Genomic DNA, 55,977 nt, shown 5'->3' on the forward strand with positions numbered 1-55,977 from the left:
CGCCCCCAGGCCCCCCGCCTCCCATTCCCCCCAGCGCGGCCGGGGGGTGCACCTGTTCGAAAACCCCCCCGGCGGGGGGGGGGGCGCCCCCCCCGGGGGGGGGGGCGGGGCGGGGGGCCCCCCCCCCGGCCGGTCTCGCTGTCGGCGCAGCCCCCGCGCGGTCACGCTGTAGCGCTATATCCGTGACCGTACGTGGCGATCGCTGCGCCGCGGCTGTACGTCCGCGGCCCGGCGGATCACGGGAAGAGCATGATCCCGAACGCGATCACCACCAGAATGGCCAGCGCGATCATCCCGGCCCGCCACAAACGGCTGTGGGCCGCCTTGGGTCCGGGGGGTCCCGTGCCCGTACCCCGTGGACGGTCCTCGGGAAGCTGGGCCTCCGGTGGGCGGTCGTGCGCGTAGAAGTCCTGGTCGGCCATGACGATCACCTGCCGTCAGCCGGTTGGTCGATGTGTACTGCATTCTACTCTTCCGGGGTGGTCGGGGGCCGGTCGGCTCCGGCGGTCCGGAGCTGGTGGAAGGCGTAGGAACGCCAGGGGCGCCAGGCATCGGAGCCGGGGGCCCTGTCGCCGCCGCTCCGGTGGGCGGCGGTCTCGTCCGGGCTGGGGAAGACATCCGGGTCACCGAGGGCCCGCATCCGGATCCGGGCGGCCCGGCCGGGCCCGATTCCGGGGATCGCGGCCAGCAGCCCTTCCGTCGTATCACGGTCGGCACCGGGGTCAAGGATGATATTTCCGCAGGCCAGGGCCGTGGCGAGGGCGCGGAGCGGTGCGCGCCGGTCCGGCGGCAGTTCGTCGAGGGCGGCCCCGGCGAGACCGGCGGGGTCCGGGAAGAGATGGGTGAGTCCGCCGCTCGGTTCGGTGAGCGGTTCGCCGTACGTGCGCACGAGGGCGGCGGTCGCGGCGGGTCCCGCGGGGCAGGCGGCGATGCGCAATGCCGTCTCGTGCGGATCGGCGGCGCCGGGGGCGCGCAGTCCGGGGCGGGCGGCGACGAGCGGGGCGAGTACGGGGTCGGCGCCCAGTCTCTCGTCGACGGCTCGGGGGTCGGCGTCGAGGTCGAAGAGCCGGCGGATCCGCTGGGTGGCGGCGGTCAGATCGCCCGGACGGTCCAGGTGCAGCCGGCATTCCAGCCAGCCTCCGGCGGGTCCGGGCCGCTCGGCGACCTCGGCGATCCCGGGGCCGCCGGGCAGGCGCAGGGTCCGCCGGTAGATCCGGTGGCCCGCGGTGCCGGTGACCTCCTCGACTCCGGGGACCGCGCGGGCGGCGAGGAAGTCGAAGACGGGGGCGGTGGCGTACGGGGTGCGGTGGGCCAGACGCAGCGGGATCCCGGCGCGGCCTTCCGCGGGGGCGGTCCGGACCGTGTGCCCGGTCCTGCGCAGTTCGCCGGGGGTGGCGGCGTAGATGGCGCGGATGGTGTCGTTGAACTGGCGGACGCTGGCGAATCCGGCGGCGAAGGCGATCTCGGCGGCTTGGAGGCCGGTGGTCTGGAGCAGTACGCGGGCGGTGTGGCCGCGCTGGGCGCGGGCGAGGGCGAGGGGTCCGGCGCCGAGTTCGGCGTTGAGCTGGCGCTGTACCTGGCGGGGGCTGTAGGCCCTGTCCGGGCGATCTTGTCGGGCCCGCGACGACAGCTACGGCACCTCGCTGCGTTGTCGGACCACGCAAGTACGTCCAGTACGAGCCGTGGACCTCCGCCTTGCGATGCACCGCATCTGACGCCGCGGGCTGATCCTCGAAGATCGCCCGGACAGGACCTAGCCGAGGCGGGCGGCGAGTCCGGTGACGCCCTCCCGGTCGACGACGCCGTCGCCGATGAGCCGTACGGCGCGGCCGACGACATCGGCGCGGACGTTCCACTCGGCGCTGCCGGGCACGGCGTCGGGGCGGCAGCGGCGGCAGGCCCGGTATCCGGCGCCCTGGGCGGCGGCAGCCGTGCGGTAGAAGGTCACATTCCGTCGTTTGGGGGTGGTCGCCGGGCAGCTGGGCCGGCAGTAGATCCCGGTCGTGGCGACGGCGAAGAAGAAGACGCCGTCGAAGCGGGCGTCCCGGCCGGCCACGGCCTGGTAGCGGCTGTCGTCGGCGGGGTCGGCGGCGCGGTCCTCGGTGCTCATCGGCCCAGTATGGGCGGGCTGCGGGCCGGGTTCCGGCGGGAATCGGACATGGCGTTACGGTACGGGACAGCCCTCAGCCGGAGCCGGCGGTCGCGCCGTCCTCGGGTACGGTGCCGGGCTCCTGCCGGGGCCGTCCGCTCCCCGGCCTCGGTCCGGACCCGGCAGAAGCCCGGGAGGGCCCCGCCGCCCCGCGGCGCAGCCCCCGGTCGCGGCCGCGCGGGGACACGGGGCCAACGCCGATTCCGGCGACTCGCCCTTCCCGGTCACGAGCGGCAGAATTCCACCGCAAGACGTGCAACTGGTCGTAGTTGAGCATCAGTTGTCTCGTCTGCTGATAGATCCTCGTCACCTTCTTGTCGGAATCGACGGGATGAGTAAGATCGGCGCGCAACAGGGGGTGGAGCGGAGTCTCCACCCGCCGAAGCCACCCCCCACCGTTTCAAGAGGGCTCATGACGACCACTTTGAGACAATCCCGCGTGCCCGTTTCCGCAGGCCGGCGCGGAGCTGCGGGAACGGCGACGGACTGATGGCCCCGGACCAGTTCCGCCCGGTCTACCATCCGGCGGGCCACGACAGCGAGTTGCGTACCGCCGTCGCGGACTTACGAACGGGCCGCTGGTTGTCGATGCGGAATCTGCTGAACGCCACCCCCGGCTGGGGGCTCTGGACCCAGCGCACCCAGGTACTCGGCGCGGTAGCGGCCGGTTCGGACGCCGTTCAGACCTGGCTCACGGAAGAACCGGACTCCGTCGCGGGCCAGGTGATGCAGTGCCGGGTGGCCGTCGAGCGCGCGCTGCGGGCGCACCGCGAGAACCACCCCCGTACCCCCGAGTGGTGGCACGAGGCCTGGGAGGCCTGCCGGATCGCCGCCCAGCACGGTCCGGACGATCCCGTTCCCTGGGTCTGCCTGCTGGCCCTGTCCCAGCTGGACGAGAAGCAGAAGCTGGAGGAGCACCGGCAGTTGCCGCCGGGGCCGATGCTCTTCCCCGGGCCGTGGGGCCTGCTGTCGGAGGCGCACCGCCGCGATCCGTACAACCGCGAGGCGTACCACCGGATGCTCCAGTTCGTCTACGCCCGCAAGTCCGGCGGCCATCTGTCGGAGGCGGTGAACTTCGTCCAGTGGGCGGCCTCCACCGCTCCGGCCGGTTCCCCCCTGCTGGTACTGCCCCTCTTCGTCCGGGTCGAGCGTTACCGCCGGGACCGCGGCCACGAACGCGCGCTCGACCTGCACTGGGTGACCGAGGACGCCCTCCGGGAGGCCGTACTCGCCCTCGACGGCTGGTTCGACCGGGCCGATCCGCTCGGCACTTCGCTGCTCGACCTGAACCATCTGGCCCATGCGCTGTGGGGCGCGGGCCGGTTCGTGGAGGCCTCCCGGGTCTTCGAGGCGCTGGGGCCGTTCTACACGCCGCCGCCCTGGCAGTACCGCTCCCAGAACCCCGGCGAACCGAGCCTGGCCGAGGAGATCTTCCTCCGGGCCCGCAGCCGGTGCTTCACCGCCGCGCGTGACGCGGGCTACTGAGCGCAGCACGGTCGCTCGCCCGGCGTACATCCACCCGATCCGTCTACCCGGAGGCTCATCATGTCCATGCCACCCCCACGGTGGTCCCGCTCCGCCCGCAAGGACGCCGGGAGTGCCCACCACCCCCACCACCCCGTCGACGAGGAGGCGAAGCTGCGGGAGCTGGGCTATCAGCCCGTGCTGGCCCGCCGGATGGGGAGCTTCGGCAACTTCGCCATCAGCTTCTCGGTGATCTCCATCCTCTCCGGCTGCATGACCCTCTACGGCTTCGGCATGAACACCGGCGGGCCGGCGGTCATGCTCTGGGGCTGGCTGGGCGTGGGACTGTTCGTGCTCTGCGTCGGGCTGGCCCTGGCCGAGGTCACCAGCGCCTATCCCACCTCCGGCGCGCTCTACTACATGGCCGACCGGCTCGGCGGCCGTAAATGGGGCTGGTACACCGGCTGGCTCAATCTGCTGGGCCTGCTCGGCGCGATCGCGGGTATCGACTACGGCGCGGCCCTGTTCATCGGCGCCTTCCTCAATCTCCAGTGGGGGTTCGACCCCACCCCCGGCTCCACCTTCCTGATCTTCCTGGCCATTCTGCTGCTGCACGCCACGCTCAATCTGTTTGGCGTGAAGCTGGTCAGCCTGCTGAACTCGGTCAGCGTCTGGTGGCATCTGGGCGGTGTCGGGCTGATCGTCGGCGCGATCGCGTTCGTCCCCGACAACCACCAGTCGCCGGAGTTCGTGTTCACGGAGTTCGTGAACAACACGGGCTGGGAGAACCCCTTCTACGTCGCGGCGATCGGACTGCTGCTCGCCCAGTACACCTTCTCCGGATACGACGCGTCCGCCCATCTGTCGGAGGAGACGTCCAACGCCTCGGTCTCCGCCGCCCGCGGCATCGTCCGGGCCATCTGGGTCTCCTGGATCGCCGGGTTCGTCCTGCTCACCGCGTTGACGTTCGCCATTCAGGACTACAACGGGGCGCTCGACAGCGAGACCGGTGTGCCACCTGCCCAGATCCTGCTGGACGCGCTCGGCTCGGGAGGCGCCGCGGCACTCCTCCTCGTGGTGATCGTGGCGCAGTTGTTCTGCGGGAACGCCGAAGTGGCGGCGGCCAGCCGGATGGTGTTCGCCTTCAGCCGCGACAATGCGCTGCCCGGATCGAAGCTCTGGCGCAAGGTGAGCCGCCGGACCCTGACACCGGTACCGGCGGTCTGGCTGTCGGTGGGCTTCGCCGGGGTGCTGGCGCTGCCGTCGCTCTGGTCGACCACGGCGTACGGGGCGGTCACCGCCATCAATGTCATCGGCATCACCCCCGCCTACATCATCCCGGTCTATCTCAAGCTCAGGGCCGGTGACCGGTTCCAGCCGGGACCGTGGACCCTGGGCCGGTGGAGCAAGCCGATCGGCTGGACGGCGGTGGTCTGGGTGGTCTGTGTGACGGTGCTGTTCCTGCTGCCGCAGTCCAGCCCGGTGACCGTGGACACCATGAACTACGCGTCGGTGGCCCTGGCCTCGGTGCTGACGCTCGCCACGGTCTGGTGGTTCGTGGCCCGCCGCTCCTACAGCACACCGCCGCCGTACGGCTCGAAGCGCGAGCAGGCGGAGATCGCCGAGCACATCGTCTGACGTCCCGTTCGCCGACACGCGACGTCTCCTCCGTACGGGAACCCCCGGGGTTCCCGCCGCGGCACCTTCCGTGGGGGCCGGCCCCCCGCCGACGGGAACCGGCCCCCACGGTCAGGTCCGCGGCCCCTCTGCCGCCGGGTACGGCGAGCCGCTCCCCCGGGACTGTCAGTGGTGCCCGTCATGCTTGACGGACCGGCACTTTCCCGAGAGAGAAGGCGATATGACCGATCAGGAGACCATGGCGGCCCAGGCGTACGTCCGACTGCTCGGTGCGACCCGGGCCGTCCTCGACGGCTCCGGCCGTCCCCCGGCCGCGCTCCCGCTGCTCACGGCGCCGATGGCGGAGGCGGACGAAGCCCTCGACGCGCTCGGCATGGCGGGAAACGAAGCGGCCTTCTTCAGCCTGGTCGGCAGAGTGCTGCCGTTTCCCTCCGAAGGCGGCCCCCTGCGCTGACACCGCATCCCGCGGCCCGCGGCCCGTACGCCTCATCCCGTCCCGCCTCATCCCGTCCGGTCCGGGGTGAGCGCCGTAGGGGAATCCGCACATCCCCGTGCTGATGGCGGAGTGGACCGACCCGTTTCGGACCATCCGTTGACGCACCCCGGGCGTGCGCGCCCATGCTCTCCACCAGCCCGCCGGTGAGCGGGTCGACGGAGAGACCGAAGGTGTGCCTGTCGTGAATGTCCGCAGTATCCGAATCCGCAGCAAGAACGTCCCGAGCAGAAAGCCCCGGGGAACCGGCCGGCGCGGCCGGGTCGCGCTGCTCGCCACCGGGCTGGCCTCCGTGGCCGCGCTCCTCACTCCGAACGTCACGGCCACGGCCGCCCCGGCCGAGACCACCGGCAGGCCCTCGGGTCCGGTGGACCGCGGCCCGGTGCTCAAGGCCGAACAGACCACCCGGGCGCAGGTCGACGAGTGCTTCCGCAGCATCGGGGGCCCGAGCCCGGCGCCCCGGGGCGGGGTCTGCCCCTCGGGGTTCCAGCCGAAGATCAACGGCTCGTACGTCTGGAGCGCCGCCCGCTCCGGCGACTACGCCTACTTCGGCACCCTCGCCAATGTCACCTGCAACGCGTCCTCCACCTACAACGGTGACATCACTCCCCATCTGGTGAAGAACGCGGACGTCTGCGAGTACGGCAAGGGCGCCGGCGCCGATGCGCTGGGGCCGGTCTACGGCGACGCCCGTACCCCGCAGATCCTGCGCGTCAACGCCGACACCCAGAAGACCGAGGACATCACCCCGGACGGCGACCCGCTGATCAAACGCACCATCGGGCTGCGGGGCGCCGCCTCCCACAACGACGTGGTCTTCCTCTTCGGCCAGCTGGTGGCCGAGGGGCAGACCGTGGGACACGGTCTGTCGATGTTCGCCTTCGAGGGCAGCACCGGCCGCTTCCTGGGCTCCAGGGCCTACACCGATCTCGTCAGCGCCCGCGGCGGAGTCGTCGCCTCCGACGGCAATCTCTACCTCGCGGGCCGCGCCCCGGGGGTGAACGGCGGCCGGGTGCTCCGCTGGACCGGCGACAAGGCGAACCCGTTCGCCTTCGAGACCGTCGCACAACTGGAGAACGACCCCGGCTATCTCACCACCTTCAAGGACCGGCTCGTGGTCTCCGGCTGGGGCACCCAGATGCCCGGCGACAACGGCGCGGTCAGCGGCGGTACGGCCAGGATCTGGATGAGTCCGCCGATCCCCGAGGCCGGTCTGACCTTCGACGGCGCCGCCGCCTGGAAGCCCGTCTTCTCCTGGGACCAGTACGACCCCGACCCCGCGCTCAGCAAGGGCGTGGCGTGGGGTGCGCTCGCCGAGTGGAAGGGCGAACTGTACGTCGGCAGCTACAACCAGGCCGCGGTCGGCGCCGTCCAGACGATGTGGAAGACCTACGGGCAGCCCAAGGGCGATGTCCTGCGCGAACGCGACATGATCTCCGCGTCCCGGCCGACCACCGTCTTCCGGATCAGCGACCCGGGCACCGAGAAGCAGCGGACGACCCTGCTGTACGGGGAGCGGACCCTGCCGGTCTACAACCCCAACACCAAGAGCTGGACCAAGAAGCCCAATCTGCTGGGCCAGAGCCCGAAGTTCGGCCCCTCGGGCTTCAACGGCAATGTCGGCAACGCCTATGCCTGGACCTTCACCGTCTTCCAGGACCGGCTCTACATGGCGACCTTCGACAGCACCGGTCTGATCACCCCGGGCGCCCGCTTCACCGCCGTGAACAACGGGCTCTCGGACCTGACACGGAAGAAGCTGGAGTCCGTGGTCGGCCCGTCGATGAAGGCGACCCTCGGCGGCGGCGACGTCTGGCGGATGGACGATCCGGCTAAGCCCGCGGTGGCGGAGACCCTCGACGGGTTCGGCAACCGGTCCCAGCACGGCGTCCGGGTCTTCCTCCCCTTCGAGGACAAGGGATTCCTGTACGCCGGTATGGCCTCGTCCTGGAATCTGCGGGCGACCGCCAAGGACCGCGGCGGCTGGGAGCTGAACAAGCTGACCCCGGGCGGCAAGCGGGCCCCGCTCGACACCGGGCTGCCGAAGGACGCCCGGAAGGCCGCGCTCGACGCGGGCGTCGGCCTCTGACCCGAGGCGGTACGGCAGTCCCGGCTTCCCGCCGCGGCGGGAAGCCGGGACCGGGAAGCCGGGATTGGAGGCCCTCGGGGGGGAGCGCCCGGTCTCCGCGCACCGGGCGGCCCGGTTTCAGTCCTCGGCGCGGGCCGTCCGGCCCCGGTTGACCAGGCGTGTCACCTGTTGTCTGGAGTGTCCGGAGATCCGGGCCAGTTCGGTGAGGCTGACGCCGCCTTCGTCGACGGCCGCCCGGTAGCCCTCGGCGCGGGCGTGGGTGACGGCACTGTTCACATCCCGCAGCGCCGCCGAGAAGCCGGCCCAGGCGCGCCGCAGCTCGGTGCCGCCGAGCAGCCCGGGGGGCGGGCCGGGTCGCCGGAGGTCCCGCAGTTCGGCGAGGGAGTCCTCCACCTGCCGGGCGGCACGGCGGATGTCGCCGCAGGCGCCGATGGCCGAGTCGATGAGCCGGTAGAAGTCCGCGAGTTCGGCCGCCCGCGCCGCCTCCGCCGCGTCGCCGGGAGCCGGGGAGCCGGTCGCCACGCCGCTGCCGTCCACCGCATCCACCGCGTTCGCGTCCGTCTCCGTCTCCGCGTCCGCGTCCGTCGGCCCTCTCCGCCCCGGCACCATGCTCCGCTCCTCACCCCTGCGTTCCGGGCAACAACGCCTTAAGTGAATCCGAAACCACGCCTCATGAAAAGATCATCAACGGGCTTTTCTCCTCATGATGGACCGATAGGTGATTCCGCACTCACCTGGCATACGGACCATCAGCAGTCGGTGCGCCCGGAAACGGAGTCAGACCGTGCGACCACCGCCCCCACCCCGGCCCGGTCCGCTCGTCCCGCCGCCGCCGGACTTGGCCGGGACCGGGTCCGCGGGCGGCGACGCATCCGGTGCCGTTCTGCGGTACGCGGGCGGCCTGCTCCGCCCCGTACTGCCCGAACTGGTCCGCGGCGCGCTCGCCGAACTGCGGGCGGCCAGTGCGTACTACGGCGATCCGGTGCTGGCGCCGCCGGATCTGGCGGATTCGGCGCGGGAGGCCCTCGATGTGTTCACCGGGGGGCTGGTCGATCCGGAGCGGACGGACGCATCGGGCGAACACGCGTGGCGGACGGGTCTGCGCAGGGCGGCGGACGGCGTTCCGCTCCGGGCCGTGCTGCACGCCTACCGCATCGGCGGGGTCCGGCTCTGGGAGGCGCTGGTCTCCCTCGTCGTCCGGGAGCGTCCGGACCGGGCATCGGCGCTGGCCTTCGCGGCGAGCGACGTCTGGCGCCGCGTGGACCGGGACACGGCCCTGCTGGCGGAGGCCCACCGGCGGGCGGCCGCCCGGCTGCCGGACCTCGCCGTCCGGCGCCATCTGCCGGTGCTGCGGATGCTGTTGCGGGGGCACGCGGATCCGGTGCACCTCTCGGCGTTCGCGGTCTCCCTCGGGCTGCCGGTGGCGGGCCGGTACACGGTCGCGCTGCTGGCCGGCCCGGGGGCGGCGCGGGCCGAGACGGATCCGGTGCGCGAGGTCAGGGACGGCGTACCGCTGTACTGGTGTCCGCTGGACGACGCGACCGCGGTCGTGGCGCACCTCGGCGACCGGCCGGAACTGCCGGCCGGACTGATCCCGCCGGGACCGGCGGACCGTGGCGGTGTCGGCACCCCGGTGGCGGGGCTGGCGGCGCTGGGCCGGGGGTACGGGCTGGCGCGGCTGGCCCTGGCCGCCTGCCCGGCGGACGGTACGCTGCACCGGCTCGGCGACCGGTGGTCACGGGCCTTCGCGGTGGCCCGTCCCGATCTGGCGGACGCCGTCGCGGACCAGCTACTCGGCCCGCTGCGGACGCTGGATCCGGCCGAGCGCGCGGAGTTGCTGGCCACGCTGGCGGCCTGGCTGGACCGGGGCTCCACCCGCCGGGCGGGCGAACTGCTGTACTGCCACCGCAATACGGTCCTCAACCGTCTGCGCCGCCTGGAGCGGCTCACCGGCCGTACCCTGTCGCACCCCCGGGACGTGGTCGACCTGGCGCTGGCCCTGGAAGCAGAGGACACCTCAGCACCGGCGGCCCGGAGCCGCTGAGCCGCGCCCCGGCAACACAGCGGCTCCGCCGGATCGCCGCCCGGCCGCGCACCGGTGCCCCCGCGGCGCGGCCGCCGGGCGCCGTCCCTGCCGGGGTGGCCGCACCGGCACCCGACAGCACCTCCCCCAGGGCACCCGCACAGCCGCAAGGCGCCCCGCCGGTGCGCCCGCACACGTCCCGGCTTCCTGAACGTCCCGCGGGTTCTCGCCGGGCGGACACCGTGTGACATTCGGCTCGACCGGGCCCGCCCTCCCCCGCCGCCCCGGGCGCCGCTCGCGGTTCCCCCCGCCCCGCCCCCGCCCCCGCACCCGCACCGATCGGCCCCGGCCACCCCGTACGCATCGGACAAAGGAGTCCCCCATGCCGACCGCCGCACCGGCTCCCCGCCGCCCCCTGCGACGCCGCGCCGTCGGCGCGCTCTGCGCCGCGCTGCTCACCCTGTCCCCCGCCGCCCCCAGTGCGGCGGCCCCGGCGGGAGACCCGCCGCTGAGCGTCCCCGCCGACCGGCTGGCCGCGGCCCTCGACTGCCCGCCGGACCTCGGCGGCTCCTCGCGGGACCCCGTACTGCTGGTCCACGGGACCGGGGTCGACGCCGCTCTCAACTGGGGCTGGAACTACGCCCCCGCCCTGCGCGACCTGGGCTACGACGTCTGCACGGTCGATCTGCCCGGCCGGTCCCTGGGGGACGTCCAGGAGTCCGCCGAGTACGTCGTCCACGCGCTGGCCACGATGCGCGCGGCCACCGGCCGCCCGGTCGACGCGATCGGGCACAGCCAGGGCGGGCTCCAGCTGCGCTGGGCGCTGACCTACTGGCCGTCGCTGCGCGGCTCCGTCGACGATGTGGTCAGCCTCGGCACTCCCGAGTACGGAGCGGCGGCCGGCAGCCTGGCGTGCATCCTGTCCTGCGCTCCGGCACTGCACCAGATGAGCCCGGGATCGGCCTTCCTGAAGGCCCTCAACTCCGGCGATCCGACGCCCGGCGGTGTGTCGTACACCGGCATATACACCCGTGACGACCTGGTGGTCACCCCGTACCGGACATCGGTCCGGCCGGGCGCGCGCAATATCAAGGTGCAGGACGTGTGCGGGGTGCGGCTGGTGACCCATATCGGGCTGGTCTACGACTCCGTGACCTTCCGCCTGGTCCGGGACGCCCTGGACCGGCCGGGTCCGGCCGATCCGGAGAGGCTGCCCGCGGACGCCTGCATCGGCGCCCCCTATCTCCCCGGCGTCGGCGCGGCCGACATCGCGTACGCGGCGGCCGTGGTCGCCCCCACCGCGGCCACAGCCGCGGCGGCCGCTCCCAGGGTCCGCGACGAGCCGGTGCTGCGCCCGTACGCGTCCTGAGGAGCGCCGGGCGGCCCGACCGGTCGGGCCGCCCGGTCCGCCCAGCCCGAAAGATCTCGCGACAACCATGGACAGAGTCGTTAGCGTGAATTAACTTCGTCTCTATCGAGCAGCCCGAAAAGCCACTATTTCCTCGGCTTTCGTCCGCCAACAGCCCTCTTTCCCCTGGGCACTTGCGGGACACAGCAGCTATCGACTGTTCACTGAACGCGCACCGGACCAACTCCTTCCGCCCGTCACCAGGAGGACCCGTGACCTCTGCCCGGCCCCCGTATCCGCCCTCCCTCCCCGAGCTGCCCCGGGTCGGCGCCGATGCCTTCCTGACCGGCTCGGCCGGTGCGTACCCCGAGCGCATCGCCCTGCGCGACGGCACGGAGACCCTGACCTACGCCGAGCTGCACGACGCGGCCCTGAGAGTGGCCGGCGGACTGCGCGCCCGCGGGCTGGGCCCCGGCGATGTCGTCGCCATGCATCTGCCCAACACCCTCTGGTACGTGGTCGCCTACTACGGTGCGCTCTGCGCCGGACTGACCGTCGCGCCCCTCAACCCGGCACAGCCGCCCGAGGCGCTCCGCGCCCAGCTGGCCGACTGCGGGGCCCGTGCCGTCTTCACCCATCCGTCGGCCGCCGGCTCGGCGGCGACCGCGCAGGTGCTCACCGCCACCGGACCGGTGATCCACGTCCCCGGCACCGCCGTGAGCCCCGCCCCCGAGAACACGGAACTGCCCGGGACCTGGGTCCCGCTCGACGCGCTGCTGGCCGCGGCTCCGCTCGACGGCTACCGTCCCGACCCGGATCTGGTCGCCCATCTCCAGCTCACCGGCGGTACCACCGGCCGCACCAAGGCCGTCCGGGTCCTGCACCGCAATATCGTCGCCAACGTCCTCCAGTCCGTCCCCCTGCGCTCCTGCTCCCGGTTCTTCCTGGACGAGAACGGCGGACTGCGGCTCGAACGGTCCGCCGACGCGATCGAACAGAGCATCGTCCCCGGCGACTGTGTGAACATCGCCGTCGCTCCGCTGTTCCACGGGCTCGGGCTGATCGGCCACAACTCCAACACCCTGCTCGGCGCCCTCTGTGTGATCACCGGCGGCCGGTTCGACGCCGACCGCTTCCTCCAGGACATCGAGACCCACGGCGTCACCCATATCTCCGGCTCCCCCGCCATGTACTACGCGATGCTGCGCAGCCCCGACCTGGGCAGGCGCGATCTGTCGTCCGTGCGGCTGGTCACCTCGGGGGCTGCGCCCATCGACCCGGGCGCCCTGGCGCGGCTCCGCGCCGCGCTGCCGAACGCCGCCGTCAACGAGGGGTACGGACTGAGCGAGGCGACCATGGGCGTGACGATGGCGGCCCCGGGCGTCCAGCCGCCCGAGGGGTCCGTCGGTTCGGCTTTCCCCGCGACCGAGTTGGAGATCCGCGCGGAGGACGGGACCACCGTCCGCCCGGTCGGGGAGCCGGGCGAAATATGGGTACGCGGGCCCCAGGTCACGGACGGCTACCAGGACGAACCCGGTCTGACGGCCGAGCAGTTCGTGGACGGCTGGCTGCGCACCGGCGATATCGGGCGGCTGGACACCGGCGGATTCCTGTTCCTGGTGGGCCGGGCCAAGGACATGGTGATCTACAAGGGGTACAACGTCTATCCGCAGCCGCTGGAGGACGTGCTCTGCTCGCACCCCGCGGTCTCCCAGGCCTCCGTCGTCGGACGGCCCGACCCGGTCGCCGGGGAGATCCCCGTCGCCTTCGTGGTCCTCGAACCCGCCGCCCGGGACCGGGCGGCGCACGCCGGCGCCTTCATCGACGAGCTGCTGGCGCATGTTGCCGAGCGGGTCGCGCCGTACCAGCGGGTCCGCGAGGCACGTCTCGTCGACGCGCTGCCGCTGACACCGACCGGCAAGGTCCTCAAGACCGAGCTGCGCCGCAGGCTGGACCCCGCCGCCGGGGCCCGCTGAGCCTTTGCGTCCCTGCCGGCCTTCGTCCCCCGATCACCGTTCCGCCGTACCGAGGAGTTCCGCATGACCACCGCACCAGTGGAGTACGACAAGCTGTTCATCGGCGGCCGGTGGACCGCCCCCTCGGGATCCGGGACCGTCGAGATCGTGTCCCCGGTGACCGAGCGGATCGTCGGCCGGGTTCCCGAGGCCGGACCCGAGGACGTCGACCGGGCTGTCACGGCGGCCCGGGAGGCCTTCGACCACGGCCCCTGGCCCCGCCTTCCGCAGGCCGAGCGAGTGGCGGTGGTCGCCCGGATCCGCGATCTGCTGGCCGCCCGCCACCAGGAGCTGGCCGAGCTGGTCAGCCTCCAGAACGGCTCGCCGATGCTGTTCTCCGTCCGCGGCCAGGCGCTCTCCGCCGTCGGTGTGTTCGGGGCCGCGCTGGCCGCCGCCGAGGGGTTCGTGGCGGAGGAGGAGCGGACCGGCACCGGGGGGCCGGTCCTGGTGCGCCGGGAGCCGGTCGGCGTGGTCGCCGCGGTCACCCCGTGGAACGTGCCCCAGCTGACGATCGCCGCCAAGCTGGCACCCGCCCTGCTCATGGGCTGCACCGTGGTCCTCAAGCCCGCCGCCGAGACCCCGCTCGACGCCAACTGGCTGGCGGAGCTGTGCGCGGAGGCGGGGCTGCCCGAGGGCGTGCTCTCCGTCGTCACCGGCGGCCGGGAGACCGGCGCCGCGCTGGTGGCCCACCCCGGCGTCGACAAGATCGCGTTCACCGGTTCGGTGGCGGCGGGCAAGGCTGTGATGGCCGCCGCCGCGGAGCGGCTGACCCGGGTCTCCCTCGAACTCGGCGGCAAATCGGCGGCCATCCTCCTCGACGACGCCGACCTCGCCGTGGCCCTGCCCGCGATCGTCGCGGGCACCTGCGCCGCCAACAGCGGCCAGGCCTGTGTCGCGCTGACCCGGGTCCTGGTCCACTCCTCCCGCTACGAGGCGGTGGCCGCCGCGCTCGGCCGGGCCTTCGCCGGGCTGCGGGTCGGGGACCCGGCCGACCCGCGGACGGTCGTCGGCCCGATGGTCAGCCGGGCCCAGCAGCGGCGCAACCTCGACTGGATAGAGACCGGGAAGAAGGAGGGCGCGACCGTCCTCACCGGCGGCGGGGTACCCGAGGACCGCTCCACCGGCTGGTATGTGTCACCGACCCTGCTCGGCGATGTCACCAACGATATGCGGGTGGCCCGGGAGGAGATCTTCGGCCCCGTGGTCTGTCTGATCCGGTACGAGACCGACGACGAGTCGTTGGCGATCGCCAACGACTCCGCGTACGGGCTCTCGGGCGCGGTGTTCTCCGCCGACTCGGAGCGGGCGGCCCGGGTGGCCCGCCGGGTGCGTACCGGCACGATCTCCGTCAACGGCTTCCGGCTCGACCTCGCCGCGCCGTTCGGCGGCTTCAAGAACTCGGGGATCGGACGCGAGTTCGGCCCGGAGGGGCTGTCGGCGTACGTCGAGTACCAGACGGTCAATCTGCCGCAGCCCGCCGCCCCGGCCCCGGCCCCGGGCCCGGCCCCGGCGGCCTGATTTCCCCGACCCACCTTCATCCACTCCGTACACCGGGAGACGTTTCATGCGTGCAGCCGTTCTTCACACCACCGGGGACGAGAACCTCGACGTCACCGAGGTGACCCCGGTCTCCTTCGGGCCGGGCCGGGTCCGGGTCCGGATGCACCGGGCCGGGCTCTGCCACTCGGACCTGTCCGCGATGAGCGGGGTACTGGCCCATCCGGCGCCCTTCGTGCCCGGACACGAGGGCGCGGGCGAGGTCGTCGAGGCCGGCGAGGGCGTCACCCATGTGAAGCCGGGCGACCGGGTCATCGTCTGCTGGATGCCGCCCTGTGACAGGTGCGCCGTCTGCGCGACGGGTGACACCCATCTGTGCCGCAGCGGCTTCGGCAATCTCGCCGTCTCCAACTTCCGGGCCGGGGACCGTCCGCTGCCCGGCATGATGGGCGCCGGGACCTTCGCCGAGGAGACCGTGATAGCCGGGTACGCCGCGATCCCGGTGCCCGACGACATGCCGTACGACATCGCCGCGCTGATCGGCTGCGGGGTGACCACCGGCATCGGGGCCGCCCTGAACACGGCGCGGGTACGGCCCGGTTCGACGGTCGTCGTCATCGGCCTCGGCGGAGTCGGGGTGAGCATCCTCCAGGGCGCCCGGGTGGCGGGGGCCGCCCGGATCATCGCGGTCGACCCGACGGCCAACCGGCGGCGCATGGCGCTCGGCTTCGGCGCGGACGAGGCGGTCCCGCCCGAGGAACTGGCCGAGGCCGTCAAGCGGACCACCGGGGGCCTCGGCGTGGACTACGCCTTCGAGGCCGTCGGCCGGCCGGGAACTCTTCGCGCCGCCTACGACGCGGCCCGGCCCGGCGGCACGGTCTGCCTGGTCGGCGCGGGCAGCCGGAGCGACCTCACCGACCTCAACCTCGCCGAACTGGTGATGAACGAGAAGAAGGTGCTGCCGTCGTTCTACGGCGGCGGCGATATCCGGCGGACGTACGCCACCATCACCGGGCTGTGGCGGTCGGGCCGGATCGACCTGGAGTCGATGATCACCCACCACGTCTCGCTGGACGGGATCAACGAGGCGATCCGCCAGATGCACTCCGGCGAGGCGCTGCGTACGGTCGTCGACATCGTCTGACGGACCGCCCGCTGCGGCGCGAACCGGTCCGGACCACGGCAGCGGTCCGGACCGGTCGCCGCAGCGCCGCCGGACGGCGGAACCGGCGAATCAGCGAATCGGCGAACGGACCGGCGCACCGACGGACCGACGGACCCACGAGCCAACGTTATGTCCGCTTCACTTCTCTCGGGGCGTTCCGCCACGACTGCCCTCCGGACAAGGCTTCCGGAGCCGAAGCGCCCTCCCGAACGCGCCGACCACAGGTGAAGAACGGGTCACCGCAGCCACCGATTGGGGTACGTTGTGCGGATGAACGACGCCGCCGACCGCACGGGTCCCCGTACCTCCCCCGCAACGGCCGATCCGGTCGGGCAGCGGTCGGCCGTTCAGGCCGGGAGCACCCGGCGCGCGGTCACGCGCAGGCCGCCGGACCGCAAGGAGCGGATCGTCGCGGCCGCCGCGCAGCTCTTCCGCGACCGGGGCTACCACAATGTCTCGGTGGCCGATGTCGCCGGAGCCGTGGGGATCACGGCGCCCGCGCTGTACCGCCACTTCCGCGGCAAGCCGGATCTGCTGGCGCAGGTCGTCGACCGGACCGTCGGAGCGGTCGCCGCGTCCACCTCCGAGGCCACGGACCTCGACGCCTATCTCGCGGCGGCCGCCGCGCACAGCGTCGAGCGCCGGGGCGCGGCCGTGATCTGGCAGCGAGAGGCCCGTCATCTGCCCGAGGAGCACCGGGAGCGGTCCCGGCAGGCGCTCAGCGCGGCGGCCGGGCGGCTCGGTGAACTCATCGGCACCGAGCGCCCGGAGCTGACCACCGCGGACCGCACCCTGCTGGCCTGGGCGGTGCTCTCGGTGGCCGGGTCCACCTCGTGGCACCGCACCTCCCTGCCGCGCCGGCGGTTCGAGGAGGTGCTGCGGCGGCTGGCGTCCGCGGCGGTCCACTGCGAACTGGGCACCGCGGACGCCCCGGTGGAAGGCGGCGGGGATACGGCCGGGCCGGGGGCGTACGCCGCGCTCGCGGTCTCCCGGCGCGAGGAGATCCTGGGCGCCGCGATCCGGCTCTTCGACGAACGGGGCTTCCAGTCGGTGAGCACCGACGACATCGGTGAGGCGGCGGGCGCCTCGGGCCCCAGTATCTACAAGCACTTCCCGACCAAGACCGATCTGCTGATCGCCGGGGTCCTCCGGGGCGGGGAGCAGCGGCGGGCCGGGACCGAACGGGCGCTGCGGACACCGGGCACCCCCGAGGAGACCCTGGGCCGGCTGCTGCGCTCGTACGTCGACTTCGCGCTCGGGCACGGGCATCTGATCGGGCTGATCCTCGGCGAGCTGGACCAGTTGCCCGAGAAGGAGCGCCGGGCCTCCCGTCAGGCGCAGCGCGAGTATCTGGCGCTGTGGGGGCGGCTCTACGAGGAGACCCGGCCGGGCGCCGACCCGGCGGAGGCCCGGATCGTGGTCAGCGCGGTGCTGACGGTGGTGGACAACGCGGTGCGTACGGGGCGGCTGGGCGCCCGGCCGGATCTCGGCGACCGGCTCGTGGAGCTGGGTACGGCTCTGTTGCGGTCGGGCTGACCGGAAGCGGTCGGCGCGGGGACCGCCGCCCGGCGGTTCCGTCCCGGGTGGTCCCGGGCCGTTCCGGGCCGTCCCGGCGGTTCCGTTCCGGGCCGTCCCGGTGGCTCCGGGCCCCGTCCGTGCGGGTAGCCGGGTCCGCGGAGTGCGGACGAGGCGGCCGGTGCGAGAAGGGCCGGGGGTGTTCGCCCCTTCTCGCACCGGCCCGCCCGAGGCGTGGTCCGCCGGTCCGGTCGCGGTGTGCTCCGCGCCGGGTCGTTCACCGGGGCCGTACCGCCTGGGTCACACCCTGACGGGCCCGTGGCCACCGGCGGTCCGTGCCTCCGCGGTGCGGGGAGTGCTGCCTAGAAGACGCTGTAGCCGTAGCTCAGCGGCCGCTGAACGGGCTCGTAGAAGGTGGTGCCGCCGACGGTGCAGTTGCCGCTGCCGCCGGAGAGCAGCCCGAGGGCGGTGTTGCCGCTGAACAGCGGGCCGCCGCTGTCGCCGGGCTGGGCGCAGGCGTTGGTCTGGATGGTGTTGTACACGAGCTGGCCGCCGCCGTAGTTGACGGTCACATTGAGGGCGGTGACGCTGCCGGTGCGGTAGCCGGTGGTGCTGCCGGAACGCTCGATACGCCAGCCGACGGCCGGGTAGCTGGAGTTGATGATGTCGCGGTAGGTGCCATTGAACAGGTAGACCCGGCCGTCGGAGGCCGCGGGGTTGGCGTGGCGGATGACGCCGTGGTCGTTGACCGGGAAGACCTGCTGGCCGGGCACCGTGGTGCCGATGCTCCAGCTCGGGCGGCCCACGGTGCAGTGACCGGCCGTCAGCGCGAAGTGCTCGCCCGCGCTGTTGACGACGTTGAAGCCGAGGGAACAGCGCACACCGGCGGAGGTGATGGCCTCGCCGCCCGCGATCAGCCGGCTGATCTTGCCGGGGGTGCGCTTGACGACGAGATGGCCCGCCTGGGTTCCGGCGGACTTCTTGATCTTGGCTATCGCCGCCGGGGAGACCGTGCTGTCGGCGGTGATGACGACCTTGCCCGACGCCTGGTCGGTGTACCAAGCGGTGCCCGCCACATCGGCGGTGAGAACGGCCTTGCTCGCCGTGGCCAGCTGGGTGGCGGACGCCTTGCCCACGGGGGCTTCGGCGGCCACCGCGGTGGGGGCCACAAGGGCGGCGACGGTCGCCAGTGCGGCGATCGCGACGGCGGAGCCTCTTCGGCCGACGGGCCGTTTGGCGAAGGGCGAGAGCAGCGACTTGACCTTCACGAATCCTCCATCAGGAGTCCGGGGCCCGTCCGGTGTACGGGCCCCTCAGTACGCGAGCGGCGGGCCCGAGGACCATGCTTCGGTCATGTGCCTGCCAAATCGCGTGATGGGGATCCTGGGCCGGATCGGCCCCCCGCAACAAGCTCGACTTTTGGACGCGCCGCTCATGGCCGCGCACACTCGGTCACTAATGGCAGGAACACCCCCTTGCCCCTGCCCGGCGGCGGCCTCGGGACGGAGCGGCGGCGCACGGGCCGCCCGTTGTCACGAGCAACCGCTTTCCCCGTTCCGCTAGCCGACCGCCGCGGGTCCCCGCCCGCACCCGGCCCCGGGGGCCGCGACGGGCCCGGGGGCGACCACGGACACCCGGCCCCGGGCAGCTCAGGGCGGCGAAGACAACCCGGACTGCGGCAAACCCCTTGGTTCACGCACGGAATACGAGCACAGTTCACCAAGACACGGCAAAGGATTCCGCTACAGTTTGTGATCTGGAACACATGCAGAGGTCTTCCGGCCCGGGGGCCCCAACACCCGCAGCAGCACCACGAAGGAGCGTGTCGCACTGCGGCACGGCAGCGGCAAAAAATACCCCGGCACCCCGAGGCCCCCGGGGTCCGTATGGGCGGATTGACCTGCTTACCGCACCGGCACCGTGTCCAGTTCTGCCGCCTTCCCGGGACGGCCGCCGTTTTCCCGCCGACCGTGCGGCAGCACGGCAGGGTCTGAGGGGTTCGGAGCGCCGTACGGGACCGGAGTGACCGCGCCGGAAAATCCGTTGGCCGCCGTGCCACCTGCCTGTTAGCGTTCCGGGCGCGCCCTCCGGTGGGGCGCCCTCGCTGTTGCGGCGCCCTCTCCGGGGCGTCACCGTTCGGGCCTCAGGGCCCTGGAAAGGGTTGATGTATGCCCCGGCCCGGGCCGAGCGTGCCTCGTCACACCAAGAGCGCATCCGGCAACTGACCCCCGACCGTCCCCCGCGGACGTCCAGGACGGATCCGTCCCTGGCCGCTCCGCCGGTACCCGTCGTTCGGGTCCGTCCGCCCGCCCTCCGGTGTCCCGCCGGCCCCTTTCCGTCCGCCGTCGCCGTACGGCTGCCGTGGTGCGCCCCGCACCAGGCCGCCCGCACCCCGTCCGCGGACCGCTCCGGCCATCGCTCCCCGAGTGCCGCCCGGCCTCCTTGTGCTGTCATCGCCCGTGCATCCAGCCAGGAGAGACCACCGTGTCCACCCACCAGGGTCCGCACCATCCGTCCGGCCACCGTTCCGCGCCACGGCCGCACCCCGTACAGCGCACCAACACCTTCACCTGTGTGCGCTGCGGGCTGACCGTCGGCGTCCTCGACCCCGACGGCGCCGTCCGCAACCACTGCCCGAGCTGTCTGCACTCGCAGCACCTCGACGACCATGTGGACGGGGGTCCGTCCGGCTGCCGGTCCCGGATGAGCCCCATCGCCATCGCCGTACTGCGCGGGGGCGACTGGACCGTCGTCCACCGCTGCACCCGCTGCGGCGAACTGACGTCCAGTCCGATCAGCCCCGACGACAACCATCTGATCCTGATGCGGATGGCGGTACGGCCGCTGGCCTCCCCGCCGTTCCCGCTCGAAGTCTTCGGTGAACTGTGAACCCGCCTCCCCACCCACTCACTCCGGGAAAGGAACAGCCCTCATGCCGCGACGAGTGAGAAGGACCACCGGCGGACCCGACGAGGACGGCGGTGGCCGCGGACGGCAGCGGGGGCCGCGCCGCCAGCGGCCCAAGGACGTCCTGCACGGCCGCGGCGGCGAGCGGGGCGAGTCGTTCCGCTGCGTCGGGTGCCGGCTGGACGTGTCCGTCGACGCCCCCGGCACCGCCCATCGCAACCACTGCCCGCAGTGTCTGGCGAGTCTGCATCTGGACGCCCGGATACCGGGCGACCGCGCGTCGGCGTGCCGGGGCCGGATGACGGCCGTCGGGCTGTCGGTCAGGCCGGACGGCGAGTGGCTGATCATCCATCTCTGCCTGGCGTGCGAGGGGCTCAGCGCCAACCGGATCGCCGGGGACGACCATCCGCTCCCCCTGATCAGGCTGGCGACCCGCCCCCTCGCGGACAGCGGTGCCCCCTTCCGGGCGCTGCTCACTCTCTGAGGGCCCCGCACGCCCGGTGAACGGGCCCCGGTGCGGCAGCCGTCCGGCCGCACCGGGGCCGCCGGGGCCGGGAGGGGCCGGCTCAGTGCCGCTCCTCCCGGCCCTGCCCGCCGCGCGCCGCGGACAGCTGGACCACGATCAGCGCGAAGGCCGCCACGAGCAGGACGGCGGCGGCCAGGGTCTCCCGGACGATGATCGCGACATAGGCGATAGCGGCGGCGGTACGGGATTCGACGGCCCGCCACATGACGTCCTCGTCGCGGAACGTGGTGTCCATCGCGAGCAAATCCCGGCATCGTGCCACGCCGGAAGCGGTGGCCAAACCGCATCGGCGCAGGGCCGTTCGCACCGGCTCGTCCGGCCCGGGGCGTCCGCCACGCGGACGGCGGCTCGCGATACGGCGCGTCAGCAGCCGTTGAGCACGGCGGCCAGCGCGCTCTTCTCCGCGGTGTCGACGCTCAGCTGGTAGTGGTGCTTCACCTGGACCCACATCCGGGCGTACGTACAACGGTAGGCGGCGCGCGGAGGCAGCCATTCGGCGGGGTCGAGGTCGGACTTGGCCTGGTTGACGTTGTCCGTGACGGCGATCAGCTGGGGCCGGACGAGGTCGTTGGCGAAGGTGCGGCGCTGGGTCGTGGTCCAGGCGTCGGCGCCGGAGCGCCAGGCCTCGGCGAGGGCGACGACATGGTCGATGTCCAGGTCGGAGGCCGCGGTCCAGGTCGCCCCGTCGTACTCGGAGTACCAGCTTCCGGAGACGGCGGCGCAGGACCCGTCCTGGACGACACCGGTGCCGTCCCGCTTGAGGACGGTCTCCCGGGTGTTGCAGGCGCCGGACTGGGTGATCCAGTGCGGGAAGAGGTCCCGGCTGTATCCGGAGCCGGAGCCCTCCGGCCGCTCGGCCAGCTGACCGAGGTAGGTACGGGCGGTGGCCGCGCTCACCGGGGTGGGCGGGGCGGCCTGGGCAGCGGGGGCGCCCGCCAGAAGAGCGGTGGCGGCGAGCGCGCCGGCCGCGGCGAGCGCCCCCGTACGGCGTGCGATACGGATGCGGCGTACAGGTCGCGAGGTGCGTATGAGGTTGCGCAGGGTGGTGCCGGACATGCGGGGACTCCTTCGACAGGGGGGAGCACGGTCAGCTGGCGCACAAACATGCTGAAGGCGCACGGTTGTTCGGGGATGAGCGCCGGGCAACAGCATGGCGACGTGCACATGACATATCAAGCGGAAGGGGTCGCCCCTGCGACCCGGGAGCACCCGGACGTCCCGGAGGCGCGCATCCGACGATCGGACGACACGGGCACCCGCCGGCCGGGGAGAGGATGGTGGCCGGAGCGGCGACGGGCGCCCGGCGGCAGCGGCAGCAGGCTGGAGGCCACAGCGGCCGGTGCCCCCTGCACCGTCCGCACGCCCCCGGGAGGCTGCCCGTGAACGCCGAGAACGCCCCGTCCGCCGACGGCCGCCGCACCGGGCCGGGCCGAGCGCACCGCCGAGGGCCGAGAAGCCGCCGCGCCGCCGTGGCCGCCGCTCTCGCCGTCGCGGTGCTGGGCGGCTGTGCCGGTACGGGCTCCGCCGGCCCGGCGCCCGGAACCGGCACGGCACCGGCCCCGGCCTCGGCGCCGCGGTCGTCCCCGCTGCCCGCCGGGACCGGCACCCCGCCCGGCACCCTCCTCGTCGCGGATTTCGGCGCCGACACCGTCACCTTCGTCGACCCCGTGCGGGGACCGCTCGGCTCCGTGCCGGTCGGCACCGCCCCGTACGGACTGGCCGTGGGCGCGGACGGCCGGGCCTGGGTCGCCACCGCCGAGGGGGTCGCGGTCGTGGACACCCGCACCCGCGAGAGCCTCGGCCGGATCCCGTACCGGACGGCGACCGGGCCGGTGACCGGCGGCGAGTACCGGGGCGGCGGGATGGGCATCGCGCTCGCCCCCGACGGCGGACGGCTCTACGTGGGCGTCAACGTGCCCGACGGACCGGGGACCGTGGAGGTGATCGACACCGCGTCCCGCCGTACCGTCGCCGCCGTTCCCGTGGGCCGCCGCCCCTTCGATGTGGACGTGGCCCGCGACGGCTCCGCGGTGTACGCCACCAACCACGATTCGTTCGATGTGACGGCCGTCGACACCCGTACCCTCGCGCCCCGGCGCTTCGAGGTCGCCCCGTACGGCGCCGAGGGCGGTCTCGGCTCCTGGCTCAAGCCGCACTACGCGGTGGTACGGGAGGACGGCAGGCTGCTGCTGCCCTTCGAGGGGGAGCGGCTGGCCGTACTGGACCCGCGGACCGGGCGGGTCACGGTCGAGAGGATGACCGCGAACACCCATCAGCACGGCGCGGCGCTCACCCCGGACGGCACGCTGCTCGCCGTGGGGACCGGCCCGGTCGGCTCGTCCGGCGAGGAGGCGTCGCTGACGATCCGTACGACGGACGGCCGTGAGCGGATCGTGCCGCTCGACGGCCCGCACGAGGACGTCGCGGTGGCCCGGGACGGCCGTACGGCCTATGTGACCGGCGGTTTCACCCGTGACGGCTACTGGAACGGCATCACGGTCGTGGACCTCGCGACGGCCGCGGCCCGCCGCCTCCCGGGCGGCGAACGCCCCCTGGGCATCGCGGTGCTGTAGCCCGTACGGGCTACTCCCCCGCCACCACCCGCCGTGCGGCCTCCCGCTCGGCCGCGGGCGGCGACAGTTCGTCCAGGGTGTCGAGGTCGTCCTTCGCCAGCTCGGACTCCCAGGCGGCGGCGAGCCGCTCCTGCTCCTCGCGCGGCCGTCCGGCGACATCGTCCCGGTGCTCCGGGTCCAGGGCGGCGAGGAAGCGTTCGACGGTCTGCGTGGGCATGCTGCTCTCCTTCGGCGAGGGGTGCCCGCCCGGCGGGCGGGACCGGCACTGGCAGCCGACCGCCTGCCGGTACGGGCCGCGCCCCGGGCCGGTCCGATCGGGTGACGGCGCGCCCGCACCCCGGAAGACACCCCGGCCATGTAAAGAATTCTTGACCTCGGGACCGGGATGGCCCTACCGTCACCGTGTCAGGTTTCTTTTACATGACGGGGGGTGTGGTCATGGGTCTCGGAGAGCGGCGCGCCTGGATCACCGCGCTGGTGGCGGTGGCCGGGTACACGGTCTATCTGCTGGTCGTCCTCGGCCGGGCGGACGGCGGACCGCTGACCGCCGTCCGGTATGCGCCGGTGCTGCTGTGGACCGTCGGCGGTGCGATCGCCGCCGCCGTCCTGCTGGAGATCGCCGCCGCGGCCGTCGCGCCGGGCACGGGGCGGCGGACCGATATGAGGGACCGCGAGATCGGCCGGCTCGGTGAGCACGTCGGGCAGGCGTTCCTCGTCGTCGGGGCCGTCGGGGCGCTCGCCCTCGCCATGGCCGAGGCCGACCGGTTCTGGATCGCGCAGACCCTGTATCTGGCCTTCGTGCTCTCCGCCCTGCTCGGTTCGGTGGCCCGGATCGTGTCCTACCGGCGGGGGCTGCCGTGGTGAAGCCGACCAGCATCACCAACAGCATCCGTACGCTGCGCGCGGCCCACGGCGATATGACCCAGGCCGAGCTGGCGGACCGGCTGGGCGTCACCCGGCAGACGGTGATCGCCATCGAGAAGGGCCGCTACTCCCCTTCTCTGGAGACGGCCTTCCGGATCGCGCGGGTCTTCGGGGTCCCGCTCGACGAGGTCTTCCAGTACCCGGAGTCCTGATCCCCTGCCCCTGCACCCCGTCCGTTGAAGTCCCGCCGGGCCCCCGGCGGGCGGTTCCCCCGGGAGGAACGCGTGAAGGCCGTCGTCCAGGACCGTTACGGAGACACCGGTGTCCTCGCCCTGCGGGAGATCCCGGAACCGGTGCCCGGTGAGCGCGAGGTGCTCGTCCGGGTGGCGGCCGCCGGGCTCGACGCGGGGGTGTGGCATCTGATGACCGGACTGCCCCTGCTGCTGCGGCTGATGGGGTACGGGCTCCGGGCCCCCAAGAACCCGGTCCGGGGCCGGGAGGCGGCCGGCCGGGTGGTGGCGACCGGCCCGGGGGTGACCCGTTTCACAGTCGGTGACGAGGTGTTCGGCTACTGCGAGTCCGCGTTCGCCGAGTACGCCGCCGTCCCCGAGGACCGGCTGCTCCCGCGGCCCGCCGGGCTCACCCCGGAACAGGCCGCGGCGCTCCCGGTCTCGGCCGTGACCGCGCTCCAGGCGGTCCGCGACCGGGGCCGGGTGACGGCGGGCCTGCGGGTGCTGGTGATCGGCGCGGGCGGCGGGGTGGGGACGTACGCGGTCCAGCTGGCCCGGGCGGCGGGCGCGCGGGTCACCGGGGTGTGCAGCACCGGCAAAGCGGAGCGGGTCCGTGCGCTGGGCGCCGAGACCGTGATCGACTACACCGCCGAGGACATCACCGCCCGCCCCGAACGGTACGACGTGATCGTGGACACCGGCGGCAGCCGGACGCTGCGCGGACTGCGCCGGATGCTCGCCCCGCGCGGCACCCTCGTCATCGTCGGCGGTGAGACCTCCGGACGGCTGCTCGGCGGCATCGACCGGGTGCTCCGCGCCGCCCTGCTCTCCCCCTTCACCCGCCGGCGGCTGCTCGGTCTGGTGGCATCGGAGCGGACGGAGGATCTGGCGTACGTCGCCGGGCTCGCCGAGCGCGGCGAACTCACCCCGGTCCTCGGCGGGGTCCATCCGCTGGCGGAGGTACCGGAGCTGATCGACCGCCTCCGCGCGGGCGGACTCTGCGGGAAGGCGGTCGTCGTCCCCTGACCACCGGCGCGCGCCGCCCGCTGCCCGCCCTGCTCAGCGCTCACGGGGAAGTTATCCCGACGAAGCCCCACTGGTCGACGGGGGCGCCCGACGGCGGCGCGTCGGGGCGCCACAGACTGATCGACCCGAAGCCCGGGTCGACCAGTTCGAGCCCGTCGCCGAAGGACCGCAGGGTCTCGGCGGGCCGCGACACATACGGCGCCGCTCCGCCGCTGGCGTAGTCCTCGGACGCGGCCCGGGTCTCCGGCGTCTCCACCGTGTCGCAGAAGATCAGCGCGCTCCCGGGCGGAAAGGCCCCGAGGTAGGCGCGGATCAGCCCGGCGGCCCGGTCGTCGTCCGTGATGTGCCCCAGCGTGGAGAGCAGCATCACCGCGACGGGCCGCTCCCGGTCCAGCGCGGTCGCCACCTCCGCGAGCACCGTCTCGGCAGCGCCGAAGTCGGCGTGGACATAGGTGGTGACGCCTTCGGGACGGCCGACGAGCAGGGCCCGCGCATGGGCCAGGACGATCGGGTCGTTGTCGACGTACACGATCCGCGCACCCGGGTCGACGGCCTGGGCGGTCTCGTGCGTCGCGTCGGCGGTGGGCAGCCCGGTGCCGAGGTCCAGGAACTGCCGGATGCCCCGGCTGCGGGCCACATGGCGGACGGCCCGGGTCTGGAACCGCCGCGACTCCCGCGCGATGTCGACGATCTGCGGATAGCTCTTCCCGAGCCGGGCGCCGAGCGCCCGGTCGACGGCGTAGTTGTCGCGTCCGCCGAGCCAGAAGTTCCAGACCCGCGCCGAATGGGGTGTGCCGGTGTCGATGTGCTCCGGCAGCACCCGGGTCTTCTGCGCGTCCATCGGTCTCTCCCCCTGCATCTCCATGCCGTACGGCCGTACGAGTGATCGCCATCCTTCCTCACCGGCCACAGGAGCAACCACGCGGACCACCCGGCACGGCTGTTCGGCCTCCGCGGCGGCAGCGGCTACCGTCCTTCCCCATGGACGTACTGCCGCATGACCTACGCCACAGGATCGCCGGTCCGTACATCTGGTACGTGGCCACGGTCAACGCCGACGGCTCCCCTCATATCAGCCCCATGTGGGTGGGCCTCGACGGGGATCTGGTGCTGTTCAACACGGCCGTCGGGCGGGTCAAGGAGCGCAACCTCCGCCGCGACCCGCGGGTCAGCCTCTGCCATGCCTCCCCCGAGAACCCTTACGACCGCATCCGGATCAGCGGCCGTGCGGTCCGCTTCGTCGAGGGGCCGGAGGCCGACCGGAACATCGACGAACTCGCCCGCAGCTATCTGGGCACCGACCGCTTCGAGTGGCGTATCCCGGGCGAACAGCGCGTCATGGTCCTCGTCGAGCCCGCCCGGGTGAGCCATGTGATCGGGGTGGAGCCGCTGCCGTCCCGGACCCCGGGAAGCTCCTCCTGAACCCCGGGACCCCGGACCGTTTCACCGCACGCCCTGTCCGGACCTGTTCGCGCGGAACCGGCGCCGGCAGGCGGCGGGGTGGTGCGCGGGGCGTCGTGAAAGCGGCGGCGGAGGTTGACGGCCGAGGAGAGGCCCACCCGGCGGGCGATGGTCTCCACCGGCGGATCCGTCTCCTCCAGCAGCGCCCGGGTGGCGGCGGTCCAGCAGCCCCGCGGCGGCGAGCACGAAGGCGCCCGAGCAGAGGCCGGCGATCCGCGCGCCGCGCCCGTGCGTCCGGCGAGACGGACGCCCGCCGGGCCTGCGCCGGACGGGGCGGACGGAATGCGCGGCGGGGACCGGGGACCGCGGGCGTCCGCGCGGGCAGGCCCGGTCGCATCGCTGCGGACCAAAGAGCGCGGTGCCTGCTGCCCTTTGCGGACGGCACCGCCGCGGGCGGGGGACGTCAGCGGGCTGTGGGAATGCGGATGGTTTCGGCCCAGGGCGGGGGTTCCGGGGCGTCCTGGCCGATGAGGGCGGCGATCAGCCGGGCCGAGACGGGCTCCGGGGGCCAGGGGGTGTAGCCGTCGGTGAGGACGACGACGATGTTCGGCGGATCCTTGGCGGCGAGTGCCTTGCGGATGCCGACGGTCATGTCCGTACCGCCGCCTCCGGCGAGTTCGACCTGGTCGACAGCGGTCACCCGGGCGACGGCGTGGACGTCCGCGTCGCAGGCGAGGACGGTGACCCGGTTGCCGCCGACGCCCACTTCGCGCAGGACGCCGGAGACCTCGGCGAGGGCGGCGGCGAGGGCGTCCTCGCCCATCGAGCCGGAGGTGTCGACAACGACGGCCACCCGGGGCAGGGGCCTGCGCAGGCTGGGCAGTACCACCCGGCCGCCGAGGGCGGGGGTGCGGCGCGAGGGCCGGCGGTAGGTGTAGTCGACCGCGCCGCCCGCCCAGGCCGCGGCTTCGCGGACGGCGCCGGTGAGTGCCTTGCGCCAGTCGACGGTGGGTTCCAGGATCTCTTCGGCCCAGCGCCGCCAGCCCGCCGGGACCGTTCCCCGGGTACGGGTGTGGGCGCGGACGGCCTGTGCGGTGGCCCGGCGCAGGGCCTCGGCCTCCACCGGGCCGAGTCCGGCCGTGCCGGTGGCGGCGGGCTCGCCCAGGTCCCACGGGGCGGGGACGCCGTGGGCGCCGGATCCGCAGTCCGGGGAGTGCGGGGGCGAGGCCGGGAGACTGCGCAGGTACTCCTCGAAGAGCCGGCCGCCCGGCAGCCCGAAGAGCTGCGGTTCCATCCGTCCGGGCGGCAGCCGCAGACCGTCGGCGACGAGATCGTCGTTGATCTCGCAGTCCTGGGCGATATTGACCCGCAGCCGGTCCCGCTGGTCGGCGGCGGGCAGCCGGCCGGCCCGGCCGTGGTGGTCGCGCAGCAGATGGGCCGCCTCGTGGATCCACACCCCGGCCAGCTCCCCGACGGGGGTCGCGTCGACGAAGGCGGGCGCGACGTAGCAGCGCCAGTGCCGGTCCACCGCCATCGTGCTCACCCGTTCCGACGGTACGACGGTGAGGGCGTACAGGGCGGAGGCGAGGTACGGGCGGGCCTCGGCGGCCTGGTAGCGGGCGGCCAGCAGTTTGGCCCGGTCGAGGGCGGCGCCCGGTGCGGGGTTCATGGCGGGGTGGCCGGTCAGCGGGCGCCCGGCAGCGCACCGGCGAGCCGGAGCAGTTCGAGGAAGGCGTCGATACCGGGCGGTATGGGCCACTGCGGTTCGCGCATCGCGGCGAGGTCGCGGGCCGCCCGCGCCGCCACGTCGGGGACTCCGGCGTCCACGGCTTTGGCGAGGACCTCCCAGCCCGCTTCCCAGCGGGGGCGGGTCGGTTCGCTCTGTACGGCGGCGACCACGGCGATGAGGAAAGCCAGTTGGCGGTCGCCGCGTTCGGGCAGGGCGAACGCAGACGGGTCGGCGAGCACCCGGTCGGGGTCGGGCAGGTCCAGATTCTCCAGATAGGCGAGGAGTTCGAGGCCGGGGCCCTCGCCGACGGCGCCCATCAGGGCGGCGGCCTGTGCTTCGCGTCCGGCGCCCGACGCGTATCCGGTGGCGAGCAGCCGCAGCGCCATCTCCCAAGTACGGGGTGAGGGCCAGGCTCGGCCACGGCTCTCGGCGTCCTTCGGCATATGGTGTACGAGGCCGGGACGCGCGGTCAGGAAGCCGCTGACGGCGCCGCGGGCGCGGGCGACCGAGCCGGACACCCGCCCCGGATCCACCGTCGGGAGGGCCGTTGCGGGCCAGGTGCCGGCCATACCGCGGGCCACGGTGCGCGGGTCGTGGACCCAGTCGAGGTGGACGAAGCGGTTGGCGAGCGGCGGGCTGAGGTGCCAGCCGTCGGCGGCGCTGGCGGGCGGATTGGCGGCGGCGACGATCCGCACCGGAGCGGGGAGTGCCAGGCTGCCGACCCGGCGTTCGAGGACGACGCGCAGCAGGGCGGCCTGGACGGCGGGCGGCGCGGAGGACAGTTCGTCGAAGAACAGCAGGCCGTGTCCGGTGCGGGCGAGGCGGACGGCCCAGTCCGGCGGTGCCATCGGTACGCCGGAGGCGGCGGGGTCGTCGCCGACGACGGGGAGTCCGGCGAAGTCGGACGGTTCGTGGACGCTGGCGACGACGGTCTCCAGCCGTACGCCGAGGGCGTCGGCGAGCTGTTCCATGCCGGCGGACTTGCCGATGCCGGGCTCGCCCCAGAGCAGGACGGGCTGGTTCGCCGTCACCGCCAGCGCGAGGGCCTCCAGTTGGGGGGAGGCGGCCGGTTCGGTTCTGGTGGCGCCGAGGCGGGCGTTGAGGGCGTCGGCGGCGGCGAGGGCCGGTGGTACGGGGGCGGAGGGGGCGGTCATGGGTGGACGGCCCCGTCTTCTGCGGCGTCGGCCTCGTCCCAGTCGACGGAGGACGAGCCCCGCTGGTCCATATGGTCGTCGAACCACGCGGCGCCGATGCCCGGGTGCTCCCGCAGGGCGCGGCGGCGCAGCGGGGCCAGGTCGGTCCGCTCGTAGCGGCGGATCGACTGGGCGAGGGACAGCTCCAGCTCGTCGACGACGTCGATCCGGGCGCCGGCCGCGAGCAGGTCCCTGACCAGGTCGGCGGAGCCGCCCTCGTGGACGGCGCTGTGCAGCGGGGTGCGCCGGGCCGCGTCCCTCGCCTCCAGGTCGAGTCCTGCGGCCAGCAGGCGCGGCAGCAGTTCGCGGTGGTCGAGGAGGCGGAGGATGTGCAGCAGTCCGCGGCCCTTGCGGTCGCGGACGTGCGGGTCCGTTCCGGCGTCGAGGAGGGCCGTCACGGCGGGTGTGTCGCCGTGCTGGGCGTGCAGGAAGAGTGCGTTGCGCTCTTCCCGCAGGGCTTTCGGCAGCTGCCCCTTGCCGCTGGTCCAGGCGGCCTGTGCGGCGAAGCAGCCGCTGATGGTGCCGCCGAAGGCGCGCAGCGCAAGTTCGCGCTGCCGTTCCTGTTCGGTGTGCGGGCCCGTCAGTACGCCGTCGCGGGATACGACCTCGTGCCATGCGCTGCCGCAGCGGACCCTGACGGGTCGGGGCAGTCGGGGGGCGGGCGGGCCGGGCACGGGCCCGGCGGACGGGAACAGGGCTGCGGTGACCAGCGGGTGCAGTTCATCGGGCCGGATCCGGCCGGCCCGCAGCAGACCGATGTCGGGCAGCCGCTCCCGGGCGTACAGGGGCAGGCGCGGGCTGCCGTCCTTCACGTCGAGTGGGTGGCCGGTGACGCGCGGCGGGGCGCCGTCGGGGTCGGCCGGGTCCAGCTCGGTCCACAGCCGGGCTCGCCGGCTCCGGGTGAGGAGGAAGCGCGCTCCGCGTCCGGCAAGGGCGAGCAGGCGTATCTCGCGGGCCAGCCGGCTGAGGTCGGGGACGAGGAACGAGGTCGACCCGGCGATATCGGACCGGCGGAGGCCGTGCGGGCCCTCCGGTGGCGGAGTGCCGAGGCCGAGGCCGGTGGCGGCGTACGCCTCCGTGTGCTCGCCGCGTGCCTGGAGGACGGCGACCCACTCCGCGAGGGCGGCCGGGTCGGTGCCGCCGGGGTGCTCGTCCGGGAGTTCCTCGGGGGTGAGGGGTGTGCCGTCGGGGTGGAAGAACGGCAGCCGGCCGTGGGGAGCGGAGTCGGTGCCGCCCGCGCTGCGGCGCAGTTCGCCGCTGCGTCGGGCGTCCCAGAAGCGGCGGGCGGCGGTCCAGTCCTCCGTGAGGTACCGCACTCCGTGGAGGTCGTCTTCACCGGGCTCGACGGCCGGGCCGAAGTGCAGGCGGAGCCGCTGCGGCCCGGCCAGCATCGGGGTGTTCGTCAGCGACAGCACGGGGCCGGGGTCGCCGTAGGCGGCGAGGACGACGCGGCGGCAGCAGGCCAGGGTGGTGTGGCCGCCGAGGGTGCGCGGGAGATGCCAGCGCAGCAGGTCGGGCGCCAGATGCCGCAGGTCGTCGGCGACCCGGGCGGCGATGTCGGTGCCGTAGCGGTCGGCGATCCGCCCGGGGTCGAGATCGTCGGGCACATCGACGGCGGCCACGGCGCAGGCGGTCCGCCAGTCACCGGCTTCCCTGGCCTCCGTGGCCTGTTCGATCATCCAGCGGGGTACGGCGTAGCGGCGGATGCGGGCCCAGGAGGACAGTTCCTCGGGGGTGAGGCCGCCGGGCAGGTCCGGACGGGTGGTCACCGGTACACGCTCCCGATCGCCCGCAGGTCGGGGTGGGCCGGCCGGGCAGGCCGCAGCCGTTCGGCGAAGGACCGCTTGAGGCGGCGGGGTGTGCCGGGGCCGAGGCCCACGTATTCGAGGCGGTGTGCTTCCGGGAGTGCGGCGAGCAGGCTTCTGCCGCCGCGGCCGGTGATACCGGTGTGGCGGAGTTCGAGGCGGCGCAGCGGGCTGCCGGGCAGGGCGGCGGCCAGGGTCCTGGCGCCGTCGTCGCCGGTGGTGTTGCCGGGTGAGCCGAGGCTGCGTTCGGACATCGCCCGGCCGAGGTCGAGGGTGTCGATGCCGTCGAGGGCGTCGGCGAGGGCGCGGGCTCCGGCGGGGCCGATGCCGTTGCCGCCGAGGCCGAGGCGTACGGGCCGGGCCGGGTCGGTGGCGGCGGCCAGCACGGCGGTGCCTTCGTCGCCGAGGTGGTTGGCCGGCAGATACAGCTCGCGGACACCGGCGTCGCGTACGAGGGCGGCCAGGAGCGGGGCGTCGGGGGCGGTCAGTCCGTTGCCGCCGAGGAAGAGCCGTTCGAGCGGGGCGCCGCGGTCCAGGAGGGCATCGAGGAGGATCCGTACGCCCTCGGGACCGATGCCCGAGTTGACGAGGTCGAGGGTGCGCAGCGCACTGTTGCGGCGCAGCAGTACGGCGAGGGTACGGGCGCCGGTCACCGTCACCGGGTTCCGCTTGAGCCACAGGGCGCGCACGGTGGTGTCCTCCGCGAGGGCGTCCGCGAGGGCGGTGACACCGTCCGGGCCGATGCGGTTGCAGCCGAGGTAGAGGGTCCGGATGCCGTGCGGGGTTCCGGTGTCCCGTGCGGCGGTCAGGGCTCCGGCGACGGAGCTGATGCCGTCGTCGCCGAGTGCGTTGGTGCCGAGCAGCAGATGTGCGGCGTGCGGGGAGCGGGCCGCCGCGGGCAGCAGGCGCGCCGCGCCTTCGGGGCCGAGTCCCTGCTTGCACAGGTCCGTCCGGCCGTCGGGGCGGAGGGTACCGAGGGGATACGTCTCGTCCCCGGTGACGGGCCGGGCGTCGGCGAGCCGGGCCAGCAGCGGCGTGAGCAGCGCGGGATCGGCGATGGGCAGATCGGGGTGCTCGATCGCGGGGCAGCGTACGGGCGTTGTCGGCTGGTCCATCACCACTCCACCGGTCCTCCGCCGGGGCCCGGCGTCCGCGTCGATATCAAGGAGGCGCAAGACCGGTCGGATTCGAACCGACGTCCTCCAGCTCGATGCGTGGGCGCGACGACCTCTGCGCTACGGCCTTGCTGCGGATGATCATAGCCATAGGCGTGACGATTTTCGGATCACCGTTTGATTTCTCTGCCCGCCCTCTCTGCCGGGTGCCCGTCGGGGAGGGCGGGCGGGTGTCAGCGCTTCCAGACGGTCGCACGCCAGGTCGTGGCGGAGCCTGCGCCGTCGGTGCCGACGGCGAATCCGGCGACCACTCCGGCGTCGTTGACCGCGAACGCGGCCGCGTAGGGGCCGAGAGGTGTCGGCGGCAGCGGGACGACCGTGCCGTCGGGCTTCCACAGCAGGGCCTTGTCCAGTGCGGGGTTGCCGGCCGGGGGCCAGGCGTACCCGACGGCCGTGCCCCGGTTGTTGACCGCCAGCACCTCCCCGGCCGCTTCCGCCGGATTGGCGAGCACGGTCCGGGTGCCGTCCGCGTTCCAGCGGGCGGTGTCTCCGTACGGGTTCTCCTCCAGCGAAGCCCCCACGGCGGTGCCTGCCCGGTTGACTGCGTATCCCCGCCCGCGTCCGGCGTCGCGGACGGTGCCGTCCGCCGCCCACACCAGGACCCGGTCGTACTCCGTGCTCCCGGCGAGCCGCCCGTGCCCCAGGATCACGCCGTTGTCGGTGATCCGGCTCGTCCGGGCCCCGGCGAACCCCGCCGGGAGCGGCAGCGCGCTTACGGCGCCCGCCGCGTTCCAGCGCACGGGGTGCGCGGGGCCGGTGGTGCCGTCGCGCCGTTCGGTCCACCCGACCGCCGTGCCCGCGTTGTTGACCGACGTCGCGGTGCCGCTGTCGTCGCCCGGGAGCACGGGCAGGTCGGTCCTGCTGCCGTCGGAGCGCCAGCGCAGGGGCCGGGAGCGGTCGTTCTCCCCGGCGGCGTCGCCGACCGCGACCCCGGAGTTGTTGACGGCCGACGCGCTGCCGACGCGGGACCCGGCGGGAAGGGGCAGCCGGGTCGGGGCGGCGCCCGGTGTCCAGCGGACGGGGCGGGTGTCGGGGAGGCTGTGGTAGGAGAGGCCGACCGCCCAGCCGCGGTCGCTGAGCGCGGTAGCGCGGCTGAACCGGTCTCCGGGCAGCGGCGCCAGAGGGGTGTAGCCGGGGCGGCCGGCGTTCCACCGGATCGCGAGCGGTCCGTCGGAGCCCGCCGCATAGTAGTCGCCGACGATCGTGCCGCTGCTGTTCAGGCCTCTGACGAAGCTGTGGAGCCCTCCGGGTGGCATCGGGAGCAGCCGTGAGGCCGGCAGCCTCCCTGCTCCTTCGGGGTCGGCCATCGCCACGGGCGCCGACCCCGGCAGGAGCAGGGCGGTTGCCGCCGCGACGAGCAGGGTCACCGATCGGGACATGCGTAAAAGGGCCATCCGGACGCTCCTGGTCTCTTCGGCGATACGGACGTGCACATTTATGGGCATCTCATCTGTTCCAGGCCAGGCAGGGGTCCCGGACCGCAGCCAAGTCTCCGGGCCCGCACGGCCGGTTGGCGGCCCGATCTCCACAACGACTGAATTCATACACCCGTTCGCCTTGGGGTGCGCCCAAGCGCCCGCCCCGTCCCACGGACAGGCCGGGCCGCCGAGTGACGGCGCCCCAGCAGCGCTTCCACTCCCCCGGCGAAGGACGCGGCCTCCGGCGGGCAAGCGCTCTCGCCCCGCCCGTTCACGGTGTGAGCCCGTGGCGGCTTCCGGCCATCCGTCCGGCACTCCGGGCCCCGGCCGGGCCCTGCGGGCCGGGGCCGGCGGTCAGCCGGTGCGGCCCAGTCCGGCTTCGCGCGCCCGGACGATGGCCTCCGGGCGGCCGGCGGCACCGATCTTCATGAAGATGTTGGAAACGTGGTTGCGTACCGTCTTCTGGCTCAGCGACAGCTTCAGGGCGATCGCCCGGTTGTCGAGACCGCAGGCGACGAGGTCCAGCACCTCGTGCTCCCGCGGGGTCAGCCCGAGCAGCGGCGGCCCGGCGGAACAGGCAGGAAGGCCCACGACCCGGGCGAAGACCCGCTCGGCCGGGCCCGGCCCCAGCAGGAGTTCCCCGTTGGCGACCGCCCGGACCGCCCGCTCCACCTCCGTACCGCTCGCGCTCCGCAACAGATAGCCGAGAGCCCCCGCGCGCAGACAGGCGAACAGCGAGTCGTCGTCCTCCCCCGCCATGACCAGCACGGCCGTCCCCGGCCGCAGGTGCCGCAGCCGCCGGGTGCCGTCGATCCCCGACTCCGTACCGCTGCCCGGACGCAGGTCCATGACCACGACCCGCGGCCCGTGGCGCTCCACCAGCGCGACCGCCTCCGCCACCGAGGCGGCCTCGGCCACCACCGAGAGACCGGGCAGCGGCCCGAGCAGCGCCGCCAGCCCCATCCGGAACACCGGATCGCCGCCTGCGATCACGACCGTGACCTCCGCCGGGGCACCCGCTGCGCCGGGCGGCCCCGCCACCTGCATCCGGCGCGGCGGGGGGCGGCCCACGCCGGTCGCCCGGTCCACCGCCGCCCCCGGCCCCGCCGCCGCCCCCGGTCTCGCCGCCGTCCCCGGTCTCGCCGTCGTCCCCGGTCTCGCCGTCGTCCCCGGTCTCGCCGTCGTCATCGTGCGTGCTCCCCCATCCGGTTCACCCGGTACGGTCCACTACGTCCCCGGGCCACAAGGCAGCGTCCCAGGGGGGCGGCGTCGTGGGCATAGCAGACGTCTGGGGGGTCGGACCGCCGTCCGGAGCCGACGGGGCACCGCGCCGGTACGCCTCCCCGCCCCCGGACTCTCGAACGCGCGAACGTACGGACAACGCCGTCGGCCGGGGACAGCGGCCTGGAATGCGGCCATGGTGCGGTACGGGAGGGGACGGTGCATCCCCGTACCACGGCGCAGGCACCGTTGATCGTTCAACATCCGACGTTGCGATGCAGTTCATGTATCGGACAGCAGCGGCCCCGACACTCGGTCCGGGCCCGTGCCGAACCGTGACCGGGCCCGGATACAGGCACATCAGTGGAGGTCACTCATGGTCAGGCGTCGCGAAATGCTGGGGATGGTCGGGGCGAGCGTCGGAGCGGGAGTGCTGGCGATGGGTACCGCGGAGGCCGCTCCGCGGCACGGGCGGGGGCACGGCAGGCCGTCGCACCGGACGCTCAAGGTCATGCAGTTCAACATCTGGCTGGGCGGCAGCCGGGTGCCGGGCGGCCGGGCGGGTATCGCCGACACCATCGCCGCGGTCGAGCCCGATGTGGTGATGCTCAGCGAGTCGAACCCCGAGCGGGTGGCCCATCTCCTGGCCGATCTCGCCGAGCGCGGGCTGACCTACTTCGACAACGCGAACCCGGTCGACCCCGCGGTGATCTCGCGCTACCCGATTGTCGAGCACGCGTCGTTCCCGTCCTGGTCGAAGGCGGTCGTCTCGGTCCACGGCACCGAGGTCGCGGCCTACTCGGGGCATCTGGAGTACCGCTACTACGTCAACTACCTGCCGCGCGGCTACGGCGGCGGCACACCGTCGCCCCTGGAGACCTCCGAGTACGGCTGGGGCGAGATCCCGACCGGTCCGATCACCGACGTCGGTCTGATCACCCGGCTCAACGCGGCCTCGGGACGTACCAGAGTGACGAGAACGGTGCTGGCGGACGCCGCGAAGGAGCGGGCCAAGGGCCGGCTGACACTGCTGGGCGGCGACTTCAACGAACCCTCCCACCGGGACTGGAACCGCCGGACCCGGAACCTCTTCGACCACAACGGCACCGTCGTCGCCTGGTCGACGACGCAGGCCATCGAGGACGCCGGTTTCCGCGACAGCTACCGTGTGATCCACCCGGACCCCGTCCGCACACCCGGTTTCACCTGGCCGAGCGACAACCCGGGCGCCGACGTCGGCCAGCTCACCTGGGCGCCGAAGGCCGACGAGCGGGACCGGATCGACTTCGTCTTCTACCACCCGGACCGGCGGATCCGGCTGCTCGACAGCGTCATCGTCGGGCCGGCCGGGAGCATCGTACGCAACCAGCGGGTGCGGGAGTCGGGCCGGGACAGGTTCCACGAGCCCACCTGGACCTGGCCGACCGACCACAAGGCCGTCCTCAGCACCTTCCGGCTGACCACACGCTGAGCGGGTACGCGCCCCGGCCGGGGCCGGATCGGGCCGTAGTGGCCACGGCCGTCTCCGGGGTGGTGCCGACTTCCCGGCCGGCACCCGGAAACGAGGTGCGGGCGGTGGCGATCGGCGCGCCGGCCGTCGCCGCGGCCCCTCTGCTGCCGGGTGACACCACCCATGGTCCGCGCCGGCTCGGGGCGGGTCTGCTCGGGCTGGTCCGGCTGCGCGTGCTCGCCGCCCTGGCACCGCTCGGTGCCACCGCGCTCGTCCTGTTCGGGGTCAGCTGTGCTGCGGGGGGAGGCCGAGGGCGAGGTCCGGGGCGAGTGCGCGCAGGAAGTCCGGTGCGTCGAAGATCTCCCCGGCGGGGGCGACGCCGGTAGTTCCGGTGCGGCCGGCCAGGACCCGTTCGAGGGCCTCGGCGACGAGAGGGGCCGTGATGGCGTAGATGTCCTGTCCGCTCGCCGTGGCCCGGCGTTCGGTGCCGCCCCGGCGTACGACCGCGTCGACGACGAAGGTCTGGTCCGAGCGCCCGCCCGGATCGGTGGCGGTCGGGGCCGGTGTGCCGGGGGCGGCGACGTCGCGTACCGCATCGGCGGTCATACAGGTGCTCACGTCGGGGATGGCCAGATGCTGGGCGACGGTGACGACATCGGCCATCGTGAACTCCCCGATCACCTCCTGGACTCCCACCGGTTCCGGGAAGGTCCACCGGAGGGTCGGTGCCTCGTCGGTACGGCGCTCCCACCGTCCCCCGCGGTACCGCAGACGGGCGTTGCCGCGGCGTTCACGGGAGACCGCGCCCGACAGACGGGTGCCTGCGGTGGGGTGCCAGCTGCTGAGCGCATAGGCGATCCGGGCCTCGTCGGCCGCGGTCCAGTCGCCCATCGCCGCGGTCACCAGCAGGTCACCGAGGCCGCCGAAGAAGGCCATGGCCGGGACGATCACCGCGCCCGCTTCCCGGGCCCGGTCCTGGTAGCGGGCGAAGGTGTCCAGGTTGGCCTCCAGTTCGGCGGCCACATCCAGATACGGGATCCTCGCGCGGAGGGCGGCCTCGATGACGGGGCCGGTGGTCGCCGCGAAGGGGCCCGCGCAGTTGATGACCGCCACGGTGCCCGCCAGGGCCCGGTCCAGCGACTCCGTATCCCCGGCCGATGCCACCCGGGCCTCGACACCGTGCTCGTCGGCCAGCTCCTTCAACACCCCCGCGTTACGCCCGGAGACCACCGGGACGAACCCCCGAGCGGCCAGCTCAGCGACCACGAACCGCCCCGTGTGACCGTACGCCCCGAACACCGCAACCAGTCGGCCCGACCCCATGAGACTGCTCCCCTGTACGCGAACGCCCGCTCTACCGCGGCTCGACCGCCCCATCCTGTCCCGGGCACGACACCCCACACGATCGTCGGAAACGACATGGTGCGTACAGTTTCGGACATGCCCGCTGTTGCGCTGGCCGTCACCGACGGCATGCTCCACTACGAACTGGCCGTGGCCGTCGAGGTCTTCGGCGCCGATCTGACCCATATCGTCAGCCCCTGGTACGACTTCTCCGTCTGCGGGAACGGGCCCGTGTCCGTCGACCGCTTCCGTATCGAGCCCGACCACGGACTCGACCACCTCGTACACGCCGACACGGTGATCGTCCCCGGCTGGGCGGACACCGACCGCGAACCGCCCGGCGAACTCGTGCAGGCGGTACGCGCCGCCCATGAGGCCGGTGCCCGCGTGGCCTCCCTGTGCACCGGCGCGTTCGTCCTGGGCGCGGCCGGACTGCTCGACGGCCGGCGTGCCACCACCCACTGGGGCCACACCGGGGAACTGGCCCGGCGCCACCCGGCGGCCGCGGTCGATCCGGACGTCCTCTACGTCGACAACGGCGACGTTCTCACCTCCGCGGGCAAAGCCGCCGCCATGGACCTGTGCCTGCATCTCGTCCGGCTCGACCACGGTTCGGCCAACGCGAACAGGATCGCCCGCCGTCTGGTCGTCCCGCCCCACCGCGACGGCGGACAGGCCCAGTTCATCGCCACGCCCCTGCCCGAGCCCGGGAACCACCCTCTGGACGGTCTCTTCCCCTGGGCGCTGGAGCGACTGGACCAACCGCTGACCGTGGAAGACCTGGCCCGCCGGGCCCGGATGAGTTCGCGCCATCTCGCCCGGCACTTCAAACAGCTCACGGGCACCACACCACTGCACTGGCTCCACACCCAGCGCATCCGTCATGCGCAAGAACTCCTGGAGACCACCAACGCCACCGTCGACACCATCGCCACGGCCACCGGTATGGGTACCGCCACCACGCTGCGGCGCCATTTCCACCGCACCGTCGGCGTCCCACCGGACACCTATCGCCGCACCTTCCGCCCCTGAGCACCGTGCCGCGGAGCGGGCCCGAGGCGCAAATCCCCGTCCCGTGCGGACCGGTCCGCGCCGGGCCCGTACGGACGCCACGGCCTGCGAGGGGGTGGGGAGCGGGGGGCGGTCAGGGCACCAGGACCAGCCGACCGCGGAGCCCGCCCGCCGCCAGTCTGCGGTGTGCTGCGGCGACCTCGTCCAGCGGCATGACGTCCGCGACCCGCAGCCGGAGCCCGGCGGCGGCCAGTGCGGCGAGGCGGGGGCCGTCGGCGCGGATCCATACGTTGGCCACCCGGATGCCCCGCAGGGGTGGCGGGGCGTTGCCCAGGACGCCGACGAGGGAGCCTCCGCCGCGGACCGCGTCCAGTGCGGGTATGCCGACGGACGCCGCGTCGACGGCGGCGTGTACGCCACCGGGGACCAGACGGCGCACGGCTGCGGGGAGTTCCGCGGTACGCGGTACGAAGTGTTCCGCGCCGAGGTCGCGTACGAGTTCCTCGTCGCCGGTTCCCGCGACGGCGACCACGCGTACGCCGGCCGAGGCGGCGAGCTGCACGGTGTAGCCGCCGACGGCTCCCGCCGCTCCGGTGACCAGCAGGGTGTCGCCGGGTCTGGTGCCGGCGGTATCGAGTGCCTGGGCGGCGGTGAGCCCGCCGAGGGGCAGGGTCGCGGCGGCCACCGGGTCGGTTCCGGCGGGTACGGCGGCGATCGCGTCCGCGTCCAGTACGGCGTATTCGGCCTGGGTCTTGGCGGACAGGGGCAGCCGGTCGCAGAGACCGATCACCGTATCGCCGCGGCGGAGTCCGGAGACACCGGGGCCGAGGACGTCGACGGTACCGGCGACGTCCCAGCCGAGGCCGACGACATCGCGCCGCGGAAGCAGGCCGGCCGCGGTGAGTGCGCCGGAACGGGTCTGGACGTCCACGGGGTTGACCGTCGCGGCGGCGACCCGGACGAGGACCTGGCCGGGGCCCGGACGCGGCACCGGGATCCGGGCCACTTCGAGGACTTCCGGGCCGCCGAAGGAACGGACGATGACAGCTCTCATGTCCGCGAACCTAGAGGGCGTTACTCTCCATCAGGAAGTACGCACTCCGGAGTGCGTACCGGACCCGGGAGTGTGCCATGGCGACCCGTACCGCCGCCCAGCGCCGCCTTGAGGAGCGGGCCGCCTACGATGCCTATCTGGCCACCTGCCCGGCACGGGAACTGCTGGACCGGCTCAGCGACAAGTGGGTGAGTCTGGTGCTGACCGCGCTGGCCGGGGGGCCGCTGCGGTACAGCGACCTGAACCGGACCATCGCCGGGGTCAGCCAGAAGATGCTCACCCAGACGCTGCGCGCCCTCGAACGCGACGGTCTGCTCACCAGGACGGTGACCGCGTCGGTGCCGGTGCGGGTGGACTACCGGCTGACCCCGCTCGGCCGCAGCCTGCTGCCGGTGATGGCCGCCGTCAAGGCCTGGGCCGAGGACCATATCGAGGAGGTCCGGACCGCCCGTCTCGCCTACGACCGGGATGCGGCGGAGCCTCCCGTGTCCCCTCCTTGAGGTCCGCGGACCCCCTCGGCACCGGCGCGCCCCGATATCAGTGGTGTGCCGGATCCTCAGCGCGCTCCAGATAGACCCATGCGCGGATGCCGGAGCGGAGTGTCACCTCGCGGCGGGCGTAGTCGTCGACCTCGTACGCGTCCGCCATCGCCAGTTCGGCGTCGCTGACCGCGAATACCTGGCCCTCCACACGGTCTTCGGGGTCCGGTGAACGGACGACCATGGGATGACGGTCGGTGCCGCTGGCCCGGATCACATCCGGGTCGGTGATCAGGAGGATCGTGGTGCGGTGGCCGGGCAGCGCGTCGGGGGTGCCGTGGAGCAGGCGGCCGAACTGCGAGAGCTGGACCTCGGGCAGTTGCAGGGTGCCGTACGAGAAGAGGTGGTGGGCGGCCCGGTCGGGCACGGTCGGATCAGCCATGGGACACAGTCTCCTCCAGCGCGCCGGGACGATCGGCGGTGGGGGGCGTGCCCGCCGCTGTCACACACCCTTCAGGAGTCGGCACAACCCTTGCCGATCACACGGTGGCCGTTCCGGTTCTCACCCGGGAGTCGTGTGCCGCAGGATGCGCTCGATGTCCCACGCGTGGTGGTGTCCGTCGTGGGCGTTGTTACGTGCGACATCCGAGCCACCGTGTGCAGTCCGGCACCGGCCGGCGAACCGGCAGCGCCGAGCAGGGCCCGAGCCGGGCCATGTCGTCCACAAGACCGGTCCGTGAACCGGTCCATGGGCTCCTTCGCGGACTCGTTCGCTCACCGGGCGAGGCGGCCGAGGAGCGCGGAGGCTGCCGCGATGCCGACGGCCGCGGCGAAGGCGAGTACCCCGAAGTCGAGCGGGAGATGGGCGGGGGTGCCGATGAGCAGGCCGCGCAGGGCGTCGACCTCGTAACTGAGCGGATTGGCCTTCGCCACCGCCTGGAGCCAGCCCGGCATCAGTGCCACGGGGTAAAGGGCGTTGGAGGCGAAGAACAGCGGCATGGTGATCGCCTGGCCGATGCCCATCAGCCGGTCGCGGGTCAGGACGATACCGGCGATGCTCATCGACAGACAGGAGAAGAAGGCCGATCCGAGGACGACGACGAGGGCCACGCCCAGCAGCTTCAGCGGGTTCCAGGTGAGGGCCACGCCGAGCAGGGCGGCGATGACGACCACGACGGCTGCCTGGATCACGGCCTTGACACCGGCGGCGAAGGCCTTGCCGGTGACCAGGGCGGCCCGCGGGGTGGGGGTGACCAGGAGTTTGCTGAGCACTCCGGCGTCCCGCTCCCAGATGATCTGGATGCCGTAGAAGATGGCGATGAACATCGCCGACTGGGCGATGATCCCGGGCGCCAGGAAGTCGAGGTAGGGGACATTCCCCGTCGGTATCGCGTGGATGCGGGTGAAGGTCTCACCGAAGATCAGCAGCCACAGGGCGGGCTGGATGGCCCGGGTGTACAGCTCGGTGCGGTCGTGGCGCAGCTTCTCCACCTCGACCGCGCACATGGCGGCGACCCGGGAGAAGACCACGAGAAGGCCGGTGCGGGCGGGCGGCGCGGTACGGGCCCCGAGGCCGTCGGCGGTTCCCGCGCTCCCGCCGAGTGCGGTGACCGTGTCAGCCGAGCCGGGAGGCCGTGCGGCGGGTGCTGCGCACATCACGGAACTCCCCTCCTTCGTCGTCGAGGCTGCCGCCCGCGTGGTGGCGGAAGACGTCCTCCAGGGTGGGCCGGACCAGGCCGGTGGCGGTGGCCAGGCCGGCCTTGAGTTCGGCGGGCGTTCCCAGAGCGCGGATGCGACCCAGGTGCATGAGGGCGACCCGGTCGCAGTAGCGGTCGGCCTCCTCCATCGCGTGGGTGGTGACCAGGACGGTCATCCCGGTGGCGTGCCGCACTTCGGCGAGCCGCTGCCACACGCTGGTACGGGCGATGGGGTCCAGCCCGATGGTGGGTTCGTCGAGGATCAGCAAGCGGGGGGCGCTGACCAGGGCCTGGGCGAGTTCGAGGCGGCGGACCATACCGCCGGAGTAGGTGGCGGCCAGCCGGTGCGCGGCGTCGGTGAGGCCGACGGCGGCGAGGGCCCGGTCGACCCGGGCGGCCCGTTCGCGGCGAGGTACGTCGTACACCCGGGCGAAGAGCATCACGTTCTCCCGGCCGTTGAGAGCGGCGTCGGCGGAGAGCTGCTGAGGGACATAGCCGAGGAGCCGGCGTACCCGCATCCGCTCGCGCCGCACGTCGTGGCCGAAGACGCGGACCATGCCGGAGGGGACGGGAAGCAAGGTGGTGATCGCCCGGATGGTGGTGGTCTTGCCCGCGCCGTTGGGCCCGAGGAGGCCGAAGACCTCGCCGGGGGCGACGTCGAAGTCGACGCCGTCGACCGCGAGGGTGGCACCGAACCGGTAGGCGAGGCCCGTGCAGGCGATCGCCGGCCCGGCCGGGCCGGCGGGCTCCCCGGGGTGGGCGGCGCGGGTGGCGGGGGTCGGGGTCATGGCTCAGAGCACCTCCTCGTGGAGCCGCGCGGCCAGTGTGCGCAGCGCGGGCAGGGCCGCCACGAGGGCGGCGCGGTCGACGGTGGGGAGCTGGTCGAACCGGTCGGTCAGCAGGGCCGCGCGGTGGTCCTCCCAGGCCCGGAGGCGGCGGTCGGCCTCGGGGGTGACGGTGAGGAGGGCCGCCCGGCGGTCACGGGGGTCCGGTTCGCGGACCAGGAGGCCGACGGCGGCGAGCTGGCGTACGAGGGTGGAGACCGAGTTGCCCGCGAGCCGCAGTTCCCGGGCGGCGGCGGAGACCCGGATGCCGGGGCGCTCGGAGACGAGGCGGAGCAGTTCGGCCTGGGCGCCCAGCAGGTACGGGCCGTGCAGGGACTCGCGCACCTGGCGGCGGACCAGCCGGTTGATACCGGCGAGCAGTGCGCCCAGCTCGACCGCGGAATCGGTTCCGGGCCTGCGACCCATGACCGGCCTCCTCACCTCACCCACACCCGATATTTCACTTATATCCATATTAGCTCTGCTACAGAGGGAATGCCGGTCCCGAGAGGAGGGGCTTACGCCCCGGCGGCACTGCGCCGGACGACCGACGGCTCGGGCGGCCGCGCCTTCCGGAGCGGAAGGATCCCCTTGAGGGCGACACATGGAGCTGCGGCCCGTAACCGAGAGTCGTGCCGCAGCGGAAGGCAAGCGGTCTCGACAGCGGCACGACGACCCGTCCTTGCACGCAGGGGCGTCGAGCCGGCTCACACCCGCTCCCGGACCGTCTGCCCCGCCCCCGGAGGGCACGGGGCACTGCGGCAGAACCCGGGGGGACGGCGCGATCAGTGATGGTGACGCCTGCCATCACGGCCGCGTATTGGACTCGTGCGGGCCGATGGGCGGAGGCTGTGACAGGCCGCCGGTTCCGGTAGGCCCCGCGATCGCCGGGCGCCGCGGCCCGCGCCCGGCCCACGAACACCACCCGCCGATGACCGGTGCAGCAGACGGCCTCCAACCCCCTGAACGGCGAGCACGGCCTGCGCGACGCCCGTCCCGGCACCCCCGCCGACACGGACCCGACACGGACCCGACAGGGGTTCTCGGCACGTTCGCGCGGGAGTTGAAGAAGGCGCAATACAGCACTCCCCAGGGCGCCGAGGCCGCCCGGGACGGGCGCCCACCGGATACGGCCGCGTCCCGTGCGGACCGGCCTCTTGCCTTCGGCGGCCCAGTTGAAGAAAATCCTTTCAGTAGGTTTCTGCAAGATCTTGCATAATCGCGTCATGACGTACCACCGTCCGCGGGCCCGATGTGCTCCGACGTCGGGCTCCTTCCCGCAAGGAAAGGACAAGTCCATGTCGTTACTGAGGAAGACCGGGCAGCGCCTGGCCGCGGCAGGTGCCGTGGGAGCCCTGGCCGCTTCGGCGAGTCTGGTGATGAACACACCCCCGGCGGCCGCCGCTCCGGCCCCCGCGCTGGCCGGCGTCTTCATCTACGCCAACCCCAACTACTCGATCCCGGTGTACCCGAGCGGTGCGCCTGTGCAGGTCGCGAATCTCAGCGGCCCCGCGCAGGACAGCACCTCCTCCATAGGCAACAGCACAAACCTCCGTATGTGCTTCTACGAGCACGGGAACTACGGCGGTCTTGAGTTCAGGATCGGCCCCGGCGAGTGGTGGGCCACGCTCCCCGGGTGGATCAACGACAGGATCTCGTCCTACCGGCCCTGCTGAGGAAGCGGAATCGGCTCTCGCGACGCCGGTCCCCGTGACCCGGGTGTGGTCACGGGGACCGTGAGCGGCGGCGGCCGGCCGGGAGGAGGGCCGGCACCACCGCCCGCCGGACAGGTGGCCGATAAATCAGTTGCCACTGCTCCGGGAGGTGTTGTTAGTCTCGCCGAGTTCGTCGAACTGCTCTGGGCCCACTGCGCCCTGGAAGAGGGATTTTTATGTTTCGGCCCGCGCCGAGCGCGCCTCGCCGCACCGTCTAACCGTCCGCTGCCCTGACGTCGTCCTCGCCGGACGACGGACCGGACGTGAACCTCCGGTGCGCTGAACCAGCCCACGCCTCCCCGCCTGCGTCCATATCGCGGTCGGCGAGTGGGCCTCTTCGCCGAGCCGCTCGGCCTGCTCTTGCTGTCATGACGGACTTCTCAGCAAGGAGCACCCGAGTGTCCAGTACCCCAAGGACTCTCCCACCCCTTCCGCACGCCTTCCCGACCGGCATGTCCATCCACCCGCGGGCAACTCGCCGGGAGCTGCCATGCGCCCGATGACCAGGGACGAGGTACGCGGCGCGATCGTGAACCCGGACGGAACCGGCAACAAGGTTCGGTTGCCCACCTGGTTCGACGACGTCCGGTGGGACCGAATCGACTACCTCGGATGGCGGGACCTGCGCTCGCCGCAGCGTGCCTACCTCGTCGCCGAGGCCGACGGCCAGGCGTTGGGGGTGCTGCTGCGGCAGGCCCCGAACGACGCGGCACACGGCTCGCGCGCCATGATGTGCGACCTGTGCCGGTTCACCCGCCGGTTCAACGAGATCTCACTCTTCACCGCACGGCTCCCGTCCCGGGACAAGCGCAAACGCCTGAACACGGTGGGCCTTCTCCTCTGCACCGATCTCGACTGCGCGGTCAAGCTGCACAGCAAACCGATCCGCGGGCCTTTCGACCCTCCGGTCGAGGAAATGGTGGAGCAACGCCGTGCGGGCATGCGCTCCCGCACGATCACCTTCATCCATTCGGTGTCCGAAGGGGAACGAACCGTTCGGCAGAGCAGGTGATGGGGTTACCCATGGGGTGGCGCCGGCCTGTCCTCTGCCGTCGCGGCCGAGGACGGCCGCCCACCCCTCGGGGCCGAGCCCGCTCCCGGCTCGGCCCCGTGCCACGGGCCGGACCGCACCGTCCCGTAGTGCAAGGAGGGGGTGGACGTCGGGTTCAGGATGCGTCGCGGTCTGCTGCGGCGGCCCAGCGGCAGTGGCTGGGATCCGGGTCGTAAACGGCTGCAGCCATCAGGGCAACGAACAGCTGCTCAGGCAGACTTGCGCGTTCGAGCAAAGGCTTGCGCACCGCATGGGCGAGGCAGCCGCGGGCATGATGGAATTCCCGGTATGACAGATTGGCCGCGACTCAGCCACGCCTACGGCTCTGCCGAAGACATACCCGCCCTGCTGGCACGCATCGCGTCCGAGCCCGAGTCAGACCTCTGGAACGACCTTTGGTCGGCACTGTGCCATCAGGGCAGCGTCTACTCGGCCAGTTTCGCAGCGCTGCCCTGGCTGGCCGGCATGGCCGAGAACGAAGACCGGGGACAAGCCGTTAACGCCCTGGGTCTGGCGGGGGCCATCATGGCGCGCGCCGAGCAGCCGCATGGAGCGGGCGATGTCCGCGCACAGCACTCGGCGGAGATCGCGACCCTGCTGGCATCGGTGAACCGCCGTCTCCGGACCGCGACCGATCCCACCGAGTACATCGACCTTCTGGAGTCCATGCTCGGCTTCGAGGGCGTCGCGGGATGGAGCGAGGATCTGGCTTGGGGAATCGGGAACGAGGAATACGAGATCTCCTGTCCCGGATGTGAATCGAACCTGTTCATCGCCCTTGGTGAAAGAGGGTTCTTCTGCACCAGCGAGGACTACGCCCTGTCGGACGACACCATCGAAACCCGCCCGCTCCGGCCGACGCGCCCGGCAGACCTGGAAGGCATCGGCACGCGTCTCCACGGCATCGCACTCAACGACGGCCGGCACGAAGTCGCTCATGTGCTGACCTATGTCTTCGGGAACGCCACCTGCCCGGACTGCGAAACCGACTTCTCGGTCGCCGACCGGATCGGCGCCGACTGGGCGAGCACACAGTAGTCCCGTAGCCCGAGACCCCCGGGCACCCGCATCCCCCGAAAACGCAGGGTCATTCTGCACAGAGCTTCGGTCCTTCCCCCGCAGAGGGACGCCCGGAGCAGGACGACGCCGATGCCGACGCGCGTTACCCCGTCACGCGGGCCGGAGCCCGGCCGGACGAACCGACCCGGTGTGGGCCCGTGACAGCGGCGCTCAGAACCAGTGCAGGCAGTGCGGGGGGCCTTCGGTACGGAACAGCGCGTCCGCCGCGGCGGCGGCGCCCGGACGGCAGGCCCGGACGTGTCCCGCCCGGACGAGCGTACTGGGGGCGATACCGCCCAGATAGAGGGAGCCCAGGTCGCGCACGTCCAGCGACAGGTCGGGGTGCCGGCCGGTGGGGACACAGGACGCTCTGCCCTCGCGGACCGTCAGCAGATAGCGGTCGTGCTCGCCGAGGAACGGATCGTCCACGTCGAGGACGAGGTCGCCGTCCGTGACCCAGCCGCGTGCTGTCAGGGCGCGAGGGACATCGAGGAGACGCACCCACAGCCAGTCTGCGTGATCCCCGACCTCGCCGGCCCGGAGGTCCGCGAGCTGCCAGCGCAGCGGGTGCTCGGGCGGGATGTGCCGGAACACGACCTGTGAGACCAGGTCGTGGCCGAGGACGAACCGGGCCAGGGACGTGAAGGCCGCGTCATCGGTGGCGATGGTCTCGTCTACCGTCAGGGTGCCGCCCTCACCGATCGAGTAGCCGGCGTACCCGTCCGCCACCCCGTCGGCGTCTCGGTGGACCGCGATGTAACGCGGTGCCGAGGAGACCGGCGCCTGCCCCGCTCCCAACGCCCACCAGCGGTGCGGCCGGGACAGCGCGCCGGGCTGGGCGCGGCGGTAGCGGTCGTACACCGCTTCGAGGATTCCGCCGCACGCGGAACGCCGCATCACCTCGACCGTGCCGCTGTCCGCATCGGCCGGCGCAGGCGACCGGGGCGCCGTGAGGGCGGCTCGGTGACGCGGCACCGTCAGCCGGGTGGTGAAAGTCGCCGGTCCGTAGCCGAACCGGCCGTAGATCGGAGCCTCGGAAGCCAGCAGCACCGAGAGGAACTCCCCCCGCGCCCGCACCTCGGAGAGCTGCCGCCGCATCAACGCGCTGAGCACGCCGCGCCGCCGGTGCGAGGGCAGGACCCCGACCGCGCTCACCCCGGTGACGGGGGCGATGTGCCGGCCGGGCAGGGTGAGTTCGAAGGAGTACGCGGCTGCGGTGCCCACGGGCCGGCCGTCCTCGGACAGGGCGAGCAGACCGCGGTCCATCTCCAGCGCCGACCACCACTGTCCGGCCTCCGCGGCAGGGGCTCCGGGGAAGCGCCCGAACGCCGTGTGGATCGTGTCGACGAAGACCTCCAGGTCCTCGTCGGCCGTGGGTCGAATCTCCATCGCTGTCGTCTCCTTCCCGTAGCACCGGCAGAGTGGATCATGGTGTTCGTTCATGAGCGCGCGTCCCGCTCCTGCGGACGGCCGATGGTCACCGCACCGCGGAAGCCCTCCGGCGAGAGGACCGACATCAGGTCGAGCGACGAGTCGGGCACCGGCAGGAGATGGGCGTCGACCCAGGTGTCACCCGTCGTCGCGTTGGCCCACGGATCCTCGATCACGATGGCACCGGATACGGCGCCGTGACAGAGCACCCAGTGCGGCACGTCGAACCCCTGCATCCCGGCGAGCGACAGCAGGAGCAGTACCTGCTCGCGCCGGCCGATCGAGTCCCGGACTGCGCTCAGGGAGAGACGGTCCGGGTCCACGGGGACTCCGGTGCGCTCCGCGTCCTCCCTGGAGGCGCGCTGGAGCAGGGCCCGCCACTCCCGGTCCTTCTCCGGATAGTGGTCGAGCAGCACCGGCCCGTCCGAGTCCAGATGGACCCTGACCGGGGTTGAGGGCCGGGCCCGGTGTACGGCGACGCCCAGCCCGACGGGCTCGCACGCGAGGAAGTTGGTGGCGTCGCGCCACAGCGTCAGCTCCGCCTGCCGGTCGAGCGCCTGCCACTTCACCGTACCGGCATGTGCTCGGGCGACCAGGGCGGTGACGGCTCCGCAGGTGAAGTGCGTGGTCTGCCCGTAGTACAGAGGTGTGGTCGTGACGCCTTCGCGCAGCCAGCGGACGTAGCCGGCAGCCGGTCCGGCCGCGCCCTCCGGCTGCGTCAGCGGGGACCTCAACCCGGTGAATCCGGTGGCGGCGACGTCCTCGGCGTGTGCCGTCCACCCCTCCCACTTGACCTGTGCGAGCCCTTCGCGGTCCGCGAGGGTGACGACCGCCTCCACGGCCGCCCGCACGTCGCCGACGGCGTCGACGATTTTCAGATAGGCCGTGTGCGGGCGTGCTGTCACGAGCGCCGCAGCGGTCCACTCCTCGCCCTCGCCGCCGGGAACGGCCACGAGACGAGGCGCGTGGGCGGAGCGGTCGACGGCACGCCAGCGCCCCGACACCTCGTCACCGACGAGCGGCACCAGCCCGGACGGCAGGGCATCGGGCTCGTAGGGGACGACGAGGCTTTCCACGGGGCGCTCGGGCGCGGTGGGCCGCTCGGGCGGTTCCTGGCGGGGCGGCATCCGGTACTCCTGGCGGGGCGGCGGGGACGAGGGGCACAGAGGGAGGGGAGGGGCGAGGCGGTGGACCTGTTCCCCCTGGCGTGGGGTCATGCGCGGGACTTCCGGAGCACCCATACGAAGTACGGTCCGCCGACCAGCGCGATCATGAGGCCTGCCGGCACTTGGGCGGGGGCGACGACGGTACGGCCGAGGGCGTCCGCCACACACACCAGCAGGCCGCCGAGCAGCATCGCGACCGGGATCGAACGGCCGTGACGGGCGCCCACCAGGGAACGGGCGAGGTGCGGTGCGACGAGCCCCACGAAGCCGACGACTCCGACGGCGACCACGCTGAGCGCCGCGAGCACCGCGGCGATCGCCAGGGCGGTGAAGCGGGTGCGTTCCACCCCGACCCCGACGATACGCGGGGTGTCCTCGTCGACGGCGAGCAGATCGAGCCGGCCGCGCATGGACAGCAGAACGGGAAGGGCGAGCGCCAGGCCCATCGCGACCGGGAGGACGTCGGGGAAGGTCCGGCCGTAGGTGGTACCGGACAGCCAGGTGAAGATGCGGGGCGTGTTGTACGGGTCGGCGCGCAGCAGCAGGAAGGTGGTGACCGCGCTGAGGCCGTACCCCGTGCCGATGCCGATCAGTACGAACCGGTCGGGCAGGAATCCACCGCGCCGGGCCAGTAGGGCGATCACCGCGAACGTGATCAGTCCGGCCGCGACCGCCACCACGACGAGGACCGTCCGCCCGCCGGACAGCCCCGAGGTCGCGACGCTCGCCGCGCCGAGACCGGCGCCCGCCGTGATGCCGAGCACCCCGGGCTCCGCCAGAGGATTGCGTACCGAACTCTGTACGACGGAACCTGCCAGTCCGAGCGCCGCACCGGCCACGATCGCAGCGGTCACACGCGGGACCCGGTCGTCCAGCGCCTGGCCCACCAGGTCCGGAGCCGTGCCCTGGAGCCAGAGGACGATGTCCCCGATCCGCAGCCACAGGCTCCCCGCGAGGACGGCCGTGAGGGCCGCTCCGGCGAGCAGCGTCACAGCACCGGCCGTGACGAGGAGGAACGCGCGGCGCGAGCGTACGGCGACCCTCGCGCGCGGAGGCTGCCGGATCTGCCCCGTATCACGCATTCTCAGGGCGAGGACCACGATGACGGCGGAGCCGAGCAGTGCGGTCGGCACGCCGGTGGGGATGGAAGCGGCCCCGTCCGCCCCCTGGACGGCACGCAGGGCCGCGTCCGCGAGCAGGATGAGCAGCGCGCCGAGCAGCCCGGCCGCGGGGATCAGGAACAGGTGCCGGCGCAAGGCGTGGACACGTCCCGCGATCAGCCGGGCGAGGACGGGGGCGCCGAGACCGACGAAGCCGATCGGACCCGCCAGGGTCACCGCCGTGCTGGTCAGCAGTACCGCGCAGATCACGGCGGTCACCCGGGTGGTCCGGATCGGCACGCCGAGGGTCGACGCGGCATCGTCGCCCAGGTGCATCACGTCCAGCCGTCGGGACAGTGCCAGGGCCAGGCACAGCGTCACGGCGACGAGGGGGGCGGCGCGTACCGACGCGTCGATGTTCAGCTGCGCCAGCGAGCCGCTCCCCCAGGCGAAGAGTCCGGTCGTGTTCTGGTCGAACAGGATGAGGAACGTCCCGGTCGCCGCGTCCAGGGCCAGGGCCGTCGCCGATCCGGCGAGGACGAGGCGGGTGCCCGCGGTGCCCGCGGCTCGGCCCGAGAGGAGCAGTACGAGTGCCGCCGCGACGAGGCCTCCCGCGAAGGCGACGGCGCCCGACGCCCACAGCGGAACGGTCAGGCCGAGGGCGGCGACGAGCGCGAGGGTGAAGTAGGCCCCGGAGGTGACCGCGAGGGTGTCCGGTGAGGCGAGCGGGTTCCGGGTGACGGACTGGAGCAGCGCGCCCGCGCAGCCGAGGGCGAAGCCGACGGCGACGCCCGCGAACAGCCGCGGCAGGCGCGAGCCGGTGAGGATCTCGCCGACGGGTGCCCCGTGGGCGCTGTCACCCCTCCCGGCGAGATGGCGCACCAGGTCGCCGACGCCGACGCCCGACGTCCCCTGGGTCAGATGCCAGGCGCCGACGAGCAGGGTCGCGATGAGGAGGAGTGCCAGGACGGCCGCCCCGGCGGGGCCGCCGCCGAGACCGGCGCGTGGCGGCGGCCCCGTATCGGGGGCCACCGCGCGTACTGCGCTCACTTCTTGTCGAGTACGTCGACGTAGGCGTCGATCGCCTGCGCGCAGGAGCGCGGACCGCCGGCGCCCCAGACCCCCGCCGGGAACGCGTGGGCGCGGCCGTCCTTCACCGCGGGGAGCTTCTTCCAGATCGGGTTCTTGCGCAGCGCCGCGACGTAACCGTCCGCGCCGTCGTCGTGCGCGTAGAAGAGATTGGCGTCGCCCACGGAGGTGAGCCCCTCGACATCGGTCTGGGCCAGGCCGTAGGCGGCGTCCACGCCCCCGCTGCCGTGCTTCTTGTTGACGTCGTTGGTCCACGCCGGGGTCATGCCGAGTTCCTTGCCGATCTCGGTGAACAGGGCACCGTCCGCGTAGGGGCGTACGGTCAGGTTGCCGCCCTGGAGCCAGCCGTCGAAGAACAGGAAGTCCTTGGTCGGCAGGTTCGCGTCGGCGACCCGCTGCTTCGCCGTCGCGAGGTGCTGGTCGAACTCCTTGAGCACCTGGTCCGCCCGGTCCGTGCGCCCGGTCGCCTCGCCGATCATGCTGAACACCTTCCGCATGTTCCCGATCGGGTCCTTCGGGTCCGCCCCCCGGGTGGCCATCACGGGAACGCCCCGCTTCTCCAGCTTCTTGATCATCTCGTCCTTCGCGTCGAAGGCCTCCACGACGATGAGATCGGGCTCGGCCCCGTAGAGGGTGTCGAGATCGGGCTCCTCCCGGGTGCCGATGTCCGTCACACCGGCGGGCAGCTTCTCGGCGCTGGTCCAGGTGCGGTATCCCTTGGCGTCGGAGACCGCGGTGGGGGTGATGCAGAGGGTCAGCGCGTCTTCGACCTGCTGCCATTCGAGGACCGCGATCCGCTTGGCGGGCTTGGCGAGATCTATTTGGCGGCCGACGCCGTCCTTGAAGGAGACCGGCTTCGTCGAGGTGGTCGTGGTGTCCTGGGCGCAGTCCTTCGACGCGGGGGACGCGTCGGTGCCGCTGCCGGCCGTCGCCTTGTCGACGTCGGTCGTTCCGCAGGCGGTCACCGCGAGCAGCGCGAGTCCGGTCGAGGCTGACAGCACCAGGCGACGGGCACGGTTCATGGGGATTCCTCTTTCGCGGGTGATGAGGGTGGTGAGGGTGATGACGGCGACGCGGAGAGGGCGCGTCGGTGTCTTCGGGGGCGGCTCGCCGCGGGGAACCGGCCGGTGCGGCGTTCCGGGAGGCGCGCCTCCGTGTTCAGGAGAGGTGACGTCCGAGCGGATCGATACGGAGCCGCCCCGTCCGGGGGTCGACGTCCACCTCGACGCGGATGTCGTAGACCTCGCCGATGTTCTCGGCGGTGAGGACATCGGCCGGTGCGCCGGCCGCGTACACCCGGCCCGAGCGCATGAGGACGACGGTGTCCGCGATCCGGGAGGCCTGATCGAGGTCGTGCAGGACGATCCCGACCGCGATGCCGTGCTCCTCGACGAGGTCCCGGACCAGATCGAGCGTCTCGAACTGGTAGCGCAGGTCGAGGTGGTTGGTCGGCTCGTCGAGCAGGACGACGCCGGTGTCCTGGGCCAGACAGGCCGCGAGCCAGACCCGTTGCATCTCCCCGCCGGAGAGTTCTCCGACCTGCCGTCCGGCCATGTCCCGTACTCCGGTGACCCGCATGGCGCGGTCGACGGCGCTCCGGTCCTCGGCGCTCGTTCCGGCGAAGCCGCGCCGGTAGGGATGGCGCCCGAACGCGACGACCTCCGCGACCGTCAGCCCCTGGGGAACGGGCCTCGCCTGGGAGAAGAGCGTGACCTCGCGTGCGAAGTCCCGGGAGCTGAGCAGAGCCACGTCGCGCTCGGGCTCTCCCCCGACGCCGCCGAGCGTCACCCGGCCGGCGTCCACCCGGTGCAGTCGGGACAGGGCGCGCAGCAGCGTGGACTTCCCACTGCCGTTCGGCCCCACCAGGGCGGTCGCCCGGCCGGGTGCCAGGGCGACCGAGACACTGTGCACGACAGGTTTGCCGTCGTAGCGCAGCAGCAGGTCGTGCCCGGTGAGCGCGGCCGGCGGAGCGGCGGCGGGGGTGGCCGCGGGCTTCCCGGCAGACCGGAAGAGACTTGTGAACACGGAGTTGTCCGGACGGTCGGAGGGGCGGGGACTGCGGCAACCTCTGTCCGGTGTCACCGGGCAGGCCGCGCGCTCGCCCGTGCACGGCAGCGCCGCACCCGGAGAACAGCAACTAAGGGTTACCTAACTCGGTGAACCATATATTCCGCTTGCTGTGGCGACAATCCGGAGTTCTGGTCACGCGATACGGAATTCCGGACATGCCCTGGCGGGCCGGCCGCCGCATCGGCGAAAGCGCCCGGTGTGGTCCCCATGACCCGCCGGAAGGCGACGATGAAAGAGCTGGGCTGCGCATAGCCGAGCACCTCGGAAACCGTTGTCACGTCGATGCCGTCGGCGAGGAGCATCAGCGCCCGGTGCACCCGCAGCATCTGGCGCCACTGGGCGAACGGAAGCCCCGTCGCCCGGCGGAAGGCACGGGTGATCGTACGGTCGCTGGTTCCCAGCAGCCGTGCCCACTCCTCCAGGGAGCGGCCGTCCGAGGGATCGTCCAGCAGGGCCTCGGCGATGGCGTCGATCCGCGGATCGCCGGGCAGCCGCAGCGCGAACTGGCGTTCAGAGGGCCGGATCACATCGAAGACCACCGACTCCGCCCGCACCCTCGCCGCCACGTCGAGATCCGCGGCGGACAGATGGGTCAGCAGCGACTCCAGCAGAGTCGTCATCGTGATCGCCATGGGCCGCGTGAACGCGAACGGTATGCGATCGGGAGCGAAGAAGGCGCTGAACAGCTCCGCACTCGCCGTCGCCCGGCCCTCGTGGACCATTCCGGCGGGCATCCACAACCCGTACCCCTCGACCACGGTGTGGACGCGGTCCCCCACACGGGACGTCAGCGTTCCCCCGCGCACCCAGACCAGCTCGTGCAGGGGATGCGCGTGGGCCGACCACTCCGTGGGGGCGGGCACGATCCGGGATGCGGCGAGGATGGCGGACGCCGACTCGGGGACCGGCTCGGCCTGCCGGACCACGGTGCCCGCCTCGCGCCGCCACATCCCGGGGGACGCTTGAACCATGACGAGAAGTCTATCGGCGCCCCGGTCCGGACAGATTTCGGAGCTTTCGCCCATATCAGGGTGAGTTTGGCGGGACGCCGGCCCGGTCACTCGCCCCCGTTGGCCCCCGGGCGGACCCCTACGCCCGGGGGCGGCGGCGGAAGCCGGCCGGGCCACCGGGCCACCAGGCGGGCTCGCCCAGGCTCCGCACCAGGGCGGGGACCAGCAGCGAGCGGACGACCAGAGTGTCCAGGAGCACGCCGAACGCCACGATGAAGGCGATCTGCATCAGGAACGCCAGAGGAATCACCCCCAGTGCCGCGAACGTCGCCGCCAGGACCACTCCGGCCGAGGTGATCACTCCGCCGGTGGCCACCAGACCGTGGCGCAGGCCCTCCCGCGTGCCGAGGCGGATCGACTCCTCGCGGACCCGGGACATCAGGAAGATGTTGTAGTCGACCCCGAGCGCCACCAGGAAGACGAATCCGTAGAGCGGCACCGAGGCGTCCGTGCCGGTGAAGTCCAGAACGTGGGTGAAGAGCAGGGACGCGACCCCGAGCGTGGCGAAGAAGTTCAGTGCGACCGTCGCCACCAGGAGCAGCGGCATCAGCAGGGAGCGCAGCAGCGCCGTGAGGATGACCAGGATGATGGCCAGGACGACCGGCACGATCAGGGTGCGATCGGCCGCCGCCGTCCGCTGAGTGTCGATCCGCTGGGCGGTGACCCCGCCCACCAGCGCGTCGGCGTCGGGCACCGCGTGGACGGCCTCCCGCAGTGCGTCCACGGTCCGTTCGGCCGCTTCGCTGTCGGCGGGGTCGGCCAGGGTGACGTCCAGCCGTATCCGGCCCTCGGCGATCTGCGGCGGGCCGCCGGGTGCGCCACCGGCGGTCGCCGGGAGGACGGCGGCGACGCCCGGCACCTGCCGGGCGGCGGCGGCGATCGGCTCCAGGGCGCCGGCGCGCGCGACCACCACGGCGGGGCTGCCCGAGCCGCCCGGGAAGTGCTCGCCGAGTACGGCCTGTG

General features: G+C 73.0%; 49 protein-coding genes and 3 pseudogenes (1 of these 52 only partly in view). 23 read left to right on the forward strand and 29 right to left on the reverse strand.

Translation table 11 applies throughout. The features are described from left to right. Positions 1-236 precede the first annotated feature (236 nt). From ACIQ9E_RS07805 to ACIQ9E_RS07815, 3 genes and pseudogenes are all read right to left on the reverse strand, one after another. Complete coding sequence (locus tag ACIQ9E_RS07805) at positions 237-422, reverse strand: hypothetical protein (protein ID WP_403703588.1); 186 nt, start codon at positions 420-422, stop codon at positions 237-239. A gap of 44 nt (positions 423-466) precedes the next feature. Next, positions 467-1,591: pseudogene (locus ACIQ9E_RS07810) on the reverse strand (AlkA N-terminal domain-containing protein); the annotation flags it as partial. Between the two features lie 165 nt (positions 1,592-1,756). Beyond that, a pseudogene (locus tag ACIQ9E_RS07815) lies at positions 1,757-2,110 on the reverse strand (Ada metal-binding domain-containing protein); the annotation flags it as partial. 528 nt (positions 2,111-2,638) lie between these two features. On the opposite strand from ACIQ9E_RS07815, the gene ACIQ9E_RS07820 reads away from it, so the two are divergent. The 4 genes from ACIQ9E_RS07820 to ACIQ9E_RS07835 all read left to right on the forward strand — a co-directional run bounded on the left by ACIQ9E_RS07820 (position 2,639) and on the right by ACIQ9E_RS07835 (position 7,833). Then, entirely contained in the window at positions 2,639-3,634 is a 996-nt protein-coding gene (locus tag ACIQ9E_RS07820; RefSeq protein WP_403703591.1) for a hypothetical protein, read from the forward strand. Positions 3,635-3,826: 192 nt separating this feature from the next. Continuing rightward, positions 3,827-5,251, forward strand: a complete 1,425-nt coding sequence (locus tag ACIQ9E_RS07825) for an amino acid permease (RefSeq protein ID WP_403704055.1) — start codon at positions 3,827-3,829, stop codon at positions 5,249-5,251. 220 nt (positions 5,252-5,471) lie between these two features. Then, positions 5,472-5,705, forward strand: coding sequence for a hypothetical protein (locus ACIQ9E_RS07830; RefSeq protein ID WP_403703594.1), 234 nt, complete (start codon positions 5,472-5,474; stop codon positions 5,703-5,705). Positions 5,706-5,928: 223 nt separating this feature from the next. Beyond that, positions 5,929-7,833 carry a hypothetical protein gene (locus ACIQ9E_RS07835; RefSeq protein ID WP_403703597.1) on the forward strand — a complete coding sequence of 635 codons (1,905 nt, stop codon included), beginning with the start codon at positions 5,929-5,931 and terminating at the stop codon, positions 7,831-7,833. Between the two features lie 117 nt (positions 7,834-7,950). Here ACIQ9E_RS07835 and ACIQ9E_RS07840 read toward each other — a convergent pair whose 3' ends face one another. Then, a complete protein-coding gene (locus tag ACIQ9E_RS07840) occupies positions 7,951-8,442 on the reverse strand; it encodes a hypothetical protein (protein WP_403703600.1) in 492 nt (163 codons plus the stop codon). A gap of 175 nt (positions 8,443-8,617) precedes the next feature. On the opposite strand from ACIQ9E_RS07840, the gene ACIQ9E_RS07845 reads away from it, so the two are divergent. The 6 genes from ACIQ9E_RS07845 to ACIQ9E_RS07870 all read left to right on the forward strand — a co-directional run bounded on the left by ACIQ9E_RS07845 (position 8,618) and on the right by ACIQ9E_RS07870 (position 17,417). Then, positions 8,618-9,877: a helix-turn-helix domain-containing protein gene (locus tag ACIQ9E_RS07845; RefSeq protein WP_403703603.1), complete on the forward strand. Its 1,260-nt coding sequence runs from the start codon at positions 8,618-8,620 to the stop codon at positions 9,875-9,877. A gap of 361 nt (positions 9,878-10,238) precedes the next feature. Further along, the gene (locus ACIQ9E_RS07850; protein ID WP_403703605.1) at positions 10,239-11,225 is read left to right on the forward strand and encodes an esterase/lipase family protein; all 987 of its coding nucleotides are present in this window, start codon (positions 10,239-10,241) and stop codon (positions 11,223-11,225) included. Between the two features lie 251 nt (positions 11,226-11,476). Beyond that, positions 11,477-13,180 (forward strand): class I adenylate-forming enzyme family protein, encoded by a 1,704-nt coding sequence (locus ACIQ9E_RS07855; protein WP_403703608.1) that lies wholly within the window; start codon positions 11,477-11,479, stop codon positions 13,178-13,180. 63 nt (positions 13,181-13,243) lie between these two features. Further along, positions 13,244-14,737: an aldehyde dehydrogenase gene (locus tag ACIQ9E_RS07860; protein ID WP_403703611.1), complete on the forward strand. Its 1,494-nt coding sequence runs from the start codon at positions 13,244-13,246 to the stop codon at positions 14,735-14,737. 46 nt (positions 14,738-14,783) lie between these two features. Continuing rightward, positions 14,784-15,860: a zinc-binding dehydrogenase gene (locus ACIQ9E_RS07865; protein WP_403703614.1), complete on the forward strand. Its 1,077-nt coding sequence runs from the start codon at positions 14,784-14,786 to the stop codon at positions 15,858-15,860. 291 nt (positions 15,861-16,151) lie between these two features. Continuing rightward, positions 16,152-17,417 carry a TetR/AcrR family transcriptional regulator gene (locus tag ACIQ9E_RS07870; RefSeq protein WP_403703617.1) on the forward strand — a complete coding sequence of 422 codons (1,266 nt, stop codon included), beginning with the start codon at positions 16,152-16,154 and terminating at the stop codon, positions 17,415-17,417. 341 nt (positions 17,418-17,758) lie between these two features. Here the strand turns inward: ACIQ9E_RS07870 and ACIQ9E_RS07875 are convergent, their stop codons facing one another. Beyond that, positions 17,759-18,664: a S1 family peptidase gene (locus ACIQ9E_RS07875; protein ID WP_403703620.1), complete on the reverse strand. Its 906-nt coding sequence runs from the start codon at positions 18,662-18,664 to the stop codon at positions 17,759-17,761. 1,216 nt (positions 18,665-19,880) lie between these two features. On the opposite strand from ACIQ9E_RS07875, the gene ACIQ9E_RS07880 reads away from it, so the two are divergent. Both ACIQ9E_RS07880 and ACIQ9E_RS07885 read left to right on the forward strand, forming a co-directional pair. After that, on the forward strand, positions 19,881-20,285 hold the full coding sequence (locus tag ACIQ9E_RS07880) for an RNHCP domain-containing protein (RefSeq protein WP_403703622.1): 405 nt from the start codon (positions 19,881-19,883) through the stop codon (positions 20,283-20,285). Positions 20,286-20,328: 43 nt separating this feature from the next. Next, positions 20,329-20,787, forward strand: coding sequence for an RNHCP domain-containing protein (locus ACIQ9E_RS07885; RefSeq protein WP_403703625.1), 459 nt, complete (start codon positions 20,329-20,331; stop codon positions 20,785-20,787). 82 nt (positions 20,788-20,869) lie between these two features. Here ACIQ9E_RS07885 and ACIQ9E_RS07890 read toward each other — a convergent pair whose 3' ends face one another. Further along, positions 20,870-21,064, reverse strand: a complete 195-nt coding sequence (locus tag ACIQ9E_RS07890; RefSeq protein ID WP_403703628.1) for a DUF2165 family protein — start codon at positions 21,062-21,064, stop codon at positions 20,870-20,872. A gap of 128 nt (positions 21,065-21,192) precedes the next feature. Next, the gene (locus tag ACIQ9E_RS07895; protein ID WP_403703631.1) at positions 21,193-21,885 is read right to left on the reverse strand and encodes an HNH endonuclease family protein; all 693 of its coding nucleotides are present in this window, start codon (positions 21,883-21,885) and stop codon (positions 21,193-21,195) included. A gap of 323 nt (positions 21,886-22,208) precedes the next feature. On the opposite strand from ACIQ9E_RS07895, the gene ACIQ9E_RS07900 reads away from it, so the two are divergent. Then, positions 22,209-23,402: a YncE family protein gene (locus ACIQ9E_RS07900; RefSeq protein WP_403703634.1), complete on the forward strand. Its 1,194-nt coding sequence runs from the start codon at positions 22,209-22,211 to the stop codon at positions 23,400-23,402. A gap of 10 nt (positions 23,403-23,412) precedes the next feature. On the opposite strand, the gene ACIQ9E_RS07905 is transcribed toward ACIQ9E_RS07900, so the two are convergent. Continuing rightward, positions 23,413-23,619: a hypothetical protein gene (locus tag ACIQ9E_RS07905; RefSeq protein ID WP_366258805.1), complete on the reverse strand. Its 207-nt coding sequence runs from the start codon at positions 23,617-23,619 to the stop codon at positions 23,413-23,415. 221 nt (positions 23,620-23,840) lie between these two features. Between ACIQ9E_RS07905 and ACIQ9E_RS07910 the strand changes: the two genes are divergently transcribed. The 3 genes from ACIQ9E_RS07910 to ACIQ9E_RS07920 all read left to right on the forward strand — a co-directional run bounded on the left by ACIQ9E_RS07910 (position 23,841) and on the right by ACIQ9E_RS07920 (position 25,522). Continuing rightward, complete coding sequence (locus ACIQ9E_RS07910; RefSeq protein WP_403703637.1) at positions 23,841-24,266, forward strand: hypothetical protein; 426 nt, start codon at positions 23,841-23,843, stop codon at positions 24,264-24,266. Continuing rightward, positions 24,260-24,478 carry a helix-turn-helix transcriptional regulator gene (locus ACIQ9E_RS07915; RefSeq protein WP_006345203.1) on the forward strand — a complete coding sequence of 73 codons (219 nt, stop codon included), beginning with the start codon at positions 24,260-24,262 and terminating at the stop codon, positions 24,476-24,478. The genes ACIQ9E_RS07910 and ACIQ9E_RS07915 overlap by 7 nt, the downstream gene beginning before the upstream one ends. A gap of 72 nt (positions 24,479-24,550) precedes the next feature. Then, on the forward strand, positions 24,551-25,522 hold the full coding sequence (locus ACIQ9E_RS07920) for an NAD(P)-dependent alcohol dehydrogenase (protein WP_403703641.1): 972 nt from the start codon (positions 24,551-24,553) through the stop codon (positions 25,520-25,522). Between the two features lie 40 nt (positions 25,523-25,562). On the opposite strand, the gene ACIQ9E_RS07925 is transcribed toward ACIQ9E_RS07920, so the two are convergent. After that, a complete protein-coding gene (locus ACIQ9E_RS07925; RefSeq protein WP_403703643.1) occupies positions 25,563-26,363 on the reverse strand; it encodes an SAM-dependent methyltransferase in 801 nt (266 codons plus the stop codon). 140 nt (positions 26,364-26,503) lie between these two features. Between ACIQ9E_RS07925 and ACIQ9E_RS07930 the strand changes: the two genes are divergently transcribed. Next, the gene (locus ACIQ9E_RS07930; protein ID WP_403703646.1) at positions 26,504-26,944 is read left to right on the forward strand and encodes a PPOX class F420-dependent oxidoreductase; all 441 of its coding nucleotides are present in this window, start codon (positions 26,504-26,506) and stop codon (positions 26,942-26,944) included. A gap of 442 nt (positions 26,945-27,386) precedes the next feature. On the opposite strand, the gene ACIQ9E_RS07935 is transcribed toward ACIQ9E_RS07930, so the two are convergent. From ACIQ9E_RS07935 to ACIQ9E_RS07965, 7 genes and pseudogenes are all read right to left on the reverse strand, one after another. After that, positions 27,387-28,592 carry a VWA-like domain-containing protein gene (locus ACIQ9E_RS07935; protein WP_403703649.1) on the reverse strand — a complete coding sequence of 402 codons (1,206 nt, stop codon included), beginning with the start codon at positions 28,590-28,592 and terminating at the stop codon, positions 27,387-27,389. A gap of 14 nt (positions 28,593-28,606) precedes the next feature. Next, positions 28,607-29,806 carry an AAA family ATPase gene (locus tag ACIQ9E_RS07940; protein WP_403703652.1) on the reverse strand — a complete coding sequence of 400 codons (1,200 nt, stop codon included), beginning with the start codon at positions 29,804-29,806 and terminating at the stop codon, positions 28,607-28,609. Beyond that, positions 29,803-31,614: an ankyrin repeat domain-containing protein gene (locus ACIQ9E_RS07945; protein ID WP_403703655.1), complete on the reverse strand. Its 1,812-nt coding sequence runs from the start codon at positions 31,612-31,614 to the stop codon at positions 29,803-29,805. Before ACIQ9E_RS07945 ends, ACIQ9E_RS07940 begins: the two co-directional genes overlap by 4 nt. Beyond that, positions 31,611-32,765, reverse strand: a complete 1,155-nt coding sequence (locus ACIQ9E_RS07950) for a gala protein (protein WP_403703658.1) — start codon at positions 32,763-32,765, stop codon at positions 31,611-31,613. Before ACIQ9E_RS07950 ends, ACIQ9E_RS07945 begins: the two co-directional genes overlap by 4 nt. A gap of 57 nt (positions 32,766-32,822) precedes the next feature. Next, positions 32,823-32,895, reverse strand: a pseudogene (locus ACIQ9E_RS07955). A gap of 103 nt (positions 32,896-32,998) precedes the next feature. After that, the gene (locus ACIQ9E_RS07960; protein WP_403703661.1) at positions 32,999-34,204 is read right to left on the reverse strand and encodes a hypothetical protein; all 1,206 of its coding nucleotides are present in this window, start codon (positions 34,202-34,204) and stop codon (positions 32,999-33,001) included. A 393-nt stretch (positions 34,205-34,597) separates the two neighbouring features. After that, positions 34,598-35,332, reverse strand: a complete 735-nt coding sequence (locus tag ACIQ9E_RS07965) for a LuxR C-terminal-related transcriptional regulator (protein WP_403703664.1) — start codon at positions 35,330-35,332, stop codon at positions 34,598-34,600. Between the two features lie 508 nt (positions 35,333-35,840). Between ACIQ9E_RS07965 and ACIQ9E_RS07970 the strand changes: the two genes are divergently transcribed. Further along, the gene (locus ACIQ9E_RS07970; RefSeq protein WP_403703667.1) at positions 35,841-36,935 is read left to right on the forward strand and encodes an endonuclease/exonuclease/phosphatase family protein; all 1,095 of its coding nucleotides are present in this window, start codon (positions 35,841-35,843) and stop codon (positions 36,933-36,935) included. 264 nt (positions 36,936-37,199) lie between these two features. Here ACIQ9E_RS07970 and ACIQ9E_RS07975 read toward each other — a convergent pair whose 3' ends face one another. Next, on the reverse strand, positions 37,200-38,237 hold the full coding sequence (locus ACIQ9E_RS07975) for a saccharopine dehydrogenase family protein (protein ID WP_403703670.1): 1,038 nt from the start codon (positions 38,235-38,237) through the stop codon (positions 37,200-37,202). A 117-nt stretch (positions 38,238-38,354) separates the two neighbouring features. On the opposite strand from ACIQ9E_RS07975, the gene ACIQ9E_RS07980 reads away from it, so the two are divergent. Continuing rightward, a complete protein-coding gene (locus ACIQ9E_RS07980) occupies positions 38,355-39,290 on the forward strand; it encodes a helix-turn-helix domain-containing protein (protein WP_403703673.1) in 936 nt (311 codons plus the stop codon). Between the two features lie 112 nt (positions 39,291-39,402). Here the strand turns inward: ACIQ9E_RS07980 and ACIQ9E_RS07985 are convergent, their stop codons facing one another. Beyond that, positions 39,403-40,323, reverse strand: a complete 921-nt coding sequence (locus ACIQ9E_RS07985; RefSeq protein ID WP_403703676.1) for an NADP-dependent oxidoreductase — start codon at positions 40,321-40,323, stop codon at positions 39,403-39,405. Between the two features lie 77 nt (positions 40,324-40,400). Here ACIQ9E_RS07985 and ACIQ9E_RS07990 point away from each other — a divergent pair, with 77 nt between their 5' ends. Beyond that, a complete protein-coding gene (locus ACIQ9E_RS07990; RefSeq protein ID WP_403703679.1) occupies positions 40,401-40,823 on the forward strand; it encodes a winged helix-turn-helix transcriptional regulator in 423 nt (140 codons plus the stop codon). A gap of 37 nt (positions 40,824-40,860) precedes the next feature. Here ACIQ9E_RS07990 and ACIQ9E_RS07995 read toward each other — a convergent pair whose 3' ends face one another. The 4 genes from ACIQ9E_RS07995 to ACIQ9E_RS08010 form a co-directional block, all read right to left on the reverse strand. Further along, positions 40,861-41,244: a gamma-glutamylcyclotransferase family protein gene (locus tag ACIQ9E_RS07995; RefSeq protein ID WP_403703682.1), complete on the reverse strand. Its 384-nt coding sequence runs from the start codon at positions 41,242-41,244 to the stop codon at positions 40,861-40,863. Positions 41,245-41,576: 332 nt separating this feature from the next. Further along, complete coding sequence (locus ACIQ9E_RS08000) at positions 41,577-42,458, reverse strand: ABC transporter permease (RefSeq protein WP_403703685.1); 882 nt, start codon at positions 42,456-42,458, stop codon at positions 41,577-41,579. Then, positions 42,418-43,287, reverse strand: a complete 870-nt coding sequence (locus ACIQ9E_RS08005; protein WP_403703688.1) for an ABC transporter ATP-binding protein — start codon at positions 43,285-43,287, stop codon at positions 42,418-42,420. Before ACIQ9E_RS08005 ends, ACIQ9E_RS08000 begins: the two co-directional genes overlap by 41 nt. Before the next feature lie 3 nt (positions 43,288-43,290). Further along, positions 43,291-43,749, reverse strand: coding sequence for a MarR family winged helix-turn-helix transcriptional regulator (locus ACIQ9E_RS08010; protein ID WP_403703691.1), 459 nt, complete (start codon positions 43,747-43,749; stop codon positions 43,291-43,293). 872 nt (positions 43,750-44,621) lie between these two features. Between ACIQ9E_RS08010 and ACIQ9E_RS08015 the strand changes: the two genes are divergently transcribed. From ACIQ9E_RS08015 to ACIQ9E_RS08025, 3 genes are all read left to right on the forward strand, one after another. After that, entirely contained in the window at positions 44,622-44,999 is a 378-nt protein-coding gene (locus ACIQ9E_RS08015) for a hypothetical protein (RefSeq protein ID WP_403703694.1), read from the forward strand. Positions 45,000-45,537: 538 nt separating this feature from the next. Next, positions 45,538-46,050 carry an FBP domain-containing protein gene (locus ACIQ9E_RS08020; protein WP_403703697.1) on the forward strand — a complete coding sequence of 171 codons (513 nt, stop codon included), beginning with the start codon at positions 45,538-45,540 and terminating at the stop codon, positions 46,048-46,050. Between the two features lie 327 nt (positions 46,051-46,377). Next, positions 46,378-47,127, forward strand: coding sequence for a hypothetical protein (locus tag ACIQ9E_RS08025; protein ID WP_403703700.1), 750 nt, complete (start codon positions 46,378-46,380; stop codon positions 47,125-47,127). Between the two features lie 192 nt (positions 47,128-47,319). Here the strand turns inward: ACIQ9E_RS08025 and ACIQ9E_RS08030 are convergent, their stop codons facing one another. From ACIQ9E_RS08030 to ACIQ9E_RS08060, 7 genes are all read right to left on the reverse strand, one after another. Further along, entirely contained in the window at positions 47,320-48,537 is a 1,218-nt protein-coding gene (locus tag ACIQ9E_RS08030; protein WP_403703702.1) for a GNAT family N-acetyltransferase, read from the reverse strand. A gap of 50 nt (positions 48,538-48,587) precedes the next feature. Continuing rightward, positions 48,588-49,706: a peptidase C39 family protein gene (locus ACIQ9E_RS08035; RefSeq protein WP_403703705.1), complete on the reverse strand. Its 1,119-nt coding sequence runs from the start codon at positions 49,704-49,706 to the stop codon at positions 48,588-48,590. A gap of 86 nt (positions 49,707-49,792) precedes the next feature. Then, on the reverse strand, positions 49,793-51,895 hold the full coding sequence (locus ACIQ9E_RS08040) for an iron ABC transporter permease (protein ID WP_403703708.1): 2,103 nt from the start codon (positions 51,893-51,895) through the stop codon (positions 49,793-49,795). Next, positions 51,892-52,956: an iron-siderophore ABC transporter substrate-binding protein gene (locus tag ACIQ9E_RS08045; RefSeq protein ID WP_403703710.1), complete on the reverse strand. Its 1,065-nt coding sequence runs from the start codon at positions 52,954-52,956 to the stop codon at positions 51,892-51,894. Before ACIQ9E_RS08045 ends, ACIQ9E_RS08040 begins: the two co-directional genes overlap by 4 nt. 136 nt (positions 52,957-53,092) lie before the next feature. Continuing rightward, the gene (locus tag ACIQ9E_RS08050; RefSeq protein WP_403703713.1) at positions 53,093-53,959 is read right to left on the reverse strand and encodes an ABC transporter ATP-binding protein; all 867 of its coding nucleotides are present in this window, start codon (positions 53,957-53,959) and stop codon (positions 53,093-53,095) included. Positions 53,960-54,078: 119 nt separating this feature from the next. After that, complete coding sequence (locus ACIQ9E_RS08055) at positions 54,079-54,954, reverse strand: helix-turn-helix domain-containing protein (protein ID WP_403704058.1); 876 nt, start codon at positions 54,952-54,954, stop codon at positions 54,079-54,081. Positions 54,955-55,093: 139 nt separating this feature from the next. Continuing rightward, positions 55,094-55,977: the end of an MMPL family transporter gene (locus tag ACIQ9E_RS08060; RefSeq protein ID WP_403703716.1), read on the reverse strand. The gene runs 1,270 nt beyond the window's last position; 884 of the gene's 2,154 nt are visible here — the last part of the coding sequence; its start codon lies beyond the right edge, outside the window — the gene reads right to left on this strand; its stop codon occupies positions 55,094-55,096.

It is taken from the genome of Streptomyces sp. NPDC094448 (assembly GCF_044763775.1).
GTDB lineage: Bacteria > Actinomycetota > Actinomycetes > Streptomycetales > Streptomycetaceae > Streptomyces.

Bases quoted from the DNA above. Each gene is read 5' to 3' on its own strand.
- ACIQ9E_RS07960 (WP_403703661.1), bottom strand. From the start codon at position 34,204: ATGTCCCGATCGGTGACCCTGCTCGTCGCGGCGGCAACCGCCCTGCTC.
- ACIQ9E_RS07890 (WP_403703628.1), bottom strand. From the start codon at position 21,064: ATGGACACCACGTTCCGCGACGAGGACGTCATGTGGCGGGCCGTCGAA.
- ACIQ9E_RS08025 (WP_403703700.1), top strand. From the start codon at position 46,378: ATGACAGATTGGCCGCGACTCAGCCACGCCTACGGCTCTGCCGAAGAC.
- ACIQ9E_RS08035 (WP_403703705.1), bottom strand. From the start codon at position 49,706: ATGCCGCCCCGCCAGGAACCGCCCGAGCGGCCCACCGCGCCCGAGCGC.
- ACIQ9E_RS07950 (WP_403703658.1), bottom strand. From the start codon at position 32,765: ATGGACCAGCCGACAACGCCCGTACGCTGCCCCGCGATCGAGCACCCC.
- ACIQ9E_RS08000 (WP_403703685.1), bottom strand. From the start codon at position 42,458: ATGTGCGCAGCACCCGCCGCACGGCCTCCCGGCTCGGCTGACACGGTC.
- ACIQ9E_RS07940 (WP_403703652.1), bottom strand. From the start codon at position 29,806: ATGACCGCCCCCTCCGCCCCCGTACCACCGGCCCTCGCCGCCGCCGAC.
- ACIQ9E_RS07870 (WP_403703617.1), top strand. From the start codon at position 16,152: ATGAACGACGCCGCCGACCGCACGGGTCCCCGTACCTCCCCCGCAACG.
- ACIQ9E_RS07990 (WP_403703679.1), top strand. From the start codon at position 40,401: ATGGCGACCCGTACCGCCGCCCAGCGCCGCCTTGAGGAGCGGGCCGCC.
- ACIQ9E_RS07805 (WP_403703588.1), bottom strand. From the start codon at position 422: ATGGCCGACCAGGACTTCTACGCGCACGACCGCCCACCGGAGGCCCAG.
- ACIQ9E_RS07850 (WP_403703605.1), top strand. From the start codon at position 10,239: ATGCCGACCGCCGCACCGGCTCCCCGCCGCCCCCTGCGACGCCGCGCC.
- ACIQ9E_RS07925 (WP_403703643.1), bottom strand. From the start codon at position 26,363: ATGGACGCGCAGAAGACCCGGGTGCTGCCGGAGCACATCGACACCGGC.
- ACIQ9E_RS07970 (WP_403703667.1), top strand. From the start codon at position 35,841: ATGGTCAGGCGTCGCGAAATGCTGGGGATGGTCGGGGCGAGCGTCGGA.
- ACIQ9E_RS07995 (WP_403703682.1), bottom strand. From the start codon at position 41,244: ATGGCTGATCCGACCGTGCCCGACCGGGCCGCCCACCACCTCTTCTCG.
- ACIQ9E_RS08010 (WP_403703691.1), bottom strand. From the start codon at position 43,749: ATGGGTCGCAGGCCCGGAACCGATTCCGCGGTCGAGCTGGGCGCACTG.
- ACIQ9E_RS07980 (WP_403703673.1), top strand. From the start codon at position 38,355: ATGCCCGCTGTTGCGCTGGCCGTCACCGACGGCATGCTCCACTACGAA.
- ACIQ9E_RS07975 (WP_403703670.1), bottom strand. From the start codon at position 38,237: ATGGGGTCGGGCCGACTGGTTGCGGTGTTCGGGGCGTACGGTCACACG.
- ACIQ9E_RS07910 (WP_403703637.1), top strand. From the start codon at position 23,841: ATGGGTCTCGGAGAGCGGCGCGCCTGGATCACCGCGCTGGTGGCGGTG.
- ACIQ9E_RS07860 (WP_403703611.1), top strand. From the start codon at position 13,244: ATGACCACCGCACCAGTGGAGTACGACAAGCTGTTCATCGGCGGCCGG.
- ACIQ9E_RS07885 (WP_403703625.1), top strand. From the start codon at position 20,329: ATGCCGCGACGAGTGAGAAGGACCACCGGCGGACCCGACGAGGACGGC.
- ACIQ9E_RS08015 (WP_403703694.1), top strand. From the start codon at position 44,622: ATGTCGTTACTGAGGAAGACCGGGCAGCGCCTGGCCGCGGCAGGTGCC.
- ACIQ9E_RS07895 (WP_403703631.1), bottom strand. From the start codon at position 21,885: ATGTCCGGCACCACCCTGCGCAACCTCATACGCACCTCGCGACCTGTA.
- ACIQ9E_RS07905 (WP_366258805.1), bottom strand. From the start codon at position 23,619: ATGCCCACGCAGACCGTCGAACGCTTCCTCGCCGCCCTGGACCCGGAG.
- ACIQ9E_RS08030 (WP_403703702.1), bottom strand. From the start codon at position 48,537: ATGGAGATTCGACCCACGGCCGACGAGGACCTGGAGGTCTTCGTCGAC.
- ACIQ9E_RS08055 (WP_403704058.1), bottom strand. From the start codon at position 54,954: ATGTGGCGGCGCGAGGCGGGCACCGTGGTCCGGCAGGCCGAGCCGGTC.
- ACIQ9E_RS08005 (WP_403703688.1), bottom strand. From the start codon at position 43,287: ATGACCCCGACCCCCGCCACCCGCGCCGCCCACCCCGGGGAGCCCGCC.
- ACIQ9E_RS07935 (WP_403703649.1), bottom strand. From the start codon at position 28,592: ATGAACCCCGCACCGGGCGCCGCCCTCGACCGGGCCAAACTGCTGGCC.
- ACIQ9E_RS07865 (WP_403703614.1), top strand. From the start codon at position 14,784: ATGCGTGCAGCCGTTCTTCACACCACCGGGGACGAGAACCTCGACGTC.
- ACIQ9E_RS07840 (WP_403703600.1), bottom strand. From the start codon at position 8,442: ATGGTGCCGGGGCGGAGAGGGCCGACGGACGCGGACGCGGAGACGGAG.
- ACIQ9E_RS07930 (WP_403703646.1), top strand. From the start codon at position 26,504: ATGGACGTACTGCCGCATGACCTACGCCACAGGATCGCCGGTCCGTAC.
- ACIQ9E_RS08020 (WP_403703697.1), top strand. From the start codon at position 45,538: ATGACCAGGGACGAGGTACGCGGCGCGATCGTGAACCCGGACGGAACC.
- ACIQ9E_RS08045 (WP_403703710.1), bottom strand. From the start codon at position 52,956: ATGAACCGTGCCCGTCGCCTGGTGCTGTCAGCCTCGACCGGACTCGCG.
- ACIQ9E_RS07830 (WP_403703594.1), top strand. From the start codon at position 5,472: ATGACCGATCAGGAGACCATGGCGGCCCAGGCGTACGTCCGACTGCTC.
- ACIQ9E_RS07985 (WP_403703676.1), bottom strand. From the start codon at position 40,323: ATGAGAGCTGTCATCGTCCGTTCCTTCGGCGGCCCGGAAGTCCTCGAA.
- ACIQ9E_RS07825 (WP_403704055.1), top strand. From the start codon at position 3,827: ATGGGGAGCTTCGGCAACTTCGCCATCAGCTTCTCGGTGATCTCCATC.
- ACIQ9E_RS07820 (WP_403703591.1), top strand. From the start codon at position 2,639: ATGGCCCCGGACCAGTTCCGCCCGGTCTACCATCCGGCGGGCCACGAC.